We start from the raw sequence: 57671 nt of genomic DNA, 5'->3' as shown, positions 1-57671 counted from the left end.
CGGATGCCTGCGCATTACCGTCGGCACCCGTGCAGAGAGCCAGCGCGTGATTGACGCCCTGAAAGCGGAGAAAGTATGACCCAGAAGATCCTTTTCATCGATCGTGACGGCACCCTTATTTCGGAGCCACCAGCTGATTTTCAGGTCGACCGATTCGACAAGCTGGCGTTTGAACCTGACGTAATTCCGGTGCTGCTTAAGCTGCAAAAAGCCGGATACAAGCTGGTGATGATCACCAACCAGGACGGTCTGGGTACCGACAGCTTCCCGCAGGCAGACTTTGACGGCCCGCATAATCTGATGATGCAGGTTCTGACCTCTCAGGGTGTGGTTTTTGATGAGGTACTGATTTGCCCTCACATGCCGGCCGACGAGTGCGACTGCCGTAAGCCAAAGGTGAAGCTGGTCGAGCGATATCTGGCGGCGGATGTGCTGGATAAGGCCAACAGCTATGTCATCGGCGATCGCATCACCGATATTACGCTCGCGGAAAACATGGGCATCGCGGGGCTTCGCTACGACCGCAACAACCTTAACTGGGCGATGATTAGCGAACAGCTGACAAAACGTGACCGCTTCTCGCACGTTGAACGCAACACCAAAGAGACGCAGATTGATGTGAAGGTCTGGCTGGACCGCGAAGGCGGCAGCAAGATCCACACCGGCGTCGGTTTCTTCGACCACATGCTGGACCAGATTGCCACCCACGGCGGTTTCCGCATGGAGATCACGGTAAAAGGCGATCTTTATATTGACGATCACCACACCGTGGAAGATACCGGCCTGGCGCTGGGTGAAGCCCTCAAGCTGGCGCTCGGTGATAAACGCGGCATCAACCGTTTTGGCTTTGTCCTGCCGATGGACGAGTGTCTGGCGCGCTGTGCGATGGATATCTCCGGACGCCCGCACCTGGAATATAAAGCAGACTTCAATTACCAGCGCGTGGGCGATCTGAGCACCGAAATGGTGGAGCACTTCTTCCGTTCATTGTCCTACACCATGGGCCTGACGCTGCACCTGAAGACCAAAGGCAAGAACGACCACCACCGCGTAGAGAGTCTCTTCAAGGCCTTCGGCCGCACGCTGCGTCAGGCAATTCGCGTGGAAGGTGACGCCCTGCCCTCATCAAAAGGAGTGCTGTAATGAACGTGGTGATTCTGGATACCGGATGCGCCAACCTGAACTCTGTAAAATCGGCCATTGCTCGCCACGGCTATGAGCCGGTGGTGAGCCGTGACCCGGACGTGGTGCTGCGCGCAGACAAACTCTTTTTACCGGGCGTTGGAACCGCGCAGGCCGCGATGGATCAGATTCGCGAACGCGAGCTGGTCGATCTGATCAAGGCCTGTACCCAGCCGGTGCTGGGCATTTGCCTGGGCATGCAGATCCTGGGCCGCCGCAGCGAAGAGAGCAACGGCGTTGACCTGCTGGGCATCATCGACGAAGACGTGCCGAAGATGACCGACCACGGTCTGCCTCTGCCGCATATGGGCTGGAACCGCGTGTACGCCAAAGCGGGTGACCGGCTGTTTCGCGGCATTGAAGACGGCGCGTATTTTTACTTCGTACACAGCTACGCCATGCCGGTGAACGTGAATACGATCGCCCAATGCACTTACGGCGAAGCGTTTACGGCAGCCGTACAGAAAGACAATTTCTTCGGCGTGCAGTTTCACCCGGAGCGCTCTGGCGCCCCAGGCGCGCAGCTGCTGAAAAACTTCCTGGAGATGTGATGATTATTCCCGCTTTAGATTTAATTGACGGCACGGTTGTCCGTCTCCACCAGGGCGATTACGGCCAGCAGCGAGACTACGGAAACGACCCGCTGCCGCGTCTGCAGGATTATGCCGCCCAGGGTGCGCAGGTGCTGCATCTGGTGGATTTGACGGGCGCGAAAGATCCGGCGAAGCGCCAGATCCCCCTGCTGAAAAATCTGGTCGCCGGTGTTGATGTGCCGGTACAGGTTGGCGGCGGCGTGCGTACGGAAGATGACGTTGCGGCGCTGCTGGACGCGGGCGTAGCGCGCGTGGTGGTCGGTTCAACCGCCGTGAAAGAGCCAGAGACCGTAAAAGGCTGGTTCCGCCGCTTTGGCGCCGACGCGCTGGTGCTGGCGCTGGATGTTCGTATTGATGAACAGGGTAATAAGCAGGTGGCGGTCAGCGGCTGGCAGGAAAACTCCGGCGTGACGCTGGAAGCGCTGGTCGAGATGTATCTCCCCGTCGGCCTGAAGCACGTGTTATGCACGGACATCTCTCGCGACGGTACGCTGGCGGGCTCCAACGTCTCGCTGTATGAAGAGGTCTGTGCACGTTATCCGCAGGTAGCCTTCCAGTCTTCTGGCGGAATTGGTGATTTAAACGATATTGCCGCGCTGCGCGGAACGGGCGTACAGGGCGTGATTGTGGGCCGAGCCCTGCTGGAAGGTAAATTTACTGTGACGGAGGCGATTCAATGCTGGCAAAACGGATAATTCCTTGCCTGGACGTACGCGATGGTCAGGTCGTGAAAGGCGTGCAGTTCCGCAACCACGAGATCATTGGCGACATCGTCCCGCTGGCAAAACGCTATGCCGATGAAGGGGCAGACGAGCTGGTCTTTTATGATATCACCGCCTCCAGCGATGGCCGCGTGGTCGACAAAAGCTGGGTGGCGCGCGTGGCGGAAGTGATCGATATTCCGTTCTGCGTGGCGGGCGGGATTAAATCCGCAGACGACGCCGCCAAAATTCTCTCGTTTGGTGCCGACAAGATTTCCATCAATTCCCCTGCCCTGGCCGATCCGGAGCTCATCACCCGCCTGGCCGATCGTTTTGGCGTGCAGTGTATTGTGGTTGGGATCGACACCTGGTATGACGCCGCAACGGGCAAGTACCACGTCAATCAGTATACGGGAGATGAAAGCCGCACCCGCGTGACGCAGTGGGAAACGCTCGACTGGGTGCAGGAAGTGCAGAAGCGTGGCGCGGGCGAGATTGTCCTCAACATGATGAACCAGGATGGCGTACGTAACGGGTATGACCTCGAGCAGCTGAAAAAAGTCCGTGCGGTCTGCCACGTTCCGCTGATCGCCTCCGGCGGCGCGGGTACCATGGAACACTTCCTCGAAGCCTTCCGCGATGCCAACGTGGACGGTGCGCTGGCCGCGTCCGTTTTCCACAAACAGATTATTAATATTGGTGAGTTAAAAACGTACCTGGCCGACCAGGGCGTGGAGATCAGGGTATGTTAACAGAGCAACAACAGGCGCAGCTGGACTGGAAAAAAACGGACGGATTACTGCCGGTAGTTGTCCAGCATGCCGTCTCAGGCGAAGTGCTGATGCTGGGGTATATGAACCAGGACGCGCTGGAAAAAACGATCGACAGCGGCAAAGTGACGTTTTTCTCGCGCACGAAACAGCGTCTGTGGACCAAAGGGGAAACCTCGGGTCATTTCCTGAATGTGGTCAGCATAACGCCTGACTGCGATAACGACACCCTGCTGGTGCTGGTCAATCCGATCGGGCCGACCTGCCACAAGGGCACCAGCAGCTGCTTCGGTGAGACGAGCCACCAGTGGTTGTTCCTGTATCAACTGGAACAGCTGCTGGCAGAGCGTAAAACGGCGGATCCGGAGAGTTCTTATACCGCGAAGCTGTACGCCAGCGGAACCAAGCGTATCGCACAGAAGGTAGGAGAAGAAGGCGTTGAGACCGCGCTGGCCGCGACGGTGCATGACCGCGAGGAACTGACGAATGAAGCGTCTGATTTGATGTATCACCTGCTGGTGCTGCTGCAGGATCAGGAGCTGGATTTGACGGCGGTGATAGAGAATCTTCGTAAGCGTCACAAATAAAAAAACCGGGGTATATCCCCGGTTTTTTTTAATCTGCAAATCAGGCTTTTGGTTTGTAGTTGCGTAAGGCGTTACGGCCAAGCACGAAACCTGAACCGATAATACCACCCAGCAGCACGGCAAGAATCAGAACAACCGCTTTTTTCGGACTGTCACGATGTACTGGGAGTTCCGGCTTCATGACATACCGGTAAACGTGGATCGTGTCAGGGTTTACATTCAGATTCTGGATGTCCAACAGATTTCGCTTGGTCTGGTAATAGGCCGTTGGGAAGACCAGCGGACGAGAAGCCTCATTGTCAATCATCGATTTCAGCCCCTCGCTACCCAGCAGGAACAATGTTTCCTGAGTCACTTCTTGGGTTTGCTGGACCTGCGGCGAGGTTATTTTCGCTGCTTCAGCGTTCTTGAGTGCCTCAGCAATCTGTTTGATACGCAGATCTTTTTGCTCCTGAGCAACCTTCTCCTGGTTTTGCAGGGAGTCATTCAGGGTTTTTATCTGTTCCTTGATGTTGTCCTTAAGGTCAACGGCAAGTTCTTTCGCCGTTTGCTCATCGACCTGCTGGATATACTGCGCCAATTGCTTTTGTGCGGCTTCTGCGGATGTACTGGTATAGGAGACGCTTAATGGTAACGGCTGTCCTTTAACCGTGGGCTCAATGGTAAGTTTTTCAGGCACTGACTGATTTTCCAGCGCCTGCGACAACGCGGAGAATGAGGAGTTAAAACGACCAATAGCACGTGTTTGATTATCAAGCATTGAAGGTGCTGCGGTACCGTAGAGGATATTCAATGCATTAGAATAGCTGGCTATCTGAGCAGCATCAGGTTGTGCAATAATTGCACTTGACGTCCATTTTTCCTTTACAATAGATAAAAAACCAATAGCAAGGGCAATAAAAACAACAACAAAGACTGCTATCGTCCACTTTCCACGCCACAGTTGCAGTACTAAATCAAATAAATCAATTTGCTCAGGGTCATTGCTTCGGCTGACCTGGCTATTGTTGTTTTGTGTCATACAATCCCTAACAGATGAAAAAGGGCAAACATAATGTTGTTCGCATAGTTTATCTATTGCTGGCAATTTTTCTATAAGAATCCGATGAGTAATATCGGAAAGATCGGTTATGTAACTTACCTCCCTTCGCGGTATCATAGAGGCCATGTGATGCGCTATGGCATCTGTAAGAATATAGGCTATGAGGGAAGAGATGAAATTTCTGGTAACGGGTGCAGCTGGTTTTATCGGTGCAAATGTCAGTAAACGCCTCCTTGAGGCCGGTCATCAGGTTGTCGGTATTGATAACCTTAATGAATACTACGATGTCAACCTGAAGCTGGCACGCCTGGAACTGTTAAAATCTGAGAGTTTCACCTTTCACAAGCTGGACTTAGCTGACCGGGAAGGTATGGTCACGCTTTTCGCCAGTGAGAAGTTTGATCGTGTGATTCATCTTGCCGCGCAGGCTGGCGTACGCTACTCCCTTGAAAACCCACATGTGTATGCTGATGCCAACATTATTGGTCATCTCAACGTGCTGGAAGGCTGCCGCCATAACAACGTTCAGCATCTGCTTTATGCCTCATCCAGCTCCGTATATGGCCTCAACCGCAAGATGCCCTTCTCGACTGACGATTCCGTGGATCACCCGGTTTCGCTTTATGCCGCGACCAAAAAAGCCAATGAGCTGATGTCGCACACCTATTCGCATCTCTACAACCTGCCGACAACTGGGCTGCGCTTCTTTACCGTATACGGTCCGTGGGGACGCCCTGACATGGCACTGTTTAAGTTTACCAAGGCGATGATTGAAGGCAAAAGCATCGATGTCTATAACTACGGTAAGATGAAGCGCGACTTCACGTACATTGATGATATCGCTGAAGCCATTATTCGCCTTCAGGATGTTATTCCTCGGTCAGACCCAAACTGGACCGTTGAGGCCGGCTCACCTGCGACCAGCTCAGCGCCTTATCGGGTTTATAACATCGGCAACAGTTCACCAGTAGAGCTGATGGACTACATCACCGCTCTGGAAGAGGCCCTGGGTAAAAAAGCGGAAAAAAATATGATGCCACTCCAGGCCGGGGATGTTCTGGAAACCAGCGCCGATACCCAGCCACTTTATGACGCGATCGGATTTAAACCGCAAACCTCGGTTAAAGATGGGGTGAAGAACTTTGTAGACTGGTACAAACGTTTCTATAAAATTTGAATACATTCAATATGTCTACGCAAAAAGGAACTGCTATGTCTATTCCAGTAATTCACCAGACAGATCTTATCGTAGGTCGCTCTGTTAAACTTCGAAATGTAAAAATCGATGACGCAGCTTTCATTGTTGCGCTGAGAACGAATGAGAAAAAGGGTCGATTTATAAGCACGACCTCTGATGATACTAAGGCACAAGAAAAATGGATCGAAGGTTATCTGAAAAGTGAGGGTCAAGCCTACTTTATCATTACCGATCTCGAAGATATACCTTTTGGTACGGTAAGAATTTATGATCAGCAACAAGATTCTTTCTGCTGGGGATCATGGGTCATTCATGAGGATGCACCTTCACATTTCGCAATTGAGTCGGCGCTTTTAGTCTACTACTACGCGTTGAAATTAGGTTTTACCCGCGCCCACTTCGATGTCCGTAAAGGTAATCTTTCTGTCATTAGGTTCCACGAGCGTTTCGGTGCTGTTCGTCAAAAAGAAACAGAAGATGATATTCTTTTCACTATTTCGAAAGACAGTATTCAGGACTCAATGAATAAATTTAAGAAATACCTTCCTCAGCATATTTTAATTAAATAAAAGACATTTTCCTCAATTAACATCAAATATAAAAAAGGACAGACCATTACGGTCTGTCCTTTTAAAGAACATTTTTTATTAATCACTACCAAACAGATCGCGGGTATACACTTTATCCGCCACGTCAGCCAACTCTTCCGCCATGCGGTTTGAAATGATGACATCGGCTTCTTTCTTAAATGCGTCCAGATCGCGGATCACCCGTGAATTGAAGAACTGATCCTCCGGCATGGCTGGCTCATAGATAACAACCTCAACCCCTTTCGCCTTAATGCGCTTCATGATCCCCTGAATGGAAGAGGCGCGGAAGTTATCGGAGCCACTCTTCATGATCAGACGGTACACCCCGACGACTTTCGGTTGACGCGCAAGGATGGAATCGGAGATGAAATCTTTACGTGTACGGTTAGCATCAACAATCGCCGATATCAGGTTGTTTGGCACAGCCTGGTAGTTTGCCAGCAGTTGCTTGGTGTCTTTTGGCAGACAGTAGCCACCGTAGCCAAATGAAGGGTTGTTGTAGTGATTACCAATGCGCGGATCGAGACACACCCCTTCAATAATCTGACGGGTGTTCAGTCCAAGACTCTCTGCGTAACTGTCGAGCTCATTGAAATAAGCCACTCGCATTGCCAGATAGGTATTCGCGAAGAGCTTAATCGCCTCAGCTTCAGTGGAGTCGGTAAACAACACCTGAATATCTTTCTTAAGCGCCCCTTCCTGAAGCAGCGCGGCAAAGCGCTCAGCACGCTCAGAGCGTTCGCCAATAACAATACGCGAAGGATGCAGGTTATCGTAAAGTGCTCTCCCCTCGCGCAGGAACTCCGGCGAGAAGAAGATGTTATCAATCCCAAACTTCTCTTTGATGGATTTAGTGAAACCAACAGGAATCGTTGACTTAATGACCATCACCGCACGAGGGTTGATCGCGATAACGTCTTTGATCACCGCTTCGACGGTTGAGGTGTTGAAGTAGTTGGTTTTGGGATCGTAGTCAGTAGGCGTCGCAATGATGACGTAATCCGCATCGCGATATGCATCTTCTTTGTCAGTCGTGGCGCGGAAATTCAGCGGCTTATTGCTGAGATAGTCCTGGATTTCTTTATCGACAATCGGCGATTTTTTCTGATTGAGCATGTCCACTTTGGCCTGCACGATATCCAGTGCAACCACTTCGTGGTTTTGAGCAATCAGAATGCCGTTAGAGAGACCGACATACCCTGTTCCGGAAATTGTTATTTTCATTCGCTAATGACTTCTATGAGTTAATTGTACTGATGGTCACCTGACCATCGCGATAAACATAACTGTTGGGCTTTGTACCTCCTGGCAAACAGAACTGTCAAGGCAAACCAGGAGTAATCACTTCGAGTGGGATGAGATTCAGACTACTTCGAATATAAGGCAGCAGTTTTTGCATAAAAAAACCCGGAGACGAGCTCCGGGTTGCGATGACAGCGAGTGCGTTAACTCATTCCATCCACTCGGTATGGAATACGCCTTCTTTATCAGTGCGCTTGTAGGTATGCGCGCCAAAGTAGTCACGCTGGGCCTGAATCAGGTTAGCAGGCAGAACGGCCGCACGGTAGCTGTCGTAGTAGGCTACTGCAGCAGAGAAGGTTGGAACCGGAATACCGTTCTGAACAGCGTAGGCAACCACGTCACGCAGCGCCTGCTGGTATTCGTCCGCAATCTTCTTGAAGTACGGTGCCAGAAGCAGGTTGGCGATACCGGCATTTTCAGCATAGGCATCGGTGATTTTCTGCAGGAACTGGGCACGAATGATACAGCCCGCACGGAAGATCTTCGCAATCTCACCGTAATTCAGGTCCCAGTTGTTCTCGTCTGATGCCGCACGCAGCTGAGAGAAGCCCTGCGCGTAAGAAACGATTTTACCCAGGTAAAGTGCACGACGCACTTTTTCAACGAATTCTGCTTTATCGCCTGCTGGTTTAGCCTGTGGGCCAGACAGCACTTTAGACGCCGCGACGCGCTGCTCTTTCAGGGAAGAAATGTAACGCGCGAAGACAGATTCGGTGATCAGAGACAGCGGTTCGCCCAGATCCAGAGAGCTCTGGCTGGTCCATTTACCGGTACCTTTGTTCGCTGCTTCATCCAGAATCACATCAACCAGGTATTTACCCTCTTCATCTTTTTTCGTGAAGATATCTTTGGTGATGTCAATCAGGTAGCTGTTAAGCTCGCCTTTGTTCCACTCGGTAAAGGTTTCAGCCAGCTCTTCGTTAGAGAGGTTCAGACCGCCTTTCAGCAGGGAATAAGCTTCAGCGATCAGCTGCATGTCGCCGTATTCGATACCGTTGTGCACCATTTTCACATAGTGACCTGCACCGTCCGCACCGATATAGGTTACGCAAGGCTCACCATCTTCAGCCACGGCTGCGATTTTGGTCAGGATAGGTGCAACCAGTTCGTATGCGTCTTTCTGGCCGCCAGGCATGATGGATGGGCCTTTCAGCGCGCCCTCTTCACCACCGGAAACACCGGTACCGATGAAGTTGAAGCCTTCTGCGGACAGTTCACGGTTACGACGAATGGTGTCCTGGAAGAAGGTGTTACCGCCATCAATGATGATGTCACCTTTTTCGAGGTAAGGCTTCAGGGAGTCAATCGCTGCATCGGTACCTGCGCCCGCTTTCACCATTAACAGGATACGACGAGGCGTTTCCAGAGACTCAACGAACTCTTTCACCGTATAGAAAGGAACCAGTTTCTTGCCTGGATTCTCGGCAATCACTTCTTCGGTCTTATCACGGGAGCGGTTGAAAACGGAGACGGTATAACCACGGCTTTCGATGTTGAGCGCCAGGTTGCGCCCCATCACTGCCATACCGACAACGCCGATCTGTTGCTTGGACATTACATACTCCTGTCAGGTGTGAATAGTTGTAATTTCTAAATATGAGATATGGTGATTATACAGTTAAGATGTGAGTTTGGGAACAAAGTATAGCGATGACACTAAACCCTTATTTTTTGTATCTGAATTTTAACCATCGATTTCGCAGTGCTTTATTAACAGGAACCTCGAATAATTTAAATATAATAACAGATCCTAAAACAGACAAAATAAATGCAGTTAAAGCCGTCAACATTATAGCTAAGATATCATCAGCATGATTGTCATTTGTTATTTTAAAAATAACCCTTATGACAATTAAATGAATCATATAAAAAGAGAATGATGCCTCTCCTAAAAGAACAAAACAACGATGCGATAATAATTTAGAAATGACCCCGCCGTCATAAGAAAAAACAAACACCATAAATGCCATTGCGGGTATAAATAGCAAATCATAGCGTAAATTCATATCAGAAATAAAATTAGTAGAAAGATACAACGTCAACCCTAACAAAATAACTGATAATATCTCCATGAAACTAAACATACTTTCAGACAATACAGGCATTTTTGAAACATGCATGCGACATAAAAGCATACCAATAATGAATCCATTAATTCTAAAGAAAGGGTTTATGTAGAACAGCCAGTGATCAGATACTAGGTCTTGTGGGTGAATCAAGAAATAAAATTGAAGCACTAGTATCATTGCTAACAAAATTAGTAAAAAACGAGTTTTTAACACTACTAAAAACACAAAGCTACAATAAAAGAAAAGTTCGCAAGAAAGACTCCAACTCACTGGATTAAATGAAAAATAAACATCTTCCAATGGAATAAATGCATGCAGCAAAAAAAAGTTAAAAATAAGAGCAATGATGTGCAAAAAGTCAAAATTAGAGAAATGGCTAAAAACAAAAAAAGAAAACAACAATGTTAACCAATGGACAGGAAATATCCTAACGACTCTAAAGAAAATAAAATCCTTAGAATCAAAATACCCATCCGCTTTATGTTTCCTGAAGCTATACGATATTATAAAACCGGACAATATGTAAAAAAAAGTAACTCCAGCATAGCCAGAAAAAAAATATCTTGCGAAAGATTTTATTATTGGATTGTCAACTGAATTAAGAACGCCTAGATGATGCAGAAATACGCCAACTGCTGCAAAAAAACGTAGTGATGTTAAACTAAAGATATGTTTATTTAACATTAAAAAATAACCTATGAATTTTCATTGCTTCCGCATGACTGAATATATTTTTCTAAATAGGGTTATTGGCAACAATCTTGGAAGAGAGCGCAACAACAAGATGCACGAAGCGGATAAAAAATTTTGAAAACCAAGTTTATGTTTAAGTCTCGCCAGTATTAACTCGCTGTGGATATAAGACAAACCACGACGACGGTTTAACATAGCATTTCCAGTTCTTGCGTAGACTAATATATCAGCTATATTACCTACAGTTTTCCCTTTTGATAAAACTCTTAGCCATAAATTATAGTCCTCCATAAAATGGTGATGCATATAACCACCAACGCTCATAATTTCATCTTTTTTGAACATAACCGTCATATGATTAAAGGGGTTTTTTAAAACTGCATATTTCAAAATATCCACATGCGTTTCAGGTACTTTTCGAACGCCGGTAGAAATATTAATGTCGTTTTCAAATTCGCTGATTGCCCCTCCTAAAATACAAAGTTCAGGGGATTCACTAAACTTTCTTATCTGAAGCTCAAAGCGATTTGGCACACAAATATCATCGGTATCCATTCTCGCAATTAGAGGATGATTACAACTCTTCATTCCAATATTAAGCGCATTGCCTAAACCAACATTATTTGGTAGTGGAACAATATGTAGTGGTAAAATCTCCGCCCACTTATTTATGACGGAGTGTAATTGTTCGTTTATCGGCCCATCCAGCACTACAATAATTTCGTTAGCTTGATAGGTTTGATTAAAAAGACTTTCAAAGCATTGCTCCAAATTACCAGGGGTCTCTTTAGTATATAAGGACATTAGAACACTAAAATCGATCATTTCTTTATTAAATCCCTATAGCAAGCACGGTATTTTGATGCAACGACTGACATGTCATAATTTTGACTAACCATATTATATAAAGACGAAATCAATTCTTCATTGCAAGTATCCATGGAGTTAACTACTTTAACGAAATCTGAAACAGTACCATCAAAGAAACAGATATTGTCATTTTCCAGGAGTTCTCTATAAACTGGCAAATCACGACATATAATTGGAAGCTTAGCAATTATGGCTTCAAATAAACTTAGCCCAAAGGATTCACTTGAACTTGGCATTGCATAAATATCAAATGTCTTAAGATAAGGGAGTGGGTTTGCTCTAAACCCAGTAAATATGCAACGATCATAAACCTTCAAACTAATGGCTAGATCTATTAACTCTTTTTCCCTGGCACCACCGCCGACAAAAATAGCGGCATGATTCGGTAAAAAAGGTAGGGCATGGACGATGGTATCCAGATGCTTCCCTGATGTAATAATAGAAGTTGAACCAATAATTTTCAGATTTCGTTTTACTAAAGAGGCGGCGGCTTCAATATATTCATCTTCAAGAACTGAGCTTTCCTCAATTTTACTTTCAACTGCTAACACATCGATTCCACTGCTAACAATATAAACATCTCCATTTGAAAAAGAACTGTAATAATTTTTCGCTATCGATGTGAATACAAATTTATTAGGGATAAATGAGAGAACAAGCTTCCATAAAAAGACAGATATTCTTGCTTTCATTGGTTTATATCTTGAAAATATATCCTCTTTAAGAAAGTTATGCATTGTTGTTACAAATGCTGCTCTAATTCCAGAGCAGCGCAGCAATACAAGTAATAAATCAGGGAAAAAACCATGGCTGTGAACAATATCGAACCCACGAAATTTATTAATGGTACCTAAAGAAAAATCCACCCTATTTTTCTTTATCCCAACAAAATTGAGTTTGTTCTTTGTGTTTTCACGCAAATAAAATATTTCTACATAACAACCCTGTGCTGTAAGCAGCTTGCACAAAGCTTCCACTTGAATCCCAGGACCACTTTTTGCAAGGCTAGGTAATATCATTGCTATTTTCATAGGTATCATTACTTATCCGATATGAGCTCGCTTGTCACCAGAGCATTTTTGAAATAGGTTTCATATACTAATGAATCATAGTTGACATCATTTAATACAAACGGGATGAAATTAAATGTTAAGTTATCAAAGGAAATAGGAGCTATATCGTTTTTGAAATATGAAGCCATACTAAATAAGCTATAAAACAAAACCAACACAAACTTCAACACAACTTTCCTACCTATCTGAAAATATTTAAAGTAGTTATTAATCGCGACATCATAAAATAAAAATATAATAAAAAAAGTCGACATTCGTGACATGAAAGGTATAAAAATACCGACCAAGAAGACCAAGCCTCCAAAGAAAAGCTGTCTTTTTAAGAATACAACTGAATAATCTCCAGTATATTTTAGCTCTCCAATGTTTTTAAATTGATATAATAAGTAAATAATTGAGAAAATAAGAGAAGGCCCAACATGTAATGTTAAATCTGTGATTTCACGATAAACTTTAATCTTGAGAAAAATAACAGGCAGTAACTGCACACCTATATTCACCAGAGAGTCACTGGTCAGCAACAGCAAAAGAAAGGAGGCTATAGAGAGAGAAATAAATATAAAAGCTTTAGAATTCTTTATGCTCGCCAAAAGAAATGCACATCCGACAATAACTGCTGATGCATGAAATGCTATTGCAAGCAAAAGATAGAAATTAGACTTTTTTTTGTTTAAATTTAATCTAGTAGTTAATGCACATAGTGCTAATATTGCGGAAACAAACTGTCTTAACTGCTCTAAAATTAATGTATTACCAAAACAAATAATAAGCAATAGTAAAAAAAATGGTAAATTACAGTCTTTATTATCAAGGACAAACTTAGTAAGTATAGCAAATGACAACAGGAAAAACAGGAGCGTTGTGATGCCAAAGTTATAATGAGACAAGAATGACAAGCATGAATACAATAAATAAAATCCAGGCTCAAACCATGCAGTTCCTTCACGAGTGAAAAAGTTTACATAATAATTTACCCAATCTTCTCCATTAAGGTAAAAAGCGGTGTAAGCCACGCCCAATAAAAAAACCAAAGAATAAGCGACTATTCTTTTTAAAGAAGCCTTAAAGTTTGGCCAAAGTAATGACAAGAACAGAAGCGGCATACATTGCGATAAAATAAACATTATTTACATAACCTATTATATAAAGATATATACCATTGAAAAAGATCAATATATTTCAAGAACCTCAATCTTTTATTGGAATTAGCTATGATCTGAATTAAGTTATGAACATAAGGAGCTTTGTATCTTTTTCTTACTGAAACATTAAACTTTAATAAATCTTTTTTTAATAACTCGCTGATGCCCGAAGACGTTACCTGGTTTTGATGAATACGATACTTTACAGTTATTACTGAACAATATGAAATACATTCATTATTCGAAAATAATTTATACCAAAGAGGTAAATCTTCTAGCAAGTAATAACTTTCATCATACCCATGATACTTGTCAAATGTTTCTCTGGATATCATTACCCCTGGAGCAACATTTGAAAAACCAAGTAAGAAGAGCCAGTCTGAGTATTTAGAATTTTGTTCCGACTTATTCTTTATTAAATTCCATGTAAAGGAATATGGGAAAACTTCAGTTGAAACATTTTCTCCAAATGTTTCAAATCGGGAAAACACAATACCGGTATTACTTTTTCTTGAAGCCATTAGATCTTCAATTGCTGTAGCTTCTAACAGATCATCTGCACCTAAAAACTTAATCCAGCTACCAGATGAAGCCATCGCACCTCTATTACAATTAGCAGGTATCCCAGCTCGTAGTTCACTAGTGATCACTTTAAATTTAACTTGTGAATTATTTTTTTCATTCCATTGTTTACAACAATTGACAGTATTATCTGCCGAGTTATCATCAGAAACTATAATTTCAATGTTAGAATAAGTCTGTTTTAAACAACTATCTAGCGTTTCTTCAATAAAATCAGCAGAATTATATGTCACTATTACGATAGACACCATTTCTTCATGGTTTAACATTTCGAAATCCATATATAGCCTTAAGTACCATAAACTTGAAGAGAGACCAAGTTAGTAATTTTTTATTATGCTTAGTAATTTCTATTATATTTTTAAGCTTAACTTTCTGAATTAAACTGGAAACCGCCAGGTCCCATTCACTTTTATTATTTATTTTTTTTCGCCAGAGGGACCTTTTTATTGTTAAATTAGTAGCAACTCTGATCATATACAAATGAACGGCAGGAATTAACAAGCTTAATGATGGAGTATCGGTGATGATGTCTGCTAATCGTTGAGCTGTAAATGCCATTTTAAACAAATTTCTATTAACTCTTCTGGTTGTTGAAAGTGTGTTTTCTGCATAATAATACTTCCCTTCAGATAGAGTAATTTTTCGGGCATTTAACATAGCCATCCGAGCTATTAACTCATCATCATTGACATTATTAGCTAAACCTCCAGCAATATTTTTGATTGCATTATAGCCAGCCAGAATCGTCTCTTTCCGATATATACCAAACGCATGAATACCCCATAACGAAATTGTATTCTCGAATGCAGTATATCCAGAAATCGGCCAATTTTGAATTGTGTAGTTAAAACGTGTGGGCTCCTTTTGAGTAGAACACACATAATAATCAAATAAAGCCAGATCAATTTCTTTATTGTTCTCACATTCGGCCAATGCTTTTTTTATAGAAAATTGATCAAGTTTGTCATCGCAATCACAAAAAACAATAAAATTACTTTCGGAGTTATTAATCCCTACAAGGCGCGCCTCTGCAGCACCTCCATTTTTTTTGCTAATAACCCTGATATTTTTATTATTACGTATAAAAGAGTCATTAGAGATGATCTCAAATGTTTTATCAGTAGAACCATCATCAATGAGTACGAACTGTATTTGAGGGTCATATATTTCACACAGCATGTTTAGAAAAGCATTAATATTTCGCTCTTCATTATATACTGGTGTTATGACTGAACATTTATATGGATATTCTTGACTCATGCTATATCACTAACCTTTTGTAGCCTCTTAATATGAGCAATATATATAAGTATAGAAACTATTAAATAACCTAAATAGGTTATACAGTATGCAATGCTTACCCCAGTAAATGAGAAATACTTTGTTAACCCCCACGTTAATAAGGGAAATAAGATTGAAAATGTGATCTCCAGTATAGCATTAATCTTAAAATATCCCTTAGCTAATAACACTGTTGCAAATAACCAACTTGTTATTCTGAAAACATCACCCAAATTCTGAAATAAGAACAATTGTTTTGCTGCAATAAATTCCGAACTGAATAATATCTTCAATATATATTCTTTACCCCAAAATATACTCATAGCAAACATGCAGGCAAAGGGAATAACAATGAGACTGCCTGTTTTTAAAACAGAAATATGTTCTTTAACTGTCTTGGCGGCTGCTGTTTTGGGGAAATAATATACAGTTAGTGCGGTTGTCAGGACTGCCAGGTAAGCTTCAGATAACTTCGATACAGACTGCCAATAGCCAGCATATTCTGCTGAAAAATCTTTGGTTAAAATAGTCCTCACTAGAATGAGAGATACAGGGCCGGTCAGTGCGCCAATTATGCCCATGAAAAAATAATTTCTCATTTCAGATATATGAGACGAGGTGGTTTTACCAACCCAGAAATGATATTTGAACCAATCGCATTTCATGACTACAAATACAAGCCATAGGCCTGCAATTGCATTATTCAATGCCGCAGCAATCAATGCTCCCTTTAACCCAAAAAGATATACCAATAACATCATAGAGATGGCAGAAAAAACAACAGCACATCCATTAGCAACAAAAAACCTATAATGGTCTCCAAGACCATTGAGCACACCCAAGAATATATTATTTATAACATTTAGCGGTACAACAATCAAAGCAAGTATGACTATCCAATAATAAGTTTTCGTTGAAAATAAAAGCATTGATATATTACTTGATAGAATGCACCCCAGGCAAATGATAAACAGGCATGCTACTACAGAGAGCTTTAAGGCAGCTCTCCAGTAGTATTTTGCACTTTCATAATCATTTTTATTTTCTGCGGAATATCTGTTTATCCCCTGAGAAACCTGAGAGGATACAAAACCATTTATGAACGTCACCAGATTTTGTAATTGCCCTAATCCCGCAATCCCCACTGGACCTGTATATATTGCAACAACTTTTGATATCGCGAAACCGCATAATAGTCGCAGAAGTGTCAATATTCCGCTAAAAATAGTTACTTTTGCAAAATTCAAATTTGCCATCCATTTATTTTTTGAATGACAAAGTCGACCTCATCATCGGTCATAACTGGCGAAATTGGCAAAGAGAGTACGGAATTATGCAACATTTCTGAGACAGGTAAGGATAAATGTGAAATTTCTGAGTAAGCCTTTTGATGATGAGGAGGTATCGGGTAGTGTACAAGGGTTTGTATTCCCTGATCATTCAAATAGTTAACAAGACTATCCCTATTTACTGTTTTAATAACATATAAATGCCATACGTGTGAAACATCATTGTCAGGATGAACTGGAAGAGTAATATTTTTGTTAGTAATATTCTCTTGATATTTCTTAGCTATATCTCTTCTGCGTTTATTTTCATTATCTAAATTTGGTAATTTGACGCTTAAAAGCGCTGCCTGTAATTCATCCAGTCGACTATTTACCCCTTTATAGAGATTTTGATATTTTACATGTGAGCCATAATTACGAAGAGCTTTTAGTGTATCTGCTAAGCCATCATCATTCGTTGTGATCGCACCAGCATCACCCAGAGCACCTAAATTTTTCCCCGGGTAGAAACTAAACGCACCTGCATCCCCCCAACTGCCTGCCTTGATTTTAAACTGCTCAGCTCCTTGTGATTGCGCACAATCCTCAAGAACTAATATATTGTTTGCAGCAGCATATTCCTGTATTTCTTTCATCGGTGAAATCTGACCGTAAAGATGAACAGGAAGGATCACTTTTGTTTTTGTCGTAACAGATGCTTTTATATTTTCTAGAGATAAGTTAAAAGTATTTACATCAGGTTCTACAAGTATTGGAGTTAAATTATTTTCAGATATTGCAAGAATAGAAGCAATATATGTATTAGATGGTACGATAACCTCGTCACCTTCTTGCAATTTACCCATTTCTTTCCAGGCGCGTAAAACCAACACCAGGGCTTCTAAGCCGTTCGCTACACCAATACAGTGTTTAACACCACAGTAATTAGCAAATTCAGACTCAAACTTTTGGAGATGATTTCCCATTACATACCATCCCGAATCTAACACAGATTCGAATGCACTCATTAACTCCGCATGATAAACCTGATTTATTTTTTGAAGATCAAGAAATTTAATCATTTAATAACACACCCTATAATTTGTACTGTATATCAAAAAGTAAATTTTTTTAATGTTGGCTTTTCACTAACCCTAGTCGTTTTAATTTTTGAGGTCAGTGATCGCTTTGAAAGAAGCATAGTCTCGAATATAATCACTTTCATCATAATAATCATCGGCCAGAACCATTAAGACACAATCGTCGCTGAAATCATACATTTCATGCCAAACCATGGGTTCGATTATTAATCCAACCGTCGGTGAATCCAAAAGCACATGCTCAACTTGTTTTCCATCATCAAGCAAGAACTTACAAGATCCCTTAACAGGAACAGCTATTTGCGTTAGTTTTTTATGGGCATGAAAGCCTCTTCTGACGCCTGGTGTCGTATCAAACATGTAGTAGACCCGCTTGATATCAAGCGGTATGTCTTTTTCTTGCTCAATAACTACCAATGCACCCCTGTCATCACCTTTTTTGTTTAGCTGAATCAAATTCATTGTATTTTAATGCCCTTTTACTAATTTTAATAAATACTGTCCATAATGGTTTTTTGCTAATTTAGAACCAATAGCCGTAAGGGTCTCATCATTTAACCATCCATTTCGCCAGGCAATCTCTTCTGGACAAGCTACCATCATACCCTGACGTTTTTGAACTGTTTCGACAAAACTTCCGGCCTCAATTAAACTATCATGGGTGCCGGTATCAAGCCATGCAAAACCGCGACCTAACAATTCGACATTTAAATTATTATTGTTAAGGTAAATTTCATTGACTGTTGTTATTTCTAACTCGCCTCTTGCCGACGGTTTTATATTTTTTGCAATATCAATGACGTTATTGTCATAAAAATAGAGTCCCGTCACCGCCCAATTAGACTTAGGCTGAGCTGGTTTTTCCTCTATACTTATTGCCTTGAAATCACTATTAAATTCAACCACACCGAACCGCTGTGGATCCATGACTTGGTAGCCGAAGACTGTTGCCCCACTTATTCTACTACTCGCCAGCTGTAATTTAGGTGTGAATCCTTGTCCGAAGAAAATATTATCGCCTAATACTAAACAGACTGGCTCTTGCCCAATAAAATTCTCACCTATAATGAAGGCCTGTGCCAAACCATCAGGATTTGGTTGAATAGCGTAACTCAAATTAATACCAAATTGACTGCCATCCCCCAAAAGTCTTACAAAACCGCTCTGATCTTCAGGTGTTGTTATTATAAGTATATCTTTGATACCTGCCAGCATTAAAACGGACAAGGGATAATAAATCATTGGTTTATCATAAACGGGAAGAAGTTGTTTAGATACTCCCAAAGTTACAGGATACAGCCTGGTACCAGAGCCACCAGCGAGAATTATACCCTTCATTCATTATCTCCATATTGTTTTGATAACCAAGATGTGTAAGCACCACTTTTCACATTATTGATCCACCCTTGATTATTGAGATACCATTCAACCGTTTTACGAATGCCACTGTAAAAAGTCTCTTGTGGTTTCCAGCCTAATTCTTCAGCTATTTTGTGCGCATCGATTGCATATCTTCTGTCATGGCCTGGGCGATCAGCTACATAACGGATCTGACTGCGGTAAGATGTCCCTTTAGGTACAATTTCATCCAACAGATCGCAAATCGTATGGACCACGTCCAGGTTCTGCTTCTCGTTATGGCCGCCAATGTTGTATGTTTCACCCGGTTTCCCTTGAGTGACAACGGTGTAGAGTGCACGCGCATGATCTTCTACATACAGCCAGTCACGGATTTGATCGCCTTTACCGTAAATTGGCAGAGCTTTACCTTCCAGCGCATTCAGAATAACCAACGGGATCAGTTTTTCCGGGAAATGGTACGGGCCGTAGTTATTCGAACAGTTGGTGACGATAGTCGGGAAACCGTAGGTACGAAGCCAGGCACGCACGAGATGGTCACTGGAGGCTTTCGACGCTGAATACGGGCTGCTTGGTGCATACGCGGTGGTTTCTGTGAAGAGTGGCAGCTCAGTTGATTCCGGATGTTCATCAGGATGCGGTAAATCACCATACACTTCGTCGGTAGAGATGTGATGGAAACGAAACGTTTTCTTCGCCTGCTCATCCAACGTAGACCAGTACGCTCGAGCGGCTTCCAGAAGCACATAGGTGCCGACGATATTGGTTTCGATAAACGCAGCCGGGCCGGTAATTGAACGATCGACGTGACTTTCAGCTGCCAGGTGCATCACCGCATCAGGCTTGTGTTTTGCGAAAATGCGATCCATAGCGTCTTTGTCGCAAATATCTGCATGTTCAAAGGCATAGCGGTCGCTTTCGCTGACTTCACTAAGCGACTCAAGATTACCGGCATAGGTCAGCTTATCCACATTGACGACGTCGTCCTGGGTATTTTTAATAATATGTCGTACAACTGCTGAGCCGATAAAGCCGGCACCGCCCGTCACAAGAATTTTCACGTTATCTGTTCCGTCTGTTGGAAATGTCTGGATACTGACGCTCTGAAACCTGACCATTTAGAAACGTTTCAGAAATTGAGCACGCTACCGCCCCTGGCTTAACAGCTACCAGTGTACTGAGCGGTGTTTGATTAAATGATTTTTCTTGTCTGGATACAGACAAAAACTGGCGTTAATTGTCGTCCTAAACGACCTTAGAAACAAGCACAAATCGCTACAAACCTGCTCAGGCTTGAATCAGATAACTCAATGTTATCATTAGTATTAATAACGAAAAACGGCAGTCATCATTATGGATATGCTTCAACACACCTTAATGATGACTGCCGCTGGTTCAAGCCGTGGCAGGAATATCAGTCGTTATTAGCCAGCAACTTTTCAATACGGCTTCTGAACTTCGCCCCTTCTTTCAGGTTACGCAGCCCATAATTTACAAACGCCTGCATATACCCCATTTTCTTACCGCAGTCATAGCTATCGCCGGTCATCAGCATGGCGTCCACGGACTGCTTCTTCGCTAACTCAGCAATCGCGTCGGTCAGTTGGATGCGGTCCCAGGCGCCTGGCTCGGTTTTTTCAAGTTCCGCCCATATATCTGCGTTCAGAACATAACGGCCAACCGCCATCAGGTCCGAATCAAGCGTCTGTGGCTGATCCGGTTTTTCAATGAACTCGACGATGCGGCTCACCTGCCCTTCCGTCTCAAGCGCTTCTTTCGTCTGAATTACGGAGTACTCAGAGAGATCGCCTTTCATGCGTTTAGCCAGGACCTGGCTACGCCCTGTTTCATTGAAACGTGCCACCATTGCCGCCAGGTTGTAACGTAGCGGATCGGCAGAAGCGTTATCAATGATGATGTCCGGCAGCACAACGATGAACGGGTTATCGCCCACCACTGGACGGGCACACAAAATCGAGTGGCCGAGACCCAGCGGCTGCGCCTGGCGCACGTTCATAATAGTCACGCCTGGAGGACAAATAGACTGAACTTCCGCTAGCAGCTGGCGTTTGACTCGCTGCTCCAGCAACGCTTCGAGTTCGTAAGAGGTGTCGAAGTGGTTTTCAACCGCGTTCTTAGACGAGTGGGTAACCAGGACGATTTCTTTGATCCCTGCAGCAACAATCTCATCGACAATGTACTGAATCATTGGCTTATCGACGATCGGCAGCATCTCTTTTGGAATGGCTTTTGTGGCTGGCAGCATATGCATGCCCAGACCTGCTACCGGAATGACTGCTTTCAAATTGATCATTATCTCTTCCACCTTAAAATGGTTGACGAAGTATAAACCGTGTCAGGAAAAATGCCTGATAAAGAAAGTCTACTGCGTCGAATGCAAATCACGTTTAGTTCAGAACGCTGATTACTTAAGTTCATTACGCTATAAGTGTGACCCAGAATCGTCAAAAACCCTATCAATAAAGAAGCCGTAGAGTCTGTTTCCGACAAATCCCAGATCAGCAGCCGCTATTCAGAAACGAACGTGATGTCATCTTTCTTCTCATGAACGAACTCATACTTCAACGTACGGTCCAGCCCTTGAGATAAGGTATAAGGCGCTTTAAAACCTGATGTGTGTACTTTCGTGGCATCAAATTGAGTGGTGGCACAGAATTTTTTGACACGAACGGAACTGATCGCATACTTTTTACCAGTCACTTTGCTAAGAATATCAAAACAAAAGCCACCAAGCATACCTAAAGGATAAGGGAGATGAACTGATGGGATTTTTTTGCTAAGGCTCTTTTCCACCTCAGCAACCAGCTGATTCATATTCAGATCGGGCTTATCGACATAATTGTATACATCGTAGCCAGGTTTGACGTTGCTCAATCGGAATTTGATAAACTCCACAATATTGCCGACATAAGCCATGGACTTGTAGTTAGTTCCGGCCCCCACCATTGCGAATTTGCCACCCGCAATTTGCTTAAGAAGATTGAAGACATTGCCACGATTGCGTTCACCAAAAATGACCGTTGGACGAACAATTGTCAGAGATCGCTCTTCTGGAGCTTTGTTGAACCATTCACGCAGCACCTCTTCCGCCTGCCACTTACTTTTACCATAGTGGTTAAAAGGATCGTGCGGGTGAGATTCGTCAGGATTGACTTTATTGAGACCATAAACAGCAACTGAGCTGGTAAAAATAATGTTCTTAACATTATTTTTTTCCATCGCTGCCAGTACATTACGTGTACCCTGAACGTTTACATCATAGTAGAGCGACGTTGGGCTGACATCATCACGATGCTCGGCGGCGAGCAATACCACCGTGTCGAAACCGGCAAGCGCCTGATCGAGTTGCTCCTGATTACGTACATCTCCGGAAACAGTAATCTCAGGGTAGAAATGGCTTTGCTGTTTGTCGAAGTTGGTGACATCAAACTCAGCCTTAGAAATCTCGATCAAACGAGTCCCAACGAAGCCGGACGCGCCAATAAACAAAACTTTATCGTTCATAAACCACTCAGTACATTTGTGTTTGGCAAACCTCCGGTAATCTCTGCATTCCCTGAGGTATCGCTAATGATAAGACAGAACTGACGAAAATGTGGCACGGATTATAAACCCTAAAATCGCTGAGTTCAGTAACAAATTTTAGGGGTTACCGCGCACTCAATGAGATATGATGTCAAGACTTACTTCCTGAAGGAAGGAAGCGCAAAGTTCAGCCTTTCCACATTCACCACCTGCTGGTCGACACGGTCAATATCCACCGAGCTTTGCCCCTTCTCATTAACGGCTTTTATGTTCGCCAGCGACAGCAGCGTCTCGTCTTTCGCCATAAATTTACCCCGCACATCCTTGCGCAGGTCGAAGTTGATCTTCAGGGCGGGCCCCACAGCAGCTTCCTGCATCACATTGATGTTGCGTAAAAAAAGATGTTGCGGCTTGTTGTGCAGTTCAAGCGTAGCACGCTGCATATCCACGTTGGTTATCGCCACAAACGAGGTCGCGTTACCGGATGAAATCTGTATTCCGCGCAATTTATAGGCAAGCTGGCGGTTATCGAGGTGAATATTATTGAGCTTGAAGTTCTGCGGGATGGACAAATAATCGCCTTTTATCACCCCATAGCCAATTAACATTCCAGCACTGTTCACCATATCGACATTATCAATAATGAAATTATCACAGCCATAAATGGCCACCGTGGCGTTGTCTATTCCCGCCTTTTTACTGAAGTCGGGAGTAATATTTTTGGCTTTAATATTGCGGATAACAAAATGTTTGCCGTTTTCCACGTGCACCAGCTGGCGACAGTTGCTGCCGGTAATGTTGGCCACCACGAAGTTCTTGACGGTTTGCTTCTCCGGATAGTCATTATCGTAGGTGCTGCCGGCGAGGCCAATGCCGATGCCCCAGTTGATCTTGCCGTTGGTGCAGTTGATGTTGTCGATGACATGATCGGAGATCAGGATATTGCGATCGTTGATGGCGACGTTCCACTCGATCGCATCGCCCTGCAGGTGACTAAATTTGCTGTTGGTGATGCGCGCTCCGTCCACCTGGTTATGGAAACCCTGACGCAGGATGGCGTAGTTGGCCTGACTCACGCTGATGTTATCAATCAGCAAATTGCGCATCACGCTGGGTTTCTTGCCGCCGATGTAGATCTGCGTCACCGGGCCAAACCCGCTCATGGCCAGCCCTTTGATAACGCAATCAGAGCCGCGAACGTCGAGGGTAATGTTCTCCGTGCGGCCCGCACCTTCACCTATCACTTTGCTGCCTTCCTGCAGCACAAAGCGGCCGCGCCCGTTACCGGTTAACGCCCCGCGGATCAGCAGCGTTTTACCGTCGGGAATGAAAATACCCGTGTTGATGTTTTCGCAGGTGAGCCCGGCAGGGACCACAACCGTGTCGCCATCAGTAAATGCCTGCTTAAAGGCGGCGATCCAGTCGTTGTTATTGTACTGATTAACAGAGACCGTTCTTCCGGTTGCCGCCCGCGCAATGCGTGACGACAGCAGCGGCGTGGCCGCCAGAACGGACAGAGAAGAGACAAAGGTGCGTCGGGTAATCTTTTTCAGCATACATCCTCGGCGTTACAACGTTTGCAGCAGGCTCGCTAACTGGCGATTAATCACCTGCTGGTTAAAATCGGTTTCAACTTTTTCTCGGGCATTCTGGAGCACCGGCTCCAGCGCCTGCTGGTCGATGTCGCTGAAGGCAGCTAATCGGTCCGCAAGGGCCATGGCGTTATTCTCCGGCACCAGCCAGCCGGAATGGTCCGACTTAATCAGCTCCGGGATCCCGCTGTGCAGGGTCGATACCACCGGTATACCCACGGCCATCGCCTCCATCAGCGCCACCGGAATGCCTTCCATATCACCATCGGCACCCGTTACGGAGGGCAGCAGGAACACATCTGCCTCGTCGAGCATGGCCTTGACCTCGTGGCTCGGCTTGAAACCGGGCATCTCTACGACATCTTCCAGCTGATACTGTTCGATAAGCGTGCGCAGACGACGCTCCCACGGCCCAATGCCGAGAATGCGGTAGTGGAAATCCACCCCGCGCGCTTTCAGCTGGCGGCAGGCTTCAATCGCCACATGCAGCCCTTTCTTCTCGGTCAGACGCGCGACGGAGATGATCTGCAGCGGTGTTCCCGGCACCTTTACAGGACGACGCGTGAAGCGCGTTAAATCCACGCCCATTCGCGAAACGGCAATTTTCTCTCCCGGACAGCCCATGTTTTTCAGCCGTCCGGCCCACAGGTCGCTGATAGGCAGCATCATGTCGCCGCGTCGGAAAAGCTGCTGGTATTCCGGCGTGTAGTGGTTCAGCACTTCACGGCTTGAGATGTCGATACCGTGGAAGATGGTCGCAATTTTACCGTCAATCACCCCCAGTTCGCGCAGCTTCGCGGCGGTGACGCCCGCCGGGCCAAAGTGAGCGATAAACACGTCGGCACGATACGGCTGCGCCGTTTGCCCGCAGATGGCCGACAGGATCAGATTGCGTGACTCCGCCCCATAGCGGGAAACATTCAGCGCCCGCCACGTCGACGCGCGGTGGATCCCGCGTAATGTCTGGCTGGCCCGGTGGCGCAGCTTGCTCAGCTTCCCGGACGGCTCATCCTGCAGCCAGCGGGTTTTCGCCTCCAGCCCATACTGGGTATACGCCGCATGGGTGTTTTGGGTATCGCCCTTTTGCAGGGCGATAATCTCCACGTCATATCCCATATCGATAAACGCGGTGATTTGGTTCAGAACAAACGTTTCGGACGACAGCGGAAATTTCAGTAAGAAGAAACCAACCTTCATTTCCCCTCCCGTACGCGATCGAGTACCGATTTCACCATCCCAATGCCCTTCTCGCGCTCGGCTTTCACCGCCACCGCCAGACGTTCATTGATAGCAGGCAGTTGGCCGAGCGTGTCCCCCACCATCGCCCCGAGCGATCCATCCAGCAGATGACGAATATCCACCGCCATTTCCGGCATACCGAGCTGCTGCATAATCCCGGCGGACTTGTGCTCATAGTTAATGGCAATGGCCGGCGTGCCGAAGTTCATGGAGATAATGGCGGAGTGCAGACGGGTGCCCACCGTCAGGTCGCAGGCGGAGAGCAGCTTGCCCATCTCCAGGTCGTTCAGTTCATCCATCACCACGTGATAGCGGGACGGGTCGTTCACCAGATTGCGCAGGTTCAGCGCCACCATACGGTCGTCTTTGTTGTAACTGTCGATACCGGTGCAGGTTGAGAGCGCCAGCACCTGGTACCCGCTGTCCAGCACGCGGTTCACCACGTCGGCGAAGGCTTTCTCATACGCCGCCTGCGTCGTGCCTAAACGTTTATCAAAAGGCGCCAGCTCACGCAGGGTTATTGCGACGGTTTTCTGTTTCGCCGCCACGTCGAGCCAGTGCTGCACCGCGTAGCTCGGCTGGAAGCTGTCGTCCTGGTGATCCACCAGCCAGGCGGTGTCCACGCCGTGCTCAACTTTTGAGGTGTCAATTTCGCTGCGCTTCATCATGTCGAGGCTGACCGACTCGCGCAGGATCAGCGCATCGCAGTGGCCAAACACATAGTTCGCCAACTGATTAAACTGCGGATCCTGGAATGGCCCGACGCTGTGGCCGATCATAAACAGCGGCTTTTTCGCCATGAACGTGCACAGCGCATGCTCAAACTGCGGTACGCCGTAGAGATCGACGAAGAATGAACCGCCGACCTGGATAATGGCGTCATAGCCGGACAGCAGGCGAACAAAGTCGGTAAAGCCCTGCGCGATAGCAATGTTGCGCAGCTTGCCGGTATCGGTCACACGGGAGAGCAGCACCTGATGCTGATAGCGACGACGCAGCACTTTCTTCACGCGGCCCATCACGCCCGCGGCGTTGTTATGCTGTTTCATCTGGCTGTAGAGCGGGTCGCCCATCACCGGGCGGTTCAGTAACCAGGATGAGCTGACCGGATAACGGCTCATCACGTCCACTTCGGTCTCAGGCTTAAGGGTGTTAATTGCATCCAGTAAACCGCGCAGGATGGCGCTGTCGCCACGGTTGCCGCAGGTGTGGTTGCCAAGAATTAATAATTTCATAATGGCCTCTTAAATAACTAGCCTGCGCGAAGCAGCGTTTTCATTTTTTCGTTACGGCAAAACTGGCGCTTCATCTCTACCACCAGCGCATTGCGAGAAAGTACGATCATCACGACGAAGGCCAGCGCCCCCGCGGCAACCTGCACCGCCAGCAGCGCGGCCAGCGGCAGATGGCCGCTGAGGATAATGCCCAGGCCGTAGCTCACCGCCAGGGTTGGCAATGAGAGATAGAACGGCAGCCACAGGCTCAGGATGTACTGACGGTAGCTGGAACCCAGCACCGGCTTGATCATGATGAAGTAGCTCAGAACGGTATTGACGATCTGCACCAGCAGGAAGCCCAGCGTCACGCCGATGGCGCCGGCCATATGCCCGCCGACGATAATCGCCGGAATAAACAGGAAGGTTTTGAACACGTTGAACTTAAAGCTGATGTCCACGCGCGCTTTTGCCATCAGCAGGGACCCAATCGGGTTTCCCACGGAGCGCAGCAGCCCCACCACGCACAGCAGCTGCAGGATCGGGATGATGCCGTTCCACTTATCGCCAAATACCAGCGGCACGAAATTGCTGGAAACCACCATCAGCCCCAGCAGCACCGGGAAGTTGATGATCCCCACCACGGAAAGCAGCTTGTAGAAGTTGATGCGCAGCTTCTCTGTGTCGTCCTGAATCTTGGCAAACGCCGGGAACAGCACGCGGGTGATTATTGGGTTCAGCTTCATCGGCGGCACCACCGCGACGTTGTAGGCCAGGTTGTAGCCCCCCGCCACGCTCGCGCCAAGAATACGCGCCAGCACCAGCGTCGACAGGTTGGTATTCACATAGTTGATGATGCTGTCCGCCGTCAGCCACGCGCCAAAGCGCAGGTTGGACGAGACGGACGCAAGAGAGAAATGCAGTCCCGGGCGGTAAATTTTACGCCCAAAGTAGCCGAACAGCAGCGTACGCACGGCAGAGTTCACCAGGTAACCGAGGATGGCGGTCATCGCCAGCGGCCAGAAATGGGCGCTCACGACGGTAAAGGTAAAGCCCGCCAGCACGGCGCTGGTCTCGATCATGCCGATCTTGTTGAACTCCAGCTCTTTCTGCATCAGCGCGCGGAACTGCTGTCCGTGCGGGATCACCACGAAAGCAAACGACAGCGTGCGCATCAGCGGAGCGAGATCCGGGTTGTGCAGCACGCTGGCGATGGTATCGCTCAGCAGAAACACCAGCACAAACACGAAAATCCCCAGCCCCACGTTCAGCCAGTAGAGCGTGGTCAGCTCCAGATGGCTAATCTCTTTGCGCTGGATAATCGAGTTGGCGATACCAAAATCAGACAGCGTATCGGCCAGCGCGATAATCACCAGCGAGACGGTCAGCAGGCCGAACTGGTGATTATCAATAATGCGCGCCAGCACGGTCATTTGCACCAGACCGAGGCCAATGATGACGATGGTCGCCATCGCTGACCACTTCGCCCCGCTGATGGTTTTTTCACGTAAGCTCATCTTAGTACGCCGCTTTGTTCACGAAACCTTTGAAGATGGTCAGAAAAACAATCTTGATATCGAACCAGATACTCCATTCACGGATGTACTCCAGATCGAATTCGATACGTTTTTCCATTTTTTCCAGCGTGTCGGTTTCGCCGCGCCAGCCATTGATCTGCGCCCAACCGGTGATGCCCGGCTTCACCTTATGGCGCAGCATGTAGCCCTCAATCAGCGAGCGATACTGCTCGTTGTGCGCCACCGCGTGCGGACGCGGGCCAACAATCGACATGCCGCCGGTAAAGACGTTGATAAACTGCGGCAGTTCATCCAGCGAGGTGCGGCGCAGGAAGTTCCCCACGCGGGTGACGCGCGGATCGTTCTGCGTTGCCTGGGTCACCACCTTGTCGTTTTCCATCACCTTCATGGAGCGGAATTTCCACACCATAATCGGCTTGCCGTCCATACCGTAGCGGGTCTGGCGGAAGATAACCGGGCCGGGAGAGCTCAGCTTCACCGCCAGCGCAATGCAGCACAGAACAGGCGAAATCAGCAGCAGGATCAGTGAAGAGAGCACGATATCTTCCACGCGCTTCAGCACGCGGTTAATACCCGACAGCGGCGTGTCGTATAGCGGTACCACCGGCACGCCGTTCACCTCTTCAATGCGGGAGTGAAGGATGTTGAAGGTAAACACGTCCGGGATCAGGATCACGGAGCAGGTGGTGTCCGCCAGCTCGCGCATCAGTTGCTTAATGCGGGATTCGTCTCTCATCTGCATGGCAATGTAGACGTTGTGAATTTTGCCGGCTTTCGCGTCTTCAATAAGCTGGTCGTAATTACCCGCCCAGTCCGCAGGGACGCCGCCCGGCTTCGCATCGTGATAGATCCCCACCACTTCAAAACCTAACCACGGCTCTTTGCGAAAGCTGTCGAGCAGTACCTTCCCGACCGGCAGATCGCCCGCCACGGCAACGAAGCGACGGTTATAACCCCGGTTACGCAGCCAGCCCGCACCAAAGCGGATCAGGGAACGGCACACCACCATGCCGACGCTGGTTAACAGATACCAGCAGAGATAGGTGACGAGGCGATTGTCAAAATCATGGCTGAACGCCACCAGGCCTGCGCTGAATATCAGGCTAAGGGTCCAGTTCTGCAGCAGCAGCATCAGTTCGGTAGTCATTTTGACGCCGCGCCACGAGCGGTAGAAATCGGTCATTCCGCCGATCATTTGAAACACGACCAGCGCAATCAGGGCCATCAGCAGATGCATATATAAGAACGGCAGCCCGCTGATCCGACACACCGCCCACAATCCACCGACCATGATGGTGATATCAGAAAAACGCTGCACCATAGAGATTAACGATGCATTCGTTCTCGCTCGTTCGCGTTTTTTTAGATTCGTCATCGTTGTTCCTGTATTCGGTTCCCCCTCCCACCGGGAGGGGCAATTATTACTGATTCAACAGCGCCAGAATGTCCTTCGTTCGGGCTTCCATCAGCGCCGTATCAGCACGGGACTCCACGTTCAGGCGCACCACCGGCTCGGTGTTGGACGAGCGCAGGTTAAAGCGCCACTGCGGGAACGCCATGCTGATGCCGTCCGTACGGTCAATTTCCAGCGCGTGAAGCGCAAAGTGCTGCTCCACGCGGGCAATGGCCTCGGCCGGCTGCGCCAGCTTGCTGTTGATCTCCCCGCTCGCCGGGAACGCCGCCATGCGGTCGCGCACCAGCTCGCCCAACGTCTGCCCCTTCAGGCACAGCAGCTCGGTGACCAGCAGCCACGGGATCATCCCGCTGTCGCAGTAGGCAAAATCACGGAAGTAGTGGTGGGCGCTCATCTCGCCGCCGTAAATGGCGTCTTCTTCGCGCATGCGCTCTTTGATGAAGGCGTGGCCGGTTTTGGACATCACCGGCGTGCCGCCTGCCGCGGACACCACGTCGACGGTATTCCATGACAGGCGCGGGTCATGAATGATTTTCGCCCCGGGGTTTTTCTCAAGGAACGCTTCCGCCAGCAGGCCGACAATGTAGTAGCCCTCGATGAACTGCCCTTTCTCGTCGAACAGGAAGCAGCGGTCGAAGTCACCGTCAAAGGCGATACCCATGTCCGCACCGTGCTCAATCACCGCGTTGCGGGTGTCGTCGCGGCACTCCGGCAGCAGCGGGTTAGGAATACCGTTCGGGAAGTTGCCGTCCGGGGTGTTGTGCACTTTCACGAAGGTCACCGGCACGTTCAGCGCCTTAAAGCGGGCTTCCAGCGCATCCACCACCGGGCCGGCCGCGCCGTTACCGGAGTTGATCACCAGCTTCAGCGGCTTGAGGTTCGCCACGTTGATGTAGCCCAGCAGGTGGTCGATGTACTCTTTCTGCAGGTTGATTTTTTTGTAGCTGCCGCGCTTAGCCTCATTCACCGGCGGGAAGTCATTGGCTTCCGCCAGACGCTGCACGTCGCGCAGGCCGGTGTCGCCGCTGATAGGGCGTGCGCCCTTGCGCACCAGCTTCATGCCGTTGTAGTCCATCGGGTTGTGGCTGGCCGTCACTTCGATACCGCCGTCCACGCCCAGGTGGAAGGTGGCAAAGTAAATCTCTTCGGTGCCGGAAAGACCGATGTCCAGCACGTCCACGCCCGCGTCCTGCAGCCCTTTCGCCAGGGCCAGCTTCAGGGATTCACTGGTCAGGCGCACGTCGCCGCCCAGCACGATGGTCTGCGGTTTTAAGTATTCGCCGTACGCGCGGCCAATGCGCCACGCAATGTCTTCATTCAGCTCTTCGCCCAGCTTGCCGCGAATATCGTAGGCTTTAAAACAGGTTAATTTTTCCATGATGACCCCTTTTTCAGGCAACAGTCGGCCCTGACCACTAAATGGCCAAATTAATTTTTTTGTCATTCGTAGGCCCGGTAAGCGCAGCGCCACCGGGCATAATGCAGAGTGCTACACCCGCCCGTAGCGGTCCTGGAAGCGCACGATATCGTCCTCTTCCAGATACGAGCCGGAACGCACCTCAATTAAGTCGAGAGGAATTTTCCCCGGGTTCTCCAGACAGTGCGTCGCCCCCAGCGGAATATAAATGGACTCGTTTTCACCCAGCAGTTTGACTTCACCGTCGATAGTGACTTTGGCGGTACCCGCCACCACCACCCAGTGCTCGGCGCGGTGATGGTGCATCTGTACCGACAGCCCCTCGCCCGGCTTCACGGTGATGCGTTTCACCTGATAGCGGTCACCGGAATCAATGGAGTCATATTTCCCCCACGGACGGTACACTTCGCGGTGAATATGGTGCTCGTGGCGACCATCCGCCTTAATTTTCTCCACCACTTTTTTAACGTCCTGCACGGCGTTACGGTCGGCAATCAGCACGGCGTCTTTGGTCTGGACAACCACCAGATCTTTCACCCCGACCGTGGTGACCAGGCCGGACTCGGCGTAGACGTAGCTATTTTCCGTTTTGTGGCTAATGACATCGCCGTGATGGACGTTACCCTCCGGGGTATGGGCGCTGATCTCCCACAGGGAGGACCAGGAGCCCACATCGCTCCAGCCCGCATCCATCGGCACCACAACTGCATCTGCCGTGCGCTCCATCACCGCGTAGTCAATGGACTCTTCCGGGCAGGCGAGGAACGCCTCTTCATCCACGCGGATGAAGTCGAGATCCGGGTCCACCACCGCCATCGCTTTCTCGCAGGCGTTCAGAATATCCGGGCGGTATTTGCGCAGCTCTTCCAGATAGCGTCCGGCGCGGAACAGGAACATCCCGCTGTTCCAGTAATACTCACCGCTGGCAACGTAGGCCTGCGCGGTTTCCAGATTCGGTTTTTCGACAAACTGCGCCACGTCAAACGCCACGCTGTCGCCTTCACCCGGCGCCACGCTGCCGCGACGGATGTAGCCGTAGCCGGTTTCCGGCAGATCCGGCACGATGCCGAAGGTCACCAGCTTGCCGCTTTCGGCGTAAGGAATGGCCGCACGGACCGCGTCGCGGAATGCGTCTTCCTGTTGGATAACGTGGTCTGCCGCCAGAACCAGCATCAGCGGGTCACAGTCCGGGCTGCTGCGTTTTGCCGCCAGCGCCGCCAGGGCGATCGCAGGCGCGGTGTTACGACCGGCAGGCTCCAGGATGATGTTTTCAGTAAGTTTGTTCAGCTGGCGCAGCTGCTCGGCAACAATAAAGCGGTGCTGTTCGTTACAAATTACCACCGGGCTTTCACACTCCACGCCGTGCAGACGGTTGACCGTCGTCTGCAGCATGGTGAGATCCCCTTTCAGACAGAGGAACTGTTTTGGATAGAGCACGCGGGACAGCGGCCACAACCGGCTACCAGAGCCACCAGCCATCACAACCGGATACAAAGTGGTTTGACTCATGATTTATCCCCGTATATCTGCAATAAATTGGCTCAGCACGTTCTCTTTCTCGAGCGTGCGTTCGGCATATTCACGTGCCACCGTGTTCACTTTTGGCATGGCAAGTGCCTGCTCAATTCCGGTGACCAGCGCCGGGACCGATTCCGGCTCCACGCACACGGCAATGCCCGGATAGCTGTCACACAGCTGGCCTAATTCTGTTTCGGCTTCTGCCGTAATCACCGCGTTGCCGCCCACTGCCAGAATGTTGGTCAGCTTGGACGGCAGCACCGCATCCGCGGCACCGCGTTTTTGCACCACCAGATGGCAGTCACCCATCTTCAGCAGCGCAGGCAGTGCCTCGTAAGACTGAAGCGGGAAAAATTTCACGTTGGTCAGGCCGCGTTCGCCGACCATTTTTTCCAGCCGCGCTTTTCCACCACCCTGCCCGACAATCACAAACGTCCACGGATGTTGGTTCAGCAGTTGGGCCGCTTCAATCACACTCTCCAGCCCCTGCTTTTCGCCGATGTTGCCTGAGTAAAGAATGATTTTTTGATCTTCAGGCAAGCCAAGCTGCGCGCGCAGCGCCTGAGCGTCTTGCTCAGTCACGTCGCGAAAACGCGCCACTTCGGACCAGTTCGGGAAGAAGATCACCTTTTCCGCCGGGACGCCCTTCTCCTGCGCCTTGTTCATCATCGAGCGCGAAATCGTTGAGACGTAATCCACGTTGTGTAAGCCACTGCGCTCAAACGCGCTGGCGAGCTTAGCCACCTTGCCGCCCTTGCTTTTGCCTGCCATCCCCAGGCCCAGCATGGCGTCAACTTCATAATCCTGAATGTGCAGCAGGGTGCGCGCGCCGGAGAGTTTGCCCAGCAGGCGCATGCCCGGCGTGCAAAACAGCGTTGGCACCACGCCGATGATGCGATCCGGCTTCCAGCGGCGCTGCGCCATCAGCGGGAAGAAACTGCTCAGGGCAAAGCTGCCGAGATGAATCAACCGTTTCAGCGTCGAGGGCTGCTTAGGCACATACAGCGGGCAGCGCCAGACGGTCGCTGCACCCTCTTCGCGACGGTAGCGCCAGCTTGAGTAGCGCTCCCCGACTTTCCATTCCGGGTAGTACGGCGGCGCGGTAATGACCCGCACGTCATGTCCCTGGCTCGCCATCCACTCGACCATCTCGCCGGTGTATTTCCCGATGCCGGTTAGCTCCGGCGAGTAGTTGATTCCGTACACTAAAATTTTCATAAGCCCGGCACTCCGGACTGACGATCGGCCAGGAAATAGGCACGGCTGTTGTCGTGCACATTGTCGCTGGCCAGCAGCGCCTCTGGCGTCTGCCAGCGGTAGTCGTCATGCTGAGAATCAGGCAGACGCAGGTCTGCCTCACTCACCTTCAGGCGGAACCCCAGCACGATGTAGTGCGTGGTGAACCCCGTGCCCGAAAAGTTATCGTCATAGAAGTGCTGCCAGACCCCGTAAAACTGGCCCGCCGCCATCGGCAGCTGCAGGCCCAGTTCCGCCAGAGTGAGACGCTCAAACGCATCGCTCAACGTCTCATCCTTCTGCACGCGCCCGCCGGGTACGAACCAGAAGCCCTGTGCAGGACGGTTGGTTCGTTTCCCCAGCAAGAACTCGCCGCGTTCGTTCTCCACGATCAAATCAATTGAGATGAGCGGAGTGGAACGCACTACCGTGGCAAAATCTTCCTGACTTAAAAACATCGTTACCCCCGGAAGCGGTGCTGGTTTTCCAGGAACCACTGGTAGGTACTGGCCAGTCCCTGCTCCAGTGACACCTCGTGATACCAGCCCAGCTGATGCAGACGGGTCACGTCCAGCAGCTTGCGCGGCGTACCGTCCGGCTTGGTGGCGTCAAACACCACGCGACCTTTGTAACCCACCACCTGCGCGATGGTTTGCGCCAGCTCGCGAATGGTGCAGTCCACGCCGGTACCGACGTTGATATGCGACAGCATCGGCTCGGTGTTCTCCTGCCACACTTCGCGATCCAGCTCCATCACGTGAATGCTGGCGGCAGCCATGTCGTCCACGTGCAGGAATTCACGCATCGGCGTACCGCTGCCCCACACCACCACGTCCGGTGCGTTCTCGGCAGTCGCCTCGTGGAAGCGGCGCAGCAGCGCCGGGATCACGTGCGAGTTGCTCGGGTGGAAATTGTCGTGCGGTCCGTACAGGTTGGTCGGCATCACCGAACGATAGTCGCGGTTGTACTGACGGTTATAGGACTCGCACAGCTTGATCCCGGCAATCTTGGCAATCGCGTACGGCTCGTTGGTTGCTTCAAGCGTGCCCTGCAGCAGCTCGCTTTCGGCGATCGGCTGTTTCGCCATTTTCGGGTAAATACAGGACGAGCCGAGGAACAGCAGCTTGTTCACGTTGTGCAGATGCGCCGCGTGAATGATGTTGCTCTCGATCATCATGTTCTCGTAGATGAAATCCGCCGGGTAAGTGTTGTTGGCAACAATGCCGCCCACCTTCGCCGCCGCCAGATACACCTGGTCAATGCGTTCGTTAGCAAAGAAGTCCTGTACCGCACGGCTGTCGAGCAGGTTCAGCTCGTCGCGGGTGCGGACAATCACTTCTACGTCACCGCGCTGCTCGAGCTGGCGCACAATCGCGGAACCCACCATTCCGCGATGACCGGCGACAAAAATACGTTGTTTTGTCATTCTCAGGACTCCAGCGCGATGGCAACCTCGTAGCCATGAGACTTGAGCAGGGAGTGTTTTTTCGCTGCTTCAAGATCTTTGGCTACCATCTCGGAAACCATCTCCTGCAGAGTGATTTCTGGTTTCCAGCCCAGCTTCTCGTGCGCTTTGGTTGGGTCGCCCAGCAGGGTTTCTACTTCAGCAGGACGGAAGTAGCGCGGGTCAACCTGCACAATCACGTCGCCTGGCTTCACGCCCGGTGCGTCGTGGCCGGTCACGGACACAACGATACCTTTCTCTTCCACGCCGGTACCTTCAAAGCGCAGTTTGATGCCCAGCTGTGCCGCGGCCATTTCAACGAACTGACGTACGGAGTACTGCACGCCGGTCGCAATTACGAAGTCTTCTGGCTGTTCCTGCTGCAGCATCATCCACTGCATTTTCACGTAGTCTTTGGCATGGCCCCAGTCACGCAGGGAATCCATGTTGCCGAGGTGCAGGCAAGACTCCAGACCCTGCGCGATGTTGGCGATAGCGCGGGTGATTTTGCGGGTCACGAAGGTTTCGCCACGACGTGGAGATTCGTGGTTGAACAGGATGCCGTTACAGGCGTACATGCCATAGGATTCACGGTAGTTCACGGTGATCCAGTAGGCGTACAGTTTTGCAACCGCATACGGAGAGCGCGGGTAGAACGGCGTGGTCTCTTTCTGTGGGATTTCCTGCACCAGACCGTACAGCTCAGAGGTGGATGCCTGGTAGAAGCGAGTTTTCTTCTCAAGGCCGAGGAAGCGGATCGCTTCCAGCAGACGCAGCGTACCCATGGCATCAACGTCAGCGGTGTATTCCGGGGACTCGAAGGAGACCGCTACGTGGCTCATCGCGCCCAGGTTGTACACTTCATCCGGCTGCACTTCCTGCAGGATACGGGTCAGGTTGGAGGTATCGGTCAGGTCGCCGTAGTGCAGGTGGAATTTCGGGTTCGCCGCGTGAGGATCCTGATAGATATGATCCACACGTTCGGTGTTGAAAGAAGACGCACGACGTTTAATACCGTGCACTTCATAACCTTTTTCCAGCAGGAACTCTGCCAGGTAAGAACCATCCTGCCCGGTAACGCCGGTGATGAGAGCGACTTTAGACATGTTTATATTCCTCTACTTATGAATTTAATCAGTTTCAACGCGTTCGCGTATCACCACTGCGGGGTTGCCACGGCAAACTTTATTTGCCGGTAGCGATTTAAAAACGCTGCTGCGGGCACCGACTACCGTGCCATCGCCAACAGAAACACCCGGTGCAACAAAAACATCCGTTGCCAGCCAGCATTTTTCGCCAATCACAATAGGCGAAGCGGTAATATCAAAATGCTGACTCATAAAATCGTGGCTGCCGGTGCACAAATAACATTTCTGTGAAACCACCGAATTTGCGCCAATCGTAATCTCGCCCAGGGTATATAACACCGCGTCATCCCCTACCCAGGCGTAATCCCCAAGCGTTAATTTCCACGGATAGGTAATTTTTACCGAAGGTCTGATGACTACGTTTTTTCCTATTTTTGCGCCAAACAGGCGCAATAAAAATGCTCGCCAGCGGTACAGTATTTGTGGAGACCAGGCAAATAAGGTGGCCTGAACGGCCCACCACAGCTGCACTTTAATACCGCCCGCGCCCCGAAAACCTTTCGGTACGGAGAAACCTTTCAGATCCTGCATTACGTTTCCTTATATTCAGGCTTTGTTATATAAGGCTTTCGTTTTACCCGTGGTGCGCACGCGTAATAAATAAGACAATTCCGCCCAGAATGCCGGCACGCGTAATATTTTACGCTGTACGTTTTTGGCATCCTGGCACAATTCCAGATTATTAGACGTTGACACGCCGCCCATTGAGAATTCAGATACCAGCCCTTTAATTCGACGGAACGGGTAACCTGATTTGTACAGGCTGGCAGCCAGTGCATAATCGGAAGACACTTTATACTGCAAATCGTAAGGCTGTTTTTTCAGACCTTTTACCGGGAAGAAAATAGCCTGATGGCTGGCCGGTAAGCTGTGATAGATATACCAGCCTGGCTTCGCGCTACGGCACACTTTATGTCCGTCGCCAAAATCGAGCAGTGCATCGCCAATATACATGGCATCCTCTTTCTGGCGCGCCAGCTGACGGGCAAACAGCGCCACGTCATCATGGAAAATGTCGCCCGAATTCAGGAAGATGGCATAACGGCCTTGTGCCATGTTGATGCCTTTATTCATCGCATCGTAGATGCCTTTATCTTTCTCGCTGATGTAGCGTAAGTTGAACTCACCGTTGAGTTTTTCCAGAAACTCCGCCGTGCCATCGTTCGAGCCGCCGTCGACCACAATCCACTCAAAGGTGAGGCTTGGATCGCGCGCCAGGTTGCGCAGCGAGCGCCAGGTTTTTACCACCCCTTCGTAATTACGAAATGCGACAGTAATGACGCTAAGAAACATAAATCACCTCATTTCGTCATACGTTCGTAATATTAAGCGCCTTGCGCAGAATAAACGGACAGACAATCAAGAAAGCATATTCCGGGCTAAATATTGACCCGGTAAAAAACAGCGACACCGGAGTAAAAAGATAAAGCTGAACGCGAAAGTTCTGGTTATCACCAAACGCGTTAATCATCATTTTGAAAACTTTAAACAGATACCACAGGGTCAACAGTACGGCGAACCACGAAAAATAAATAATTAACAGATACAGACCATTGTCTATGGTTTTACCGACATCCGCACCGTTAAAGATTCCGAATGATGCAACATATTCGTAAAGTGAGCCGAATCTTACTACCCCATCAATATGGGTTAATGAATAACCCACCATCACCAGTGGTCCAATGATGCGATAATAGGACGAAGACCCTTCCGTTCCCAAATCACCCAGACGTTCTGAGATGTACGGGAAGGCAAATATCACGCCTACCATAAATACCGTCAGAGAGATAATCGCCAGCGGCAGTTTTTTCTTAATCGCATCTTTGTTCAGGTACTGGAACGCCCACTCCAGCAGGTAAAACAGGATAAATGTCATTACCCCTGAGAACGATCCAGACAGAACAATTCCTGCAAGAATCATAGCATCGGTCTTAGGCGTTTTGATACCAAACTGTTTGATGCTGAGCCAAATTGAGATTAACGCCAGAGCGAAAAACGCCGGTTCAAAATAGAGGGCTGTAGTACGCTTCCCGCCAAACTTGATGAAGTTCAATACATAGCTGTTACTGTAAATGAGATATTTCGAAATTATCTCCATCAGGCTGCTGCCACCGGTCAGAATAATTTGCGCCATCTCCAGTGCGGCAAGCATAACAATTAACGCAACGGCAATATAAAAGAACCTAAGGATTTTCCGATAATTGTGCGGAGAAATAGTTTTAAACCGAATACTCCAGACCATACCGATAATAATGACGATATAAACAAACAGCATGGTTGACGTGACGTATTTACTGGCATCCAGCGACTGGCCAAAGATGTAGTTAAACAGCGTCAGTCCCGTGCCCAGCCCTAAGGCAATCATCAGCTTCTTCAGGTTGATTTTATCGACATACAGCAGAAGCAGAACGGGCAAGAAGGTCACGATGGTTATCGGGAAGCTTTCGCCGAGCTGGGCAATTTTGACGTTGACCAGCAGGTAGATCAGCGGCAGCAGCAGATAACTACAGACTCTGATAGAACGAGACATATTCCTCCAGCATCTGTTGTCCACTGTAGGCCTTGCGGCTGCGGTTGCGGAACGATTCCAGGTCAGTGCCAAAAACGATCTCAGCAATCTGCGCCTTCGGCAGTTGTACCAGGGGCAGGACCTCCTGCTCCGTGAAGGTTTTCCCGCCGGATTTTTCCAGCACTTCACGCGCCGCATCGCTGTGGGTGGCAATCACCGGCACGCCGATTGAGAGCGCTTCGCAGAGGATCAGCGGGTAGTTATCCACGCGGGAGCTGAACACCAGCGCGTCCATTTCATTCAGCGCGCTCATCAGCTTGCGCTTGTCGGTCTCAAACCCGTGGTTCACCACGTTGGCCCCTTCGAACGGTGAAAACTTGCCGAAGGTATGAAGCTCTATCTTGTCCCCCAGCGCCATCATATCGCGCACCAGCTGCTGGTTGGTTTTACCGTCGTAGCGCAGGTCATGCGCTACGATAGCGATTTTCGGTTTACCTGCGGTTTCCGCCACCGGGGTCAGCTCCGCAAGAATGGCTTCCGTCGCCACGTCGATGCCGTTGTTGATAATCTGACAGCGCCCTGCCCCGTACAGGCTGTTGAAGGCATCTGCCACGTGCTGGCTTGGAGAGATAAACGTACAGCCGAGCGAGAGCATGTCGCGGAACAGCTGACGCTTTCCGGCCACCAGCTGATGCGCGCGATCCACCTTCACCGGCGGATAGTTGCTTAACGTCGGGCACTTCTGGCAGTTATCTTTCCAGCCTTCGCAACCGTCGGTAAACGCGCAGCGCCCGGTTACGCTCCAGTGATCGTGCAGCGTCCAGACAAAGCGGGTGTCGGGCTTGTGGGCCTGCACCTTCTGACAAAACGCCACCACCTCTTCCAGATTCAGCCAGTAGCTGTGCAGTACGTGAAAATGCAGCACAACCGGGCCCGTGGTGCGGGTCACCGTGCGGTAAAGATTGTTCAGGTTGCCAAACAGATCGCGGTTAAACAGGCGGAACAGCGCGATGTTGGCAATCGAGGTCAGACGCGGCGTGTGCTTGTGCACCTGCGGGAAGTTATCGTGGCTGACGCTTTTCTTGCCGCCTTTGCCGTAGCCATAAATAAAACGCGACTGAAGTCCTTTTTGCAGCGCGCGCTGGTGCAGATCCAGGGCCACGCCTGCCGCTCCGCCTTCTGCGAGGCGTACGTTAAATTGCAGAATGTTCATTTAATCACCTTCACGCGGGCTTTTTCTCCCACCACCAGCGCGTTATCCGGAATGCTGTCCAGCACCACGCTGCCAGCACCAATCGTGACGTTATTACCAATCGTGATGTCACCAACGATCACCACGTTCGCCCCCAGCTCGACGTTATTGCCGATGACCGGGCAGGCCAGGCTGTCAGGCCCACGGTTGCCAATGGTGACCGCATGACGAATGGTGAAATCATCCCCGGCGACCACGAACTTGTTGATCACCACCGCATAGCCGTGGTGGATGGTAAAGCGGCGGCCAATGGTGGCAGCGGCCTGGATTTCATAGCCAAAAAAGCATTCGGTGATGATGCGATACAGCACCAGCACGGGTGCCGCCCAGATGTTGTTCAGGACGTTTTTCTTACGCCACACCGAGCAAAAGTGCGCGATGCGGTACGCCAGAACCATGCAGCACGGACGCAGGCTCCAGCTGTTAGCGCGGCAATCTTCCAGAAACATTATTTCCCCCGAAGCCCGTCAGCCAGGCGCTTGCCGTTACGCACGGAAAGCAGCGTCAGCAGCGTGCGCCAGTTCATGCGCTTATTGCGGATCTGATAGAGGGTAAAGAGCTGATATTTGCGGCTGGCACGGTCAAACTTGTCCTTGTGCTTGCGGTAAAAATGGAAGTAGCCGGAGAACTTTTTCGGCGAGGAGGTGATTTGCATCTCCCCGTGGTTGATGTGCAGGATCTGCGTGGCCTCTTCCACTTTCCACGGTTCACCGTATTCCACCACCATGCGCAGGAAGATATCGTAATCCTGCGCGGCCTTGAGTTCGGTATCGAACAGGCACTCTTTGAAACGCCACGCCCAGGTGAAAACCTGGTTACCAATAATGTTGCGCTTGTAGAACAGGCGGCGAGAGTACGGTGATTTCGGATATAGCGGCAGACTGGCGGGCTGCGAGTAAACTTCGCCCTGGCAGACATAGTCGTTGGCATACAGAAAAGCGTGCGTAACCAGCTGTTCTTTATGCGACAGGAAGATAGACAGACGGTTCGGCGTCCATTCGTCATCGTCGTCGATACCGGTCAGATACTGCCCTTTGGCCTGCATAATCGCCTGATTACGCACCGCACATGCGCCGGAGTTAATGGCGTTATGCGTATAGACCACCCGCGGGTCGTTGAGGTCAGTCACAAACTTTTGCAGCTGTTCATACGAGGAAGAGCAGTCATCAACGATGATCAGCTCCCAGTTATCGTAATCCTGACGTAACACCGACTTGATTGCGCGGATCGCCAGCTGCTGACGATTCCATGTCGGCATATAGATTGAAACTAAAGGGCGTTGTGTGGTCATTTTTTCCCCTCACCCCGGCCCTCTCCCCAAAGGGGAGAGGGTGAAAGGCAGCCAGTGGTTATCATTACGTTCGTCCCCCAAATCCAGCACCGAACAGTCCCCTCTCCCCTTTGGGGAGAGGGTTAGGGTGAGGGGTGTGGGGTGTGTTTTTTTATTTACTGTCAGACTTATATTCGTACTCGTAATACCCGTAATCCTGGTACCCGGTCGCGCGGCGGAAGATGGAGTTCAGGATCACCCCTTTCACCTCAATGCCGTTCTGCTCGAAGCGGCTCAGGCTGGTTTCCACCTCTTTCAGGGTGTTCACCGCGTAACGCGCTACCATCAGCGTGGTACCCGCATGGCGGCCAACAACGGCCGCGTCGGTCACGGCCAGAATTGGCGGCGTATCGATCAGCACCAGGTCGTAGTTTTTGCTCGCCCACTCCACCAGCTCGGTGAAGCGTTCGCTCATCAGCAGCTCGGACGGGTTAGGCGGCACCTGACCGCGTGGGATCAGGTCAAATTTCGGCACCGTTGTTGGTTTCGCGCTCTGGCTAATGTCGCCTTTGCCGAGCAGGATTTCCGACAGACCGTTAACGTTGTTGGTGCCCAGCAGTTCGTGGGTATAGCCCTTGCGCATATCACAGTCGATCAGCAGCACGCGCTTGTTGGTCTGGCTGACCACCGCCGCCAGGTTGGCGCAGACGAAGGTTTTACCGATTGACGGGCTAACGCCGGTTAACATCAGGACGTTGTTTTTGGCCTGCATCATGGCGAAGTGCAGACTGGTACGCAGGCTACGGATCGCTTCGATAGCGAGGTCGGTCGGGTTACCCACCGCCAGCAGCTGGCTCTGTTTGTAACGCTTAACGCCCTTGATGGTTTTGACACTGTCACGGGATTTTTGCCACTCAGACAGCGGAATGCTGGCATAGACGTTGATACCGCTCTCTTCCAGCACCTGCGGGCTTTCGATACCGCGGTTGAACAGGGAACGCAACAGCACGCCCACGATAGAGAGCATCAGGCCGAGAATAATGCTGCCGAGAATGATCAGCGCTTTCTTCGGCTTCAGTACGCCAGGCTGGGTAATAGCCGGGTCGACGATGCGCACGTCACCCACGGTACTGGCTTCGGTGATTTTCAGCTCCTGCTGCTTGTTCAGCAGCTGCATGTAAACCTGCTGTCCGGACTCCACGTCGCGGGTCAGACGCACGATCTCCTGCTGCGTTTTCGGCATCGCGGTCACGCGGTCATTGAGCTTCGCTTTCTCTTCTTCCAGCGTACGGCGTTTCTCCAGCAGCGTGCGGTAGGCCGGGTGACGTTTGGTATAAAGCTTGGAAATCTCCGCCTCTTTGAAGGTCAGCTCGTTGAGCTGCGCATCAATGTTAACCATCGAATCGAGGACCGATTTCGCCTCCAGCGGCAGGTCAACGGAGTCTTTATCCTGACGGTAGGCGTTCAGCTTGTTCTCGGCATCATCCAGACGGCCGCGTACTTCCGGGAGCTGTTTCGCGAGGAAGGCCAGGCTTTTCGCCGCTTCCGCCGACTTACGCTCAACGTTCTGCTCAAGATAGTTGCGGGTAATGCTGTTCAGGATGTCGCGGATTTGATCCTTATCTTCACCGGTAAAGGTCATGCTCAGCACACCGGTGTCCTTACCGTTTTCGGTGACGGTCAGGTTGTTTTGCAGATTGTTGATCATCCCCAGCGTGGAGAATTTGGTGACGGTAAATTCACCGCCCTCCTGGGCGTTAATCGCGCTGACCATCATGCTGACGCCGTCTTTGGTCAGCATCTGCCCCACTTCACCGCGTGCGCTAAAGCCCGCGTCGCTGGTTAGCTGGTACTGTTTCGGACCAAGCACCGTCAGGGTAAACGTCTGATCGGCAGCCCCTTTCGGCAGCACGAAGTCAGTCACTTTCACCGTGTCGTTGCTTCGCCCCATCAGACGATCCCAGCCGGCACCAAAGACCGGGAAGGTATTTTTGGTGACGGAGATATCGAGCCCGAGGTCGTGAACCGTTTTACCCAGCACCAGACGTGACTGGATGAGCTGAATTTCGGCGTCGGATGCCGGCGGCTTGTTCGCCAGCGCGGAACCGATGTCCTGCACCAGCGAGTTGCCGGTATTCTGCTCGATCTGCACCAGCGCGTCGGCGCTGTAGATAGGGGTGGCGAAAAGCGTGTAGACGACGGCCGCCGCGGCAAATACGGCGGTAATGCCAAGCACCCACCACTTTGCCTCTACAACAGTGCCGACCAGGCGCCCAATATCAATTTCATCACTGCCCGAAATCGGGGCGGCAGAAGGTCTTGTTTTTTCTGTCATTGTTATCCCTGCTGAACTTTCAGTGCCTGCGCCCACTGTTGGGCAGACTGGTCAAGTAAGGTGTAAACCGCCTCAAAGGCCTCATGGCTTTTGCGATACGGATCGGGGATTTCACGTTCATTGTCCCAGTGACCAAACAGCATCACCTTGCCGCGCATCTCCGGAGCGATATCGCACAGCGCATGAATATGGCGTTTTTCCATCGTCAGGATCAGGTCATACTCCCGGCACATGCGGCCAGTGACCTGGCGGGCCACGTGGCCATCGAGAGAGAGGTGATGATCCCGCGCCACGCTCGTAGCGCGCTCATCGGCACCTTTACCGACTAGTGCACCCAGCCCTGCCGAATCAACGGTCAGTTCGGGCTGGTAGTGTTTCAACAACCGTTCAGCCGTGGGGGAACGGCAAATGTTCCCCACGCATACCACCAGAATTTTGTTAAACATCGCGGATTACCAGGTATGAATGTCGCGCGCCGTATCCGTCATGTAGCGAACGCCACTGATGGTTGGCAGCAACTGGTTGATCAGACGGTTCCAGCGGGCAACCGGCGCGGTGGTGACGTACACCACATCGTATGGCTGAAGACGGAACTCCGTCGCCATCACCAGAGAGGTCGCATCGGACATATCCAGCTGGTAGATGTTGGCAATCTTGCCTTTCGCACTGCCCTCACCTTTAAGCGGACGGATCACGAAGATACCGGTCGCGTTAGAGGTCGTCAGATCGATACCTTCAGCATTGCCCAGCGCTTCGGTCAGGGTCATACCGCTGAAGTCCATTTTGAGGGTGCTCTGTTTCTTCACTTCACCCATCACGAAGACTTTCAGATCGTCATTGCGTGGCACGTAGAGAATGTCGCCCGGATAGAGCAGACGGTTCTGGGTCAGATCGCCGTTTTGCATCAGCGCCTGCAGCGAGATGCGCTGCTCCTTCCCATTGTGGGTGAGCACCACGTTGCGCCAGTCGGCGCCGTCGGTTAACCCGCCCGCGGCGTTAATGGCATCCAGTACGGTCAGAGGAACGTTGGTGATGGCCTGCTGGCCGGATTTGTTCACCTGGCCTGAGATATAGGCTTTTTGCGAGCGGAATGCGGCGATATTAACGTCCACCTGCGGATCGGCGATGTACTGCGCTAAGCGGCCGGTAATATCACTACGGATCTCGGCAAGCGTTTTCCCTGCAACATGGACTTTACCAATGTAGGGATAGAACATGGTGCCATCTGACTGCACCCAGTTACCGGTGTCGCTTGAGCTGCGGTACTGGCCCGCTGGCGTGGTCAGTTCCGGGTGGTCCCAGACGGTCACGTTGATCACGTCACCCGGCCCCACGCGGTACTGGTAGGACGCAATTTCCTGGTCCAGCGACATATTCGGCTGGGCAACATTCGGACGTGGACGTAATTGTTCGACCAGACGAGGCGTAAGTGGATAAACATTCACCATTTTGTCGAGATCAAAATCGGCATCCTGTTGCTTGATCACATCCTTACCCATTGTTGACATATTGCTGCCGGGAAAGACCGTGCAACCACTCATCAAGGTCACAGACACCAATAATGGCATCAATTTCATTTTGGATTTCATCATTGATTATTTATCACTTTGGCAGAGTAATTACCCTGTGCAATTTAAATAAGCTCGAGTCGTATTGGGTTTCAGCATGCAGTTAATCAAATAGAAATATAACTGGCATCAGTCCTAAAAAAAGCTTATTCATCCATTGGCTATTGACAGAATAATCGGGGCTGATTCACACGCTTTCAGGCACGCTACCGCCCTTGGCTTTCAGTTACCAATCCACTGACTAAACAATGTGTTATGGATAGACACCCTCTTGAGCAAGGTCTTCTGGAAATATATCAGCCGCTTGAGAAACCAGACGGATAATGAATAACCATCCCTGAAGACCGAACATTAATAGCAACACCGAGATTTAACATTTGATGCTGGGAGAATTGTTGCAGCTAACCTAATAGCAGGCAAGGAGACAACTGTCCTAATATCAGTTTTTAAGATTAATATTAAGAGCAAATTTTTGACCTTTTAGGAATTTCTTTATATTGACAAAAAGAGACTAAAAACCATTATCTGCGATATATCCTAAAATGCTTTCTTTGTAATTAAATATACGTATTTCGCTTATTTACACCCTGTTGAGAATGCTCTCTTTTTTACCCCTCGTATTAAGAGAAATCTCAGCCCGGCATTGCAATTTCCCCCAGCTTTATCCATGATCGAAGTGTGACATTCGTCATATAACAGAAGGTATTACTATTACTATGGAATGGATTGCCGATCCCTCAATCTGGGCCGGGCTGGTTACGCTGGTCGTCATCGAGTTAGTGCTCGGGATTGATAATCTGGTCTTTATCGCCATCCTCGCTGAAAAACTGCCCCCTTCCCAGCGCGACCGCGCGCGCGTGACGGGTCTGCTGCTGGCGATGGTGATGCGGTTACTGCTGCTGGCCTCTATCTCCTGGCTGGTCACTCTCACTCAGCCACTGTTCTCCATTCACGGTCTGAGTTTTAGCGCCCGCGATCTCATCATGCTCTTCGGCGGGTTGTTCCTGCTGTTCAAAGCCACGGTAGAACTCAACGAGCGACTGGAAGGCAAAGACAGCGAGAACCCAACCCAGCGCCGCGGGGCGAAATTCTGGCCGGTGGTAGCGCAGATCGTGGTGCTGGATGCGGTCTTCTCCCTGGACTCGGTGATCACCGCCGTCGGGATGGTGGACCACCTTGCGGTGATGATGGCCGCGGTGATTATCGCCATCACCCTGATGGTGATGGCCAGCAAGGCGCTCACACGGTTTGTGAACAGTCACCCGACAATCGTCATTCTCTGTCTGAGCTTCCTGCTGATGATTGGCTTTAGCCTGGTGGCCGACGGTTTTGGCTTCCATATTCCGAAAGGCTACCTGTATGCCGCCATCGGGTTCTCCGTCATGATTGAAGCGCTTAACCAGCTGGCGATATTTAACCGCCGCCGCTTCCTGTCCGCGAATCAGACCCTGCGTCAGCGTACGGCCGACACGGTTATGCGCCTGTTAAGCGGTAAGAAAGAGGATGCGGAGCTGGACGCCGAATCCTCCGCCATGCTGGCCGACCACAGCGACGGGCTGATCTTTGATCCGCAGGAACGGCGGATGATCGAGCGGGTGCTCAATCTGAACCAGCGGACGGTCAGCAGCATCATGACCTCACGACATGACATTGAACATATCGACCTGACGGCACCCGAAGAGCACATTCGCGCCCTGCTGGATAAAAACCAGCACACCCGCGTGGTGGTGACCGGCGGTGAAGAGGAAGAGGAGCTGCTGGGCGTGGTGCACGTTATTGACCTGCTCCAGCAGCAGCTGCACGGCGAGCCGCTCAATCTGCGCGTGCTGGTACGCCAGCCGCTGGTCTTCCCGGAGGGGCTACCGCTGCTCTCCGCCCTTGAGCAATTCCGTAACGCGCGCACGCACTTTGCCTTTGTGGTGGATGAATTTGGTTCGGTGGAAGGGCTGGTCACGCTCAGCGACGTAATGGAAACCATCGCCGGTAATTTGCCTAACGAGGTGGATGAGATTGACGCCCGCCACGACATTCAGAAAAACGCAGACGGTTCGTGGACGGCTAACGGACATATGCCGCTGGAAGATCTGGTGCAATATGTCCCGCTGCCGCTGGACGAAAAGCGGGAATATCACACCATTGCCGGTCTGCTGATGGAGTATTTGCAGCGTATCCCGCAGCCGGGGGAAGAGGTTCAGGTGGGCGACTATCTGCTGAAAACCCTGCAGATTGAAAACCATCGCGTGCAGAAGGTTCAGCTCATTCCGCTGCGGGATGAGGAAGAACTGGATTTTGAGGTTTAGGTAAAACAAAACGGCAACTCGGTTGCCGTTTTAGTATTTGCTCCCTCTCCCGTGGGAGAGGGTCGGGGTGAGGGCATCAGGCCGCACTGGCCGCCGGATCAGACGAAGCCGCCACCCGGCACAACGGGCATCACAGCTTATCCAGCAGCTTCTTTACATCCTTGCCATCCTGTGAATCTTTATTACGTTCCGCCCAGCCGCTAAGCCGACGTTTCGCTTCATCCTGCAGATGCTTACGCAGGATCTGATCCACCTGCAGGCTGTAATTCAGAGCCTGCCATTTACCATATACGGTCAGCGGAACCGGCGTCTCTTTCAGGAAGTCGATGAGCTTGCTCTCACCCTGCCAGCCGGAAAGTACCCGCACGTTAAAGCGCGTGTCCGCCGTCTCTTTCACCAGATCCAGCTTACCGTCACCCGTCATTGATAACAGTGAAGAGGTGCCCTGCATTCCGTCGAGAGAAAGTTGTCCGTTGTCCAGCGTCAGGTCCGCGGTGAAGCTGTCGAGGCGCGTGGCGCTGTCATAGTTATCCTGCGCTTTCACATCGCTGCTGCGCTCAACCGCCTGCTGCACCAGCTGCTGGAAGTTAAGCCCTTCCATACGGGAGTTTTTCAGATCAAGATGCGCCTGCCCCTGCCACTCGCGGCGGAAAGCATCGGCATCAATTTTGGTGCCTGAGAAGTCACCCGCTAGCGTCAACTGCCCCGTCAGGGATATCGGGTAGTTAAACGCTTTCAGGATGGTGCCTATCTCAACGTTGTCGAGACGCGGCTGGAATTCGGCGCTGGCAACGTCTTTACGGACATCCAGCGTGCCGGGCAGCGAGAGGTTCCCTGCGCCCATCTTACCGCTCAGTTCGGAGATCACCAGCAAACCGTTATGGTTAAACATCTGGCTGCTCACGTCGGTAAAATCAATACCGCGCCAGCGCAGGCTATTGGCTTTCAGCAGAATATCCGCCGTGAATCCGCGCAGGGCGTTATAGTCAGGTTGATCAAGATTAGACGAGATAACCGGACGCGATACCGGTGCCTGGCTTTGCCCCGTCTGCGTGGCATCGCTGTCGGTGGCGCTGGCTGGCAGCGGCGGCAGCAGGTTTTCCAGATTGAGCTTGTCAAACTGCAGATTCAGCACCCACTTCGGCTTCTCTTCGAGAGTAACGCTCGCCTGCCCCTTCAGGCTACTGTCATTTGCCTGCAGGTTGAGATTATCCAGCTCCAGCTGCTTTTGTTCTTCGCGCCAGATGGCCTGCAGCGTTCCCTGCCCGGCGATCCCCTGGGTGGGAAGATCGGCCCCCGTCAACTGCCAGTCCAGCTGCTGAATGTCGGCGGTGAGCTGGTGCGGATAGTCTGAGGCATTGACGCTGGCATTCAGCGAGAGGGTCAAATCGCGCTGATCGCGATTCACGCGCCCGCTAAACGCCACCGACGCAAGATGGTGCGCATCCTGTTCCATCTGCAGGTTAATGTTGCGAACGGTCACCTGCTCCTGGTGCTCATGCTGGAAAACCAACACGCTATCGGCCACTTTCAGCTTGCCGATATCAAAGGACCAGCCTGTATCAGACGGCTCATCCGGCAGGGTATTTTCGCGCGGTGCAACCGGCGCATTTGCATCGCGCACGGCTTCGGATTGCGGGGTGAGCTGAATCACCGCGCCTTTCAGCATCACCTGTTTAACCTGCAGCTGATGGGAAATGAGCGGGAACAGCGCCACATCAAGGCGCATGTTGTCTGCGGACACCAGCGGCTGGGACGCCCCCGGTGCCGTAAGCGACATGCGGCCAGAGAGAATGCTGAGCTGCGGCCAGACGTGCCAGCGCAGCGGCCCGTCAAGCTTCAGTTGATAACCACTGCGTGCCTCGACCTGCCGCACCATGTAAGCGCGGAAATCGTTGGGGTTAACCAGCAGAACCAACGCCGAAAGGCCGGCCACCAGCACCACCAGCAAAATCATCAGCGTTGTCAGAACTCTTCTCATGGCATCCTCAATGGGCTAACGATCAGTCTTTATCAATACGGCTGGCAACCGCGCCCTGCTGGTCGCGATATTTTGCGTCCTGCCGACGGTTATAAGGACGATCTGCCGGGCCTGACAGCGGTTCAAAGCTCAACGCGCCGATCATCATCCCCGGGCGCAGCGCCAGCGGCAATTTACCGGCGTTGAAGAACTCCAGTACGATACGCCCCGACCAGCCTGGATCGATACGGTGCGCGGTCACGTGGACCATCAGTCCCAGTCGTGCCAGCGAAGAACGGCCATCAAGCCAGCCGACCAGGTCAGGAGGCAGGGTGACGGATTCAAACGTCACCGCCAGGGCCAGTTCACCTGGGTGCAGATAAAAGGCTTCGCCCTCGTCGATAACGATTTCGTCACTCATCACGCGATCGAGCGCGGCGCTGACTTCGTCCTTCGGCCCGCTAAGGTCAATGAACGGTGCGGTATGGCCGCTAAAGGTGCGGAATTTATTACCTAACCGTACATCAACGGTCACGCCATTGATACGCTCAACAGGTGGACGTGGGGTAATAGACAAACGGCCTTCATCCAGCCAGGCTTCTATATCGCGATCACAAAGACGCATGGCACTTTCTCCTTTCATGCATCGTACCCTGAAGCGGTAAGCGCTCAGGGTAAAACCAGGTTATCTCTGAACGGTACACAATTCACGCGGCTTATTCAAAAAACTGGCTGATTTTCGCTTTTAAGATATCAATAGCAATGCGGTTTTTACCCCCGCGCGGCACGATGATATCGGCGTATTGTTTGGATGGCTCAATAAACTGCAGGAACATCGGGCGGACCGTTTTCTGGTATTGCGCCATAACGGAGTCCATCGAACGCCCACGTTCATTCACGTCGCGCTTGATGCGGCGCATCAGGCAGATATCCAGCGGGGTATCAACGAAAATCGAGAAGTTCATGGATTCACGCAGGCGGGCGTCGGTCAGCAGCAGGATGCCTTCAAGGATAATGACCTTTTTCGGCTCAATGCGGATGGTTTCCTGAGTGCGGGTGTGTTCTACGTAGCTGTAAACGGGCAGCTCAATCGCCTGGCCGCTCTTAAGCGCTTCTAAATGCTGGAACAGCAGGCTGTGATCCATCGCATTGGGGTGGTCATAGTTGGTTTTGACGCGTTCTTCCATCGACAGATGGGATTGATCTTTGTAATAGCTGTCTTCGGGAATGACGCCGATATGCTCATCACCTACTTGTTCACGCAGTTCGCGATAAAGCGTACTGGCAATTAGACTTTTACCTGAAGCCGATGCGCCGGCGATGCCTATAATGACGCACTGATGAGACTTATCAGTCATAAATTTAGCGACCTGATTAACCTGGATGTTAAGGAAGGACGACGCCGGAGCGTCAAACGCGGCAATTATAGGGATTTCGCGGGCGTGATACCAGTCGAATGCACAGGTTCTGCGAGACTGGCCGAAAAGTGACGTTTTATTCCCTGAGTGAAATTTAAATGAACGTTTTTTCAGCGTTTAATCGTTTTTTTTAACGGAGTAAGTATTTAATAAGTCTATGGTGTCAAATTCTGAGCGGTCACCATATGAATTGTAAATTGTTTGTACTAGCATAAACCAAATTATCAAATTCACGCGTTCGGACATCTTCCCTGACGGCATGACGTCTCTGGATAAAGCGGTAATGAATAAACAATACCAGCGGGTTTTGGTTACCACCCCACATCCTCTAATACGACTTGTCTGTCTGGGCCTGGTCACCTTTATCTTTACCTTATTTTCGCTGGAGCTCACCCGCTTCGGTACCCTGCTGGCCCCGCTCTGGTTCCCCACCGCCATTATGATGGTGGCGTTTTACCGCCATGCGGGGAAAATGTGGCCGGGAATCGCCCTGGCCTGTTCGTTCGGCAATGTTCTGGCCTCGTGGATGCTGTTTTCATGGGGGTCGGTCAGCTTCATCTACCCTTCTATCAACGTCATTGAGGCCGCTATCGGCGCGCTGTTTCTGCGCAAATGGCTCCCGTGGTACAACCCGCTGCAGAATCTGAACGACTGGATCCGCGTGGCCATCGGCAGCGCGCTGGTTCCGCCGCTGGTGGGCGGTATTCTGGTGTCTCTGCTGGCACCCGGCCCTGAACCCCTGCGCAATTTCTTCGTCTGGGTGTTGTCAGAAGCCATTGGCGCGCTGGCGCTGGTGCCGCTGGGCCTGCTGTTTAAACCCCATTATCTGCTGCGCCATCGTGACCCGAGATTGCTGCTGGAAACGCTGACCACGCTGGCCGTAACGTTAGCCCTCAGTTGGGCAGCCATCACCTGGCTGCCGTGGCCTTTCACCTGCGTGATTGTTCTGCTGATGTGGAGCGCCGTGCGCCTGCCACGGATGGAAGCGTTCATGGTGTTTCTGGTCACCGTAATGGTTGTGTCGCTGATGATTGCCCGTAACCCTCTGGCGCTGACCACCCAGCACGCCGGGCCGATGCTGAACGCCCCCTGGCTGCCGTTCCTGATGCTGCTCCTGCCCGCTAACGTGATGACCATGGTGATGTACGCCTTCCGCGCCGAGCGCAAACACATCACCGAAAGCGAGGAGCGCTTCCGCAATGCGATGGAGTATTCGGCCATCGGTATGGCGCTGGTCAGCATTGAGGGCAAATGGCTTCAGGCTAACAAGGCGCTGTGCAATTTCCTCGGTTACAGCCAGACGGAGCTCCAGTCGCTGACCTTCCAGCAGCTCACCTGGCCGGAAGATCTGCACACCGACCTGGAACAGCTTGAACAGCTGGTCAATGGCGACATCAATACCTATACCCTCGAGAAGCGCTATTACACCCGCGACGGGGAAGTGGTCTGGGCGCTGCTGGCCGTCTCCGTCGTGCGTCATGCCGACGGCTCGCCGCTCTATTTTATCGCCCAGATTGAAGACATTAACGACCTGAAGCAGACCGAATGGGTCAATAAGCGCCTGATGGAGCGCATTACGCTTGCTAACGAAGCGGGCGGCATCGGCATCTGGGAGTGGGATCTGGAGCCAGACATTATCAGCTGGGACAAGCGGATGTTTGAGCTGTATGAAATCCCGCCGCACATCAAGCCCACCTGGCAGCTCTGGCATGACACGATGCTGCCGGAAGATCGCGCCCACGCAGAGAAGGTGCTGCGGGACTCTCTGATTTCCCGTCTGCCGTTTAAGCTGGAATTTCGCATCCGCGTGAAGGAAGGCGTGCGCCATATTCGCTCCCTGGCGAACCGGGTGCTTAATAAGCAGGGTGAGGTCGAACGGCTGCTCGGCATCAACATGGACATGACCGAGGTTAAGCAGCTCAACGAAGCCCTCTTCCAGGAAAAAGAGCGTCTGCACATCACCCTCGATTCCATCGGTGAAGCGGTACTGTGTACCGATATCAACATGAACGTCACCTTTATGAACCCGGTGGCCGAGAAAATGAGCGGCTGGCTGCAGACCGAGGCTATCGGCCAGCCGATCCTGAAGGTGTTGCACATCACCTTTGGTGAAAAAGGGCCGCTCATGGAGAATATTCACAGCGGCGATATGTCCCGTTCCGATATCGATCAGGACGTGGTGCTGAATTGCCGTACCGGTGGAAATTTCGATATTCATTACAGCATTACGCCGCTCAGCACGCTGGATGGGCAGAATATTGGCTCGGTTATCGTGATTCAGGACGTGACCGAGTCGCGCAAAATGCTGCGCCAGCTCAGCTATAGCGCCTCCCACGATGCCCTGACCCATCTGGCAAACCGGGTCAGCTTCGAAAATCACCTCAAACGCCTCCTGCAGACCGTTCGCGAAACGCGCCAGCGTCATGCCCTGGTCTTTATCGATCTCGATCGCTTCAAAGCCGTCAACGATACGGCAGGCCACGCGGCAGGCGATGCCCTGCTGCGGGAACTCTCTTCCCTGATGTTGACCATGCTCCGCTCCAGCGACGTGCTGGCGCGTCTGGGCGGGGACGAGTTCGGCTTACTGTTACCGGACTGCAATATTGAAAGCGCGCGCTATATTGCCGGTCGCCTGATCCACACGATCAATGACTATCACTTTATGTGGGAAGGCCGCCTGCACCGGATCGGCGCCAGCGCCGGCATCACGCTGATTGATGAAAATAACCATCAGGCGTCGGAGATCATGTCGCAGGCGGATATTGCCTGTTATGCCTCAAAAAACAGCGGGCGCGGCATGGTGACGGTTTACGAACCCCAGCAGGAGCGGGATCACCACACGCGCAGCATGATGTCGCTTGATGAACAGTGGCACATGATTAAAGACAATCACCTGATGATAATTGCCCGCAGCGTCGCCTCCCCGCGCATCCCGGAAAGCAGTAATTTCTGGCTGCTGTCGTTACGCCTGTGGACCAGTCAGGGCGAAGTCCAGGAAGAGCATGCTTTCCGCTCGGGCCTGGCGGAACCTGAGCTTTTGCACGCCCTCGACAGACGTATTTTTAGCGAGTTTTTCCGCACCTATGCCGCCCAGATCGCCAGTAAAGGCATGGGTGTGGCACTGCCGCTTTCTGAGGCCGGTTTAGCCAGCGTGACGCTGGTCGATGAGCTTCTAGACCTGCTGGATAAAAGCCCCATGCCGGGTCGTCTGCTACATCTGGTTATCTCTGCCGATGTGGTGTGCAGCCCGGATAAGAACCTGCAGCGGAGTCTGCAAAAGCTTCGCCAGGCGGGCTGCCGCGTGATCTTCAGCCAGGTGGGACGCGATATGAACGTCTTTACCCACCTGACCGCGAATATGGCCGACTATCTGATGCTGGACGCTGAGGTGGTAAGCAACGTGTATGGCAATCTGATGGATGAGATGATGGTGACCATTGTGCAGGGCCACGCCCAGCGTCTGGGAATGAAAACCATCGCGGGCCCCTGCAACCAGCCCATCATGATGGATACGCTCTCCGGCATCGGCATTGATTTTATCTTTGGTGACACCATCGCCGAGCCGCAGCCGCTGGATCTACTGCTCAACACCAGCTATTTCGCCATCAACTGACGGCGCCCAGCCGTCGGTGTACCAGATGTGCAGCAGCGCGTAAGAGCGCCACGGCTGCCAGCGCTCGGCATAACGACGAATTTGCGCGGGCGTCATCCCGGCAAAGCGTTGTTTAATCAGGTAATCATCCGGAAGAAATACATCTTTCGCCTGCCAGCCGCGCAGGGCCAGATAATTTGCCGTCCAGCGCCCTATACCCGGCCGCTGCTGTAGCGCCTTCATCCCCTCCTCTATGTTCGCGGGTGGGAAAAGCGGAAACGTCCCGTCGATGACCGACTGCGCCAGATGAATCAGCGACTCCGCACGCTTTACCGGCATACCTAAAGCTTTCAGCGCCAGAGGATCCGCTGCCGCCAGCGCCTGCGGCGTGGGGAAGCAGAGATAGCCCGGGCAATCGGCCACGGGTTCGCCGCATAACGCCACCACGCGCGACGCCAGCTTCGCCGCCATCGCCACGCTCACCAGCTGTCCGAGAATCGCCCGGACGCCCTGCTCGTACGCATCCATCGCTCCCGGCAAACGCAAGCCCGGCCGGGCAGCACCGAGATCGCCCAGCGTATCCGTGATGTGCTGCGGATTGCAGGCAAGATCGAACAGGCGTTCGATGCGTTCAAGGCACGTCTGCGCAACCGGAATTAACCCCGGGCTGAGGGTCACGGTCAGCGTGTGTGTTGCGATATCTGGCGTCACGCGAAATATCCCCTGATGTCCTTCGCAGGCAAAACTGCGCTCGTAGTAGTCGTGTGTGACGGTTTCAATGCCCGTTACCGCACGCGCGCCAAGAAAGCCAAACATCCACTGCCAGTCATAAGGGGGAAGCCAGGTGAGGGTATACATCGTTACTCCTTTTTTAGTGTTATCAGCATAAACGGAAAGACCCTGTATTGCCTTGCTTTCATATTCCTGTTGTCGCCATGCAGACATTTCGTTAAAGTCTCGCCCCTTCTCACCGGCATGGGGATTCATCGTGTTTATTGGATTTGACTACGGTACGGCAAACTGCTCGGTTGCGATTATGCAAAACGGGCAGCCACGGCTCCTGAAAATGGAAAAAGAGAGCACGCTGCTGCCGTCTATGCTCTGCGCACCGACGCGTGAAGCGGTGAGCGAATGGCTGTTTCGTCACCATCAGGTTCCGGCCACGGCGGCGGAGACCCAGGCGCTGCTGCGCCGGGCGGTCAGCTTTAACCGCGAGGAAGACATCGACGTTACGCCGTCCAGCGTGCAGTTCGGTCTCTCTTCGCTCGGGCATTACATTGAAGACCCGGAAGAGGTCTACTTCGTTAAGTCACCAAAATCCTTCCTCGGCGCCAACGGCCTGAAGCCGCAGCAGGTCGCGCTGTTCGAAGACCTGGTGTGCGCGATGATGCTGCATATTCGTCATCAGGCGCAGATGCAGGTCTCCGATGCGATTACCCAGGCGGTGATTGGCCGTCCGATCAACTTCCAGGGGCTGGGCGGCGACGAGGCCAACCAGCAGGCGCAGGGGATCCTTAAGCGTGCGGCGCACCGCGCGGGCTTCCGCGACGTGGTGTTCCAGTATGAGCCCGTTGCCGCGGGGCTGGACTTTGAAGCCACACTGACTGAAGAAAAACGCGTATTAGTCGTGGACATTGGCGGGGGCACGACGGACTGCTCCCTGCTGCTGATGGGCCCGCAGTGGCATAACCGTCGCGATCGTGAAAACAGCCTGCTCGGGCACAGCGGCTGCCGCGTAGGCGGTAACGATCTTGATATCGCGCTGGCATTCAAGAGCCTGATGCCGCTGCTCGGCATGGGCGGCCAAACGGAAAAAGGCATCGCCCTGCCGATCCTGCCGTGGTGGAACGCGATTGCCATCAACGACGTGCCTGCGCAAAGTGATTTTTACAGCACCGCCAACGGCCGCTTCCTGAACGATCTGGTGCGTGATGCGCAGGACGGTGAAAAAGTCGCCCTGCTCTATAAAGTGTGGCGCCAGCGTCTGAGCTACCGCGTGGTGCGTACCGCGGAAGAGAGCAAAATCGCCCTGTCCGATCGCGCTGAACATGCGGTCTCCCTGCCGTTTATCAGCGACGAACTGGCAACCGCCATTTCGCAGGACGGGCTGGAGGCGGCGCTCGCGCAGCCGCTGCAGCGCATTCTGGAACAGGTGCAGCTGGCGCTGGAAAACGGCAAAGAGAAGCCGGACGTTATCTACCTGACCGGGGGTAGCGCCCGTTCGCCGCTGATTAAAAAAGCGCTGGCGGAACAGCTGCCGGGTATTCCGATTGCGGGTGGAGATGACTTTGGCTCCGTTACCGCAGGGCTGGCACGCTGGGCGCAGGTGATGTTTAGCTAGCGTTGTTGCGGTGCGGTCTGGTGCCCTCACCCCGGCCCTCTCCCACAGGGAGAGGGAGAAAACACCCAAAACGGCAACGGATGTTGCCGTTTTGCGTTTACCTCCATTCAGACCATTCCTGACAGTCTTCCATATTTCCTCCATTTTTCCGCTGTGTTGCCTGACTAAACTAGTATCATTCCCCGAAGTCTTCAGGATGAGAACGTATAACGATGAAAGGCAGTAATAAATCCCGCTGGGCAATCGCCGCTGGCATCATTGTGGTGGTCCTTGCCGCCGCCTGGTACTGGCACAGTCAATCCGCGAATTCCGCCGCACCCGCTGGTGCCACCAGCCAGGCTCAGCGCCCAACAGGCGGAGGGCGCCACGGCATGCGCGGCGGCGCGCTGGCGCCGGTCCAGGCGGCGACGGCGGT

Annotated in this window: 51 protein-coding genes and 1 pseudogene (1 of these 52 running past the window's edge); 12 read left to right on the top strand and 40 right to left on the bottom strand. The window is 51.0% G+C overall.

Features of this window, described 5'->3' with window-relative positions; all coding sequences use genetic code 11:
• The 6 genes in view from hisC to hisIE are tightly spaced (each overlapping or abutting the next) and all read left to right on the top strand, a layout consistent with a single transcriptional unit that may run on beyond the window.
• Window positions 1-79 carry the 3' portion of a histidinol-phosphate transaminase gene (gene hisC / locus DOU50_RS18105; RefSeq protein ID WP_148769860.1) on the top strand. 983 nt of this gene lie to the left of the window's left edge, so only the last 79 of its 1062 coding nucleotides appear in the window; its start codon lies beyond the left edge, outside the window; its stop codon occupies window positions 77-79.
• On the top strand, window positions 76-1143 hold the full coding sequence (gene hisB, locus DOU50_RS18100; protein ID WP_148769859.1) for a bifunctional histidinol-phosphatase/imidazoleglycerol-phosphate dehydratase HisB: 1068 nt from the start codon (window positions 76-78) through the stop codon (window positions 1141-1143). The genes hisC and hisB overlap by 4 nt, the downstream gene beginning before the upstream one ends.
• Window positions 1143-1733: an imidazole glycerol phosphate synthase subunit HisH gene (gene hisH, locus DOU50_RS18095; protein ID WP_148769858.1), complete on the top strand. Its 591-nt coding sequence runs from the start codon at window positions 1143-1145 to the stop codon at window positions 1731-1733. Before hisB ends, hisH begins: the two co-directional genes overlap by 1 nt.
• Window positions 1733-2470 (top strand): 1-(5-phosphoribosyl)-5-[(5-phosphoribosylamino)methylideneamino]imidazole-4-carboxamide isomerase, encoded by a 738-nt coding sequence (hisA, locus tag DOU50_RS18090; RefSeq protein WP_148769857.1) that lies wholly within the window; start codon window positions 1733-1735, stop codon window positions 2468-2470. The genes hisH and hisA overlap by 1 nt, the downstream gene beginning before the upstream one ends.
• Complete coding sequence (hisF, locus tag DOU50_RS18085; protein WP_023330862.1) at window positions 2452-3228, top strand: imidazole glycerol phosphate synthase subunit HisF; 777 nt, start codon at window positions 2452-2454, stop codon at window positions 3226-3228. Before hisA ends, hisF begins: the two co-directional genes overlap by 19 nt.
• Window positions 3222-3833 carry a bifunctional phosphoribosyl-AMP cyclohydrolase/phosphoribosyl-ATP diphosphatase HisIE gene (hisIE, locus tag DOU50_RS18080; protein ID WP_061714813.1) on the top strand — a complete coding sequence of 204 codons (612 nt, stop codon included), beginning with the start codon at window positions 3222-3224 and terminating at the stop codon, window positions 3831-3833. The genes hisF and hisIE overlap by 7 nt, the downstream gene beginning before the upstream one ends.
• Window positions 3834-3873: 40 nt before the next feature.
• On the opposite strand, the gene wzzB is transcribed toward hisIE, so the two are convergent.
• Complete coding sequence (wzzB, locus tag DOU50_RS18075; protein ID WP_061714812.1) at window positions 3874-4854, bottom strand: LPS O-antigen chain length determinant protein WzzB; 981 nt, start codon at window positions 4852-4854, stop codon at window positions 3874-3876.
• Between the two features lie 193 nt (window positions 4855-5047).
• Here wzzB and DOU50_RS18070 point away from each other — a divergent pair, with 193 nt between their 5' ends.
• Both DOU50_RS18070 and DOU50_RS18065 read left to right on the top strand, forming a co-directional pair.
• On the top strand, window positions 5048-6052 hold the full coding sequence (locus tag DOU50_RS18070) for an NAD-dependent epimerase (RefSeq protein ID WP_090419638.1): 1005 nt from the start codon (window positions 5048-5050) through the stop codon (window positions 6050-6052).
• 35 nt (window positions 6053-6087) lie between these two features.
• On the top strand, window positions 6088-6642 hold the full coding sequence (locus DOU50_RS18065) for a GNAT family N-acetyltransferase (protein WP_061714810.1): 555 nt from the start codon (window positions 6088-6090) through the stop codon (window positions 6640-6642).
• Window positions 6643-6720: 78 nt separating this feature from the next.
• Here the strand turns inward: DOU50_RS18065 and ugd are convergent, their stop codons facing one another.
• The 35 genes from ugd to DOU50_RS17890 form a co-directional block, all read right to left on the bottom strand.
• Window positions 6721-7887 (bottom strand): UDP-glucose 6-dehydrogenase, encoded by a 1167-nt coding sequence (gene ugd / locus DOU50_RS18060; RefSeq protein WP_061714809.1) that lies wholly within the window; start codon window positions 7885-7887, stop codon window positions 6721-6723.
• Between the two features lie 226 nt (window positions 7888-8113).
• Window positions 8114-9520 (bottom strand): NADP-dependent phosphogluconate dehydrogenase, encoded by a 1407-nt coding sequence (gene gndA, locus DOU50_RS18055; protein WP_024908082.1) that lies wholly within the window; start codon window positions 9518-9520, stop codon window positions 8114-8116.
• A gap of 109 nt (window positions 9521-9629) precedes the next feature.
• Complete coding sequence (locus DOU50_RS18050; protein WP_061714808.1) at window positions 9630-10718, bottom strand: acyltransferase family protein; 1089 nt, start codon at window positions 10716-10718, stop codon at window positions 9630-9632.
• Window positions 10719-10739: 21 nt separating this feature from the next.
• Window positions 10740-11552, bottom strand: coding sequence for a glycosyltransferase (locus tag DOU50_RS18045; RefSeq protein ID WP_148769856.1), 813 nt, complete (start codon window positions 11550-11552; stop codon window positions 10740-10742).
• The gene (locus DOU50_RS18040) at window positions 11549-12628 is read right to left on the bottom strand and encodes a glycosyltransferase family 4 protein (protein ID WP_194266157.1); all 1080 of its coding nucleotides are present in this window, start codon (window positions 12626-12628) and stop codon (window positions 11549-11551) included. The genes DOU50_RS18045 and DOU50_RS18040 overlap by 4 nt, the downstream gene beginning before the upstream one ends.
• Before the next feature lie 8 nt (window positions 12629-12636).
• A complete protein-coding gene (locus tag DOU50_RS18035) occupies window positions 12637-13794 on the bottom strand; it encodes an EpsG family protein (protein ID WP_073961499.1) in 1158 nt (385 codons plus the stop codon).
• Window positions 13794-14663, bottom strand: a complete 870-nt coding sequence (locus tag DOU50_RS18030; RefSeq protein ID WP_073961498.1) for a glycosyltransferase — start codon at window positions 14661-14663, stop codon at window positions 13794-13796. The genes DOU50_RS18035 and DOU50_RS18030 overlap by 1 nt, the downstream gene beginning before the upstream one ends.
• Window positions 14650-15657, bottom strand: coding sequence for a glycosyltransferase family 2 protein (locus DOU50_RS18025; RefSeq protein WP_148769854.1), 1008 nt, complete (start codon window positions 15655-15657; stop codon window positions 14650-14652). Before DOU50_RS18025 ends, DOU50_RS18030 begins: the two co-directional genes overlap by 14 nt.
• Window positions 15654-16934, bottom strand: coding sequence for an O-antigen translocase (locus DOU50_RS18020; protein ID WP_148769853.1), 1281 nt, complete (start codon window positions 16932-16934; stop codon window positions 15654-15656). The genes DOU50_RS18025 and DOU50_RS18020 overlap by 4 nt, the downstream gene beginning before the upstream one ends.
• On the bottom strand, window positions 16922-18028 hold the full coding sequence (locus DOU50_RS18015; protein ID WP_148769852.1) for a DegT/DnrJ/EryC1/StrS family aminotransferase: 1107 nt from the start codon (window positions 18026-18028) through the stop codon (window positions 16922-16924). Before DOU50_RS18015 ends, DOU50_RS18020 begins: the two co-directional genes overlap by 13 nt.
• 81 nt (window positions 18029-18109) lie before the next feature.
• Window positions 18110-18508 (bottom strand): sugar 3,4-ketoisomerase, encoded by a 399-nt coding sequence (locus DOU50_RS18010; RefSeq protein WP_061714802.1) that lies wholly within the window; start codon window positions 18506-18508, stop codon window positions 18110-18112.
• A 6-nt stretch (window positions 18509-18514) separates the two neighbouring features.
• A complete protein-coding gene (gene rfbA, locus DOU50_RS18005) occupies window positions 18515-19384 on the bottom strand; it encodes a glucose-1-phosphate thymidylyltransferase RfbA (protein WP_061714801.1) in 870 nt (289 codons plus the stop codon).
• Window positions 19381-20466, bottom strand: a complete 1086-nt coding sequence (gene rfbB, locus DOU50_RS18000; protein WP_061714800.1) for a dTDP-glucose 4,6-dehydratase — start codon at window positions 20464-20466, stop codon at window positions 19381-19383. Before rfbB ends, rfbA begins: the two co-directional genes overlap by 4 nt.
• A gap of 353 nt (window positions 20467-20819) precedes the next feature.
• The gene (galF, locus tag DOU50_RS17995; protein ID WP_046092891.1) at window positions 20820-21719 is read right to left on the bottom strand and encodes a GalU regulator GalF; all 900 of its coding nucleotides are present in this window, start codon (window positions 21717-21719) and stop codon (window positions 20820-20822) included.
• A gap of 215 nt (window positions 21720-21934) precedes the next feature.
• A complete protein-coding gene (locus DOU50_RS17990; protein ID WP_061714799.1) occupies window positions 21935-22930 on the bottom strand; it encodes an NAD-dependent epimerase/dehydratase family protein in 996 nt (331 codons plus the stop codon).
• A gap of 179 nt (window positions 22931-23109) precedes the next feature.
• Window positions 23110-24507, bottom strand: coding sequence for a colanic acid biosynthesis protein WcaM (gene wcaM, locus DOU50_RS17985; protein ID WP_090419624.1), 1398 nt, complete (start codon window positions 24505-24507; stop codon window positions 23110-23112).
• Between the two features lie 12 nt (window positions 24508-24519).
• Window positions 24520-25740: a colanic acid biosynthesis glycosyltransferase WcaL gene (wcaL, locus tag DOU50_RS17980; RefSeq protein WP_148769851.1), complete on the bottom strand. Its 1221-nt coding sequence runs from the start codon at window positions 25738-25740 to the stop codon at window positions 24520-24522.
• Entirely contained in the window at window positions 25737-27017 is a 1281-nt protein-coding gene (wcaK, locus tag DOU50_RS17975; RefSeq protein WP_032658813.1) for a colanic acid biosynthesis pyruvyl transferase WcaK, read from the bottom strand. Before wcaK ends, wcaL begins: the two co-directional genes overlap by 4 nt.
• A 17-nt stretch (window positions 27018-27034) precedes the next feature.
• The gene (gene wzxC, locus DOU50_RS17970) at window positions 27035-28513 is read right to left on the bottom strand and encodes a colanic acid undecaprenyl disphosphate flippase WzxC (RefSeq protein ID WP_039025004.1); all 1479 of its coding nucleotides are present in this window, start codon (window positions 28511-28513) and stop codon (window positions 27035-27037) included.
• A gap of 1 nt (window position 28514) precedes the next feature.
• Entirely contained in the window at window positions 28515-29909 is a 1395-nt protein-coding gene (wcaJ, locus tag DOU50_RS17965) for an undecaprenyl-phosphate glucose phosphotransferase (RefSeq protein WP_032646472.1), read from the bottom strand.
• A gap of 46 nt (window positions 29910-29955) precedes the next feature.
• Window positions 29956-31326, bottom strand: coding sequence for a colanic acid biosynthesis phosphomannomutase CpsG (gene cpsG / locus DOU50_RS17960; RefSeq protein WP_148769850.1), 1371 nt, complete (start codon window positions 31324-31326; stop codon window positions 29956-29958).
• A 111-nt stretch (window positions 31327-31437) separates the two neighbouring features.
• On the bottom strand, window positions 31438-32874 hold the full coding sequence (gene cpsB, locus DOU50_RS17955) for a mannose-1-phosphate guanyltransferase (RefSeq protein WP_024908099.1): 1437 nt from the start codon (window positions 32872-32874) through the stop codon (window positions 31438-31440).
• A gap of 3 nt (window positions 32875-32877) precedes the next feature.
• Window positions 32878-34101, bottom strand: coding sequence for a colanic acid biosynthesis fucosyltransferase WcaI (gene wcaI / locus DOU50_RS17950; RefSeq protein ID WP_024908100.1), 1224 nt, complete (start codon window positions 34099-34101; stop codon window positions 32878-32880).
• Entirely contained in the window at window positions 34098-34577 is a 480-nt protein-coding gene (locus DOU50_RS17945; protein WP_024908101.1) for a GDP-mannose mannosyl hydrolase, read from the bottom strand. Before DOU50_RS17945 ends, wcaI begins: the two co-directional genes overlap by 4 nt.
• Window positions 34578-34579: 2 nt before the next feature.
• A complete protein-coding gene (gene fcl / locus DOU50_RS17940; RefSeq protein ID WP_024908102.1) occupies window positions 34580-35545 on the bottom strand; it encodes a GDP-L-fucose synthase in 966 nt (321 codons plus the stop codon).
• A 2-nt stretch (window positions 35546-35547) separates the two neighbouring features.
• Window positions 35548-36669: a GDP-mannose 4,6-dehydratase gene (gene gmd / locus DOU50_RS17935; RefSeq protein WP_014884502.1), complete on the bottom strand. Its 1122-nt coding sequence runs from the start codon at window positions 36667-36669 to the stop codon at window positions 35548-35550.
• A gap of 24 nt (window positions 36670-36693) precedes the next feature.
• Window positions 36694-37242, bottom strand: a complete 549-nt coding sequence (wcaF, locus tag DOU50_RS17930; RefSeq protein WP_048224018.1) for a colanic acid biosynthesis acetyltransferase WcaF — start codon at window positions 37240-37242, stop codon at window positions 36694-36696.
• A gap of 15 nt (window positions 37243-37257) precedes the next feature.
• Window positions 37258-38004: a colanic acid biosynthesis glycosyltransferase WcaE gene (gene wcaE / locus DOU50_RS17925; protein ID WP_024908104.1), complete on the bottom strand. Its 747-nt coding sequence runs from the start codon at window positions 38002-38004 to the stop codon at window positions 37258-37260.
• A gap of 16 nt (window positions 38005-38020) precedes the next feature.
• Window positions 38021-39241 (bottom strand): colanic acid polymerase WcaD, encoded by a 1221-nt coding sequence (wcaD, locus tag DOU50_RS17920; RefSeq protein WP_024908105.1) that lies wholly within the window; start codon window positions 39239-39241, stop codon window positions 38021-38023.
• Window positions 39216-40433: a colanic acid biosynthesis glycosyltransferase WcaC gene (wcaC, locus tag DOU50_RS17915; RefSeq protein ID WP_048992951.1), complete on the bottom strand. Its 1218-nt coding sequence runs from the start codon at window positions 40431-40433 to the stop codon at window positions 39216-39218. Before wcaC ends, wcaD begins: the two co-directional genes overlap by 26 nt.
• Complete coding sequence (gene wcaB, locus DOU50_RS17910) at window positions 40430-40921, bottom strand: colanic acid biosynthesis acetyltransferase WcaB (protein ID WP_032642828.1); 492 nt, start codon at window positions 40919-40921, stop codon at window positions 40430-40432. The genes wcaC and wcaB overlap by 4 nt, the downstream gene beginning before the upstream one ends.
• Window positions 40921-41763: a colanic acid biosynthesis glycosyltransferase WcaA gene (gene wcaA / locus DOU50_RS17905; protein WP_023312403.1), complete on the bottom strand. Its 843-nt coding sequence runs from the start codon at window positions 41761-41763 to the stop codon at window positions 40921-40923. The genes wcaB and wcaA overlap by 1 nt, the downstream gene beginning before the upstream one ends.
• Window positions 41764-41914: 151 nt before the next feature.
• On the bottom strand, window positions 41915-44077 hold the full coding sequence (gene wzc / locus DOU50_RS17900; RefSeq protein WP_024908108.1) for a tyrosine-protein kinase Wzc: 2163 nt from the start codon (window positions 44075-44077) through the stop codon (window positions 41915-41917).
• A 2-nt stretch (window positions 44078-44079) separates the two neighbouring features.
• Window positions 44080-44523, bottom strand: a complete 444-nt coding sequence (gene wzb / locus DOU50_RS17895) for a low molecular weight protein-tyrosine-phosphatase Wzb (protein WP_023312405.1) — start codon at window positions 44521-44523, stop codon at window positions 44080-44082.
• 6 nt (window positions 44524-44529) lie between these two features.
• Window positions 44530-45669, bottom strand: coding sequence for a polysaccharide export protein (locus tag DOU50_RS17890; RefSeq protein WP_014170829.1), 1140 nt, complete (start codon window positions 45667-45669; stop codon window positions 44530-44532).
• A 692-nt stretch (window positions 45670-46361) separates the two neighbouring features.
• Between DOU50_RS17890 and DOU50_RS17885 the strand changes: the two genes are divergently transcribed.
• Window positions 46362-47945 (top strand): TerC family protein, encoded by a 1584-nt coding sequence (locus DOU50_RS17885; protein ID WP_048992952.1) that lies wholly within the window; start codon window positions 46362-46364, stop codon window positions 47943-47945.
• Window positions 47946-48075: 130 nt separating this feature from the next.
• Here DOU50_RS17885 and asmA read toward each other — a convergent pair whose 3' ends face one another.
• From asmA to udk, 3 genes are all read right to left on the bottom strand, one after another.
• Window positions 48076-49926, bottom strand: coding sequence for an outer membrane assembly protein AsmA (gene asmA / locus DOU50_RS17880; protein WP_148769849.1), 1851 nt, complete (start codon window positions 49924-49926; stop codon window positions 48076-48078).
• 22 nt (window positions 49927-49948) lie between these two features.
• A complete protein-coding gene (gene dcd / locus DOU50_RS17875) occupies window positions 49949-50530 on the bottom strand; it encodes a dCTP deaminase (protein ID WP_023312408.1) in 582 nt (193 codons plus the stop codon).
• A gap of 91 nt (window positions 50531-50621) precedes the next feature.
• Window positions 50622-51263: a uridine kinase gene (udk, locus tag DOU50_RS17870; protein WP_008500855.1), complete on the bottom strand. Its 642-nt coding sequence runs from the start codon at window positions 51261-51263 to the stop codon at window positions 50622-50624.
• 343 nt (window positions 51264-51606) lie between these two features.
• Here udk and DOU50_RS17865 point away from each other — a divergent pair, with 343 nt between their 5' ends.
• Entirely contained in the window at window positions 51607-54936 is a 3330-nt protein-coding gene (locus tag DOU50_RS17865) for a diguanylate cyclase (protein ID WP_048992960.1), read from the top strand.
• Here the strand turns inward: DOU50_RS17865 and alkA are convergent.
• Complete coding sequence (gene alkA / locus DOU50_RS17860) at window positions 54901-55773, bottom strand: DNA-3-methyladenine glycosylase 2 (protein WP_148769848.1); 873 nt, start codon at window positions 55771-55773, stop codon at window positions 54901-54903. The two genes, DOU50_RS17865 and alkA, sit on opposite strands and share 36 nt — an antisense overlap.
• A gap of 130 nt (window positions 55774-55903) precedes the next feature.
• On the opposite strand from alkA, the gene yegD reads away from it, so the two are divergent.
• Together yegD and DOU50_RS17850 are read left to right on the top strand one after the other, a co-directional pair.
• Window positions 55904-57256 (top strand): molecular chaperone, encoded by a 1353-nt coding sequence (gene yegD / locus DOU50_RS17855; RefSeq protein WP_148769847.1) that lies wholly within the window; start codon window positions 55904-55906, stop codon window positions 57254-57256.
• 212 nt (window positions 57257-57468) lie between these two features.
• Window positions 57469-57671 (top strand): annotated as a pseudogene (locus DOU50_RS17850) (multidrug transporter subunit MdtA); the annotation flags it as partial.

Origin of the sequence: Enterobacter sp. C6 (assembly GCF_008122455.1) — a bacterium.
Lineage (GTDB): Bacteria > Pseudomonadota > Gammaproteobacteria > Enterobacterales > Enterobacteriaceae > Enterobacter > Enterobacter pseudoroggenkampii.
Note: the sequence above shows the minus strand (reverse complement) of the source record. Positions and strands in the feature narration are given on the sequence as shown.

Excerpts from the sequence above, each read along its gene's own strand:
- fcl (WP_024908102.1), bottom strand. The coding sequence starts at position 35,545 with ATGACAAAACAACGTATTTTTGTCGCCGGTCATCGCGGAATGGTGGGT.
- DOU50_RS17945 (WP_024908101.1), bottom strand. The coding sequence starts at position 34,577 with ATGTTTTTAAGTCAGGAAGATTTTGCCACGGTAGTGCGTTCCACTCCG.
- DOU50_RS18015 (WP_148769852.1), bottom strand. The coding sequence starts at position 18,028 with ATGATTAAATTTCTTGATCTTCAAAAAATAAATCAGGTTTATCATGCG.
- wzzB (WP_061714812.1), bottom strand. The coding sequence starts at position 4,854 with ATGACACAAAACAACAATAGCCAGGTCAGCCGAAGCAATGACCCTGAG.
- dcd (WP_023312408.1), bottom strand. The coding sequence starts at position 50,530 with ATGCGTCTTTGTGATCGCGATATAGAAGCCTGGCTGGATGAAGGCCGT.
- hisA (WP_148769857.1), top strand. The coding sequence starts at position 1,733 with ATGATTATTCCCGCTTTAGATTTAATTGACGGCACGGTTGTCCGTCTC.
- wzxC (WP_039025004.1), bottom strand. The coding sequence starts at position 28,513 with ATGAGCTTACGTGAAAAAACCATCAGCGGGGCGAAGTGGTCAGCGATG.
- wcaD (WP_024908105.1), bottom strand. The coding sequence starts at position 39,241 with ATGTCTCGTTCTATCAGAGTCTGTAGTTATCTGCTGCTGCCGCTGATC.
- hisF (WP_023330862.1), top strand. The coding sequence starts at position 2,452 with ATGCTGGCAAAACGGATAATTCCTTGCCTGGACGTACGCGATGGTCAG.
- wcaI (WP_024908100.1), bottom strand. The coding sequence starts at position 34,101 with ATGAAAATTTTAGTGTACGGAATCAACTACTCGCCGGAGCTAACCGGC.
- rfbA (WP_061714801.1), bottom strand. The coding sequence starts at position 19,384 with ATGAAGGGTATAATTCTCGCTGGTGGCTCTGGTACCAGGCTGTATCCT.
- DOU50_RS18050 (WP_061714808.1), bottom strand. The coding sequence starts at position 10,718 with ATGTTAAATAAACATATCTTTAGTTTAACATCACTACGTTTTTTTGCA.
- wcaL (WP_148769851.1), bottom strand. The coding sequence starts at position 25,740 with ATGAAGGTTGGTTTCTTCTTACTGAAATTTCCGCTGTCGTCCGAAACG.
- wcaJ (WP_032646472.1), bottom strand. The coding sequence starts at position 29,909 with ATGACGAATCTAAAAAAACGCGAACGAGCGAGAACGAATGCATCGTTA.
- DOU50_RS18030 (WP_073961498.1), bottom strand. The coding sequence starts at position 14,663 with ATGTTAAACCATGAAGAAATGGTGTCTATCGTAATAGTGACATATAAT.
- DOU50_RS17885 (WP_048992952.1), top strand. The coding sequence starts at position 46,362 with ATGGAATGGATTGCCGATCCCTCAATCTGGGCCGGGCTGGTTACGCTG.
- DOU50_RS18020 (WP_148769853.1), bottom strand. The coding sequence starts at position 16,934 with ATGGCAAATTTGAATTTTGCAAAAGTAACTATTTTTAGCGGAATATTG.
- DOU50_RS17865 (WP_048992960.1), top strand. The coding sequence starts at position 51,607 with ATGAATAAACAATACCAGCGGGTTTTGGTTACCACCCCACATCCTCTA.
- wcaC (WP_048992951.1), bottom strand. The coding sequence starts at position 40,433 with ATGAACATTCTGCAATTTAACGTACGCCTCGCAGAAGGCGGAGCGGCA.
- DOU50_RS18065 (WP_061714810.1), top strand. The coding sequence starts at position 6,088 with ATGTCTATTCCAGTAATTCACCAGACAGATCTTATCGTAGGTCGCTCT.
- wcaM (WP_090419624.1), bottom strand. The coding sequence starts at position 24,507 with ATGCTGAAAAAGATTACCCGACGCACCTTTGTCTCTTCTCTGTCCGTT.
- DOU50_RS17990 (WP_061714799.1), bottom strand. The coding sequence starts at position 22,930 with ATGAACGATAAAGTTTTGTTTATTGGCGCGTCCGGCTTCGTTGGGACT.
- wcaE (WP_024908104.1), bottom strand. The coding sequence starts at position 38,004 with ATGTTTCTTAGCGTCATTACTGTCGCATTTCGTAATTACGAAGGGGTG.
- DOU50_RS18010 (WP_061714802.1), bottom strand. The coding sequence starts at position 18,508 with ATGAATTTGATTCAGCTAAACAAAAAAGGTGATGACAGGGGTGCATTG.
- DOU50_RS18040 (WP_194266157.1), bottom strand. The coding sequence starts at position 12,628 with ATGAAAATAGCAATGATATTACCTAGCCTTGCAAAAAGTGGTCCTGGG.
- hisB (WP_148769859.1), top strand. The coding sequence starts at position 76 with ATGACCCAGAAGATCCTTTTCATCGATCGTGACGGCACCCTTATTTCG.
- hisH (WP_148769858.1), top strand. The coding sequence starts at position 1,143 with ATGAACGTGGTGATTCTGGATACCGGATGCGCCAACCTGAACTCTGTA.
- wcaA (WP_023312403.1), bottom strand. The coding sequence starts at position 41,763 with ATGACCACACAACGCCCTTTAGTTTCAATCTATATGCCGACATGGAAT.
- wcaB (WP_032642828.1), bottom strand. The coding sequence starts at position 40,921 with ATGTTTCTGGAAGATTGCCGCGCTAACAGCTGGAGCCTGCGTCCGTGC.
- gndA (WP_024908082.1), bottom strand. The coding sequence starts at position 9,520 with ATGTCCAAGCAACAGATCGGCGTTGTCGGTATGGCAGTGATGGGGCGC.
- cpsB (WP_024908099.1), bottom strand. The coding sequence starts at position 32,874 with ATGAGTCAAACCACTTTGTATCCGGTTGTGATGGCTGGTGGCTCTGGT.
- wcaF (WP_048224018.1), bottom strand. The coding sequence starts at position 37,242 with ATGCAGGATCTGAAAGGTTTCTCCGTACCGAAAGGTTTTCGGGGCGCG.
- wcaK (WP_032658813.1), bottom strand. The coding sequence starts at position 27,017 with ATGAAATTATTAATTCTTGGCAACCACACCTGCGGCAACCGTGGCGAC.
- DOU50_RS18025 (WP_148769854.1), bottom strand. The coding sequence starts at position 15,657 with ATGAGTCAAGAATATCCATATAAATGTTCAGTCATAACACCAGTATAT.
- DOU50_RS18070 (WP_090419638.1), top strand. The coding sequence starts at position 5,048 with ATGAAATTTCTGGTAACGGGTGCAGCTGGTTTTATCGGTGCAAATGTC.
- cpsG (WP_148769850.1), bottom strand. The coding sequence starts at position 31,326 with ATGGAAAAATTAACCTGTTTTAAAGCCTACGATATTCGCGGCAAGCTG.
- hisIE (WP_061714813.1), top strand. The coding sequence starts at position 3,222 with ATGTTAACAGAGCAACAACAGGCGCAGCTGGACTGGAAAAAAACGGAC.
- galF (WP_046092891.1), bottom strand. The coding sequence starts at position 21,719 with ATGATCAATTTGAAAGCAGTCATTCCGGTAGCAGGTCTGGGCATGCAT.
- DOU50_RS17890 (WP_014170829.1), bottom strand. The coding sequence starts at position 45,669 with ATGATGAAATCCAAAATGAAATTGATGCCATTATTGGTGTCTGTGACC.
- ugd (WP_061714809.1), bottom strand. The coding sequence starts at position 7,887 with ATGAAAATAACAATTTCCGGAACAGGGTATGTCGGTCTCTCTAACGGC.
- wzb (WP_023312405.1), bottom strand. The coding sequence starts at position 44,523 with ATGTTTAACAAAATTCTGGTGGTATGCGTGGGGAACATTTGCCGTTCC.
- wzc (WP_024908108.1), bottom strand. The coding sequence starts at position 44,077 with ATGACAGAAAAAACAAGACCTTCTGCCGCCCCGATTTCGGGCAGTGAT.
- DOU50_RS18035 (WP_073961499.1), bottom strand. The coding sequence starts at position 13,794 with ATGTTTATTTTATCGCAATGTATGCCGCTTCTGTTCTTGTCATTACTT.
- gmd (WP_014884502.1), bottom strand. The coding sequence starts at position 36,669 with ATGTCTAAAGTCGCTCTCATCACCGGCGTTACCGGGCAGGATGGTTCT.
- alkA (WP_148769848.1), bottom strand. The coding sequence starts at position 55,773 with ATGTATACCCTCACCTGGCTTCCCCCTTATGACTGGCAGTGGATGTTT.
- DOU50_RS18045 (WP_148769856.1), bottom strand. The coding sequence starts at position 11,552 with ATGATCGATTTTAGTGTTCTAATGTCCTTATATACTAAAGAGACCCCT.
- asmA (WP_148769849.1), bottom strand. The coding sequence starts at position 49,926 with ATGAGAAGAGTTCTGACAACGCTGATGATTTTGCTGGTGGTGCTGGTG.
- udk (WP_008500855.1), bottom strand. The coding sequence starts at position 51,263 with ATGACTGATAAGTCTCATCAGTGCGTCATTATAGGCATCGCCGGCGCA.